54 protein-coding genes, 3 tRNA genes and 3 pseudogenes (2 of these 60 only partly in view) are annotated in these 54,633 nt (G+C 62.6%); 25 read left to right on the top strand and 35 right to left on the bottom strand.

The genetic code is table 11. From position 1 onward, the window contains the following. Nucleotides 1-706 carry the 3' portion of a restriction endonuclease gene (locus JC607_RS06895; RefSeq protein ID WP_198836205.1) on the top strand. Its footprint begins 209 nt before the window's first position, so 706 of the gene's 915 nt are visible here — the last part of the coding sequence; its start codon lies off the left edge, out of view; it ends in the stop codon at nt 704-706. 7 nt (nt 707-713) lie between these two features. On the opposite strand, the gene JC607_RS06890 is transcribed toward JC607_RS06895, so the two are convergent. Next, on the bottom strand, nt 714-1,211 hold the full coding sequence (locus JC607_RS06890) for a DUF4174 domain-containing protein (RefSeq protein ID WP_198836204.1): 498 nt from the start codon (nt 1,209-1,211) through the stop codon (nt 714-716). A 92-nt stretch (nt 1,212-1,303) separates the two neighbouring features. On the opposite strand from JC607_RS06890, the gene scpA reads away from it, so the two are divergent. Further along, complete coding sequence (scpA, locus tag JC607_RS06885) at nt 1,304-3,445, top strand: methylmalonyl-CoA mutase (protein ID WP_198836203.1); 2,142 nt, start codon at nt 1,304-1,306, stop codon at nt 3,443-3,445. Between the two features lie 380 nt (nt 3,446-3,825). Then, nucleotides 3,826-4,086 (top strand): hypothetical protein, encoded by a 261-nt coding sequence (locus JC607_RS06880; RefSeq protein WP_198836202.1) that lies wholly within the window; start codon nt 3,826-3,828, stop codon nt 4,084-4,086. A gap of 1,105 nt (nt 4,087-5,191) precedes the next feature. Here JC607_RS06880 and JC607_RS06875 read toward each other — a convergent pair. The 6 genes from JC607_RS06875 to JC607_RS06850 all read right to left on the bottom strand — a co-directional run bounded on the left by JC607_RS06875 (nt 5,192) and on the right by JC607_RS06850 (nt 10,568). Next, nucleotides 5,192-5,494: a DUF2218 domain-containing protein gene (locus JC607_RS06875; protein ID WP_370584766.1), complete on the bottom strand. Its 303-nt coding sequence runs from the start codon at nt 5,492-5,494 to the stop codon at nt 5,192-5,194. 135 nt (nt 5,495-5,629) lie between these two features. Further along, a complete protein-coding gene (locus tag JC607_RS06870) occupies nt 5,630-6,256 on the bottom strand; it encodes a hypothetical protein (RefSeq protein ID WP_198836201.1) in 627 nt (208 codons plus the stop codon). Between the two features lie 402 nt (nt 6,257-6,658). Further along, nucleotides 6,659-6,925: a hypothetical protein gene (locus JC607_RS06865; RefSeq protein ID WP_198836200.1), complete on the bottom strand. Its 267-nt coding sequence runs from the start codon at nt 6,923-6,925 to the stop codon at nt 6,659-6,661. Nucleotides 6,926-7,204: 279 nt separating this feature from the next. Continuing rightward, complete coding sequence (locus tag JC607_RS06860) at nt 7,205-7,636, bottom strand: hypothetical protein (protein ID WP_198836199.1); 432 nt, start codon at nt 7,634-7,636, stop codon at nt 7,205-7,207. Between the two features lie 223 nt (nt 7,637-7,859). Beyond that, the gene (metG, locus tag JC607_RS06855; protein ID WP_198836198.1) at nt 7,860-9,578 is read right to left on the bottom strand and encodes a methionine--tRNA ligase; all 1,719 of its coding nucleotides are present in this window, start codon (nt 9,576-9,578) and stop codon (nt 7,860-7,862) included. Nucleotides 9,579-9,818: 240 nt separating this feature from the next. After that, entirely contained in the window at nt 9,819-10,568 is a 750-nt protein-coding gene (locus tag JC607_RS06850; RefSeq protein ID WP_198836197.1) for an SDR family NAD(P)-dependent oxidoreductase, read from the bottom strand. A 215-nt stretch (nt 10,569-10,783) separates the two neighbouring features. Between JC607_RS06850 and JC607_RS06845 the strand changes: the two genes are divergently transcribed. From JC607_RS06845 to JC607_RS06835, 3 genes are all read left to right on the top strand, one after another. Further along, a complete protein-coding gene (locus JC607_RS06845) occupies nt 10,784-11,824 on the top strand; it encodes an aldo/keto reductase (RefSeq protein WP_198836196.1) in 1,041 nt (346 codons plus the stop codon). A gap of 95 nt (nt 11,825-11,919) precedes the next feature. After that, entirely contained in the window at nt 11,920-12,513 is a 594-nt protein-coding gene (locus tag JC607_RS06840; protein WP_198836195.1) for a hypothetical protein, read from the top strand. Beyond that, nucleotides 12,501-13,037 carry a lipocalin family protein gene (locus JC607_RS06835; RefSeq protein ID WP_233092725.1) on the top strand — a complete coding sequence of 179 codons (537 nt, stop codon included), beginning with the start codon at nt 12,501-12,503 and terminating at the stop codon, nt 13,035-13,037. The genes JC607_RS06840 and JC607_RS06835 overlap by 13 nt, the downstream gene beginning before the upstream one ends. 81 nt (nt 13,038-13,118) lie before the next feature. Here the strand turns inward: JC607_RS06835 and JC607_RS06830 are convergent, their stop codons facing one another. Both JC607_RS06830 and JC607_RS06825 read right to left on the bottom strand, forming a co-directional pair. Continuing rightward, nucleotides 13,119-13,751: an NUDIX hydrolase gene (locus JC607_RS06830; RefSeq protein WP_233092724.1), complete on the bottom strand. Its 633-nt coding sequence runs from the start codon at nt 13,749-13,751 to the stop codon at nt 13,119-13,121. Next, nucleotides 13,723-14,070 (bottom strand): DUF983 domain-containing protein, encoded by a 348-nt coding sequence (locus JC607_RS06825; protein WP_233092734.1) that lies wholly within the window; start codon nt 14,068-14,070, stop codon nt 13,723-13,725. Before JC607_RS06825 ends, JC607_RS06830 begins: the two co-directional genes overlap by 29 nt. 469 nt (nt 14,071-14,539) lie before the next feature. Between JC607_RS06825 and JC607_RS06820 the strand changes: the two genes are divergently transcribed. The 3 genes from JC607_RS06820 to JC607_RS06810 are packed head-to-tail and all read left to right on the top strand — an operon-like array spanning nt 14,540 to nt 16,123. After that, entirely contained in the window at nt 14,540-15,154 is a 615-nt protein-coding gene (locus JC607_RS06820; protein WP_198836193.1) for an RNA polymerase sigma factor, read from the top strand. 3 nt (nt 15,155-15,157) lie between these two features. Next, nucleotides 15,158-15,592, top strand: coding sequence for a hypothetical protein (locus tag JC607_RS06815; RefSeq protein ID WP_198836192.1), 435 nt, complete (start codon nt 15,158-15,160; stop codon nt 15,590-15,592). Between the two features lie 12 nt (nt 15,593-15,604). Continuing rightward, nucleotides 15,605-16,123: a periplasmic heavy metal sensor gene (locus JC607_RS06810; RefSeq protein ID WP_198836191.1), complete on the top strand. Its 519-nt coding sequence runs from the start codon at nt 15,605-15,607 to the stop codon at nt 16,121-16,123. Between the two features lie 36 nt (nt 16,124-16,159). Here JC607_RS06810 and JC607_RS06805 read toward each other — a convergent pair whose 3' ends face one another. After that, nucleotides 16,160-16,690, bottom strand: coding sequence for a transcriptional regulator (locus JC607_RS06805; protein ID WP_198836190.1), 531 nt, complete (start codon nt 16,688-16,690; stop codon nt 16,160-16,162). 64 nt (nt 16,691-16,754) lie between these two features. Here JC607_RS06805 and JC607_RS06800 point away from each other — a divergent pair. The 3 genes and pseudogenes from JC607_RS06800 (at nt 16,755) to JC607_RS06790 (ending at nt 19,347) form a co-directional block, all read left to right on the top strand. Then, nucleotides 16,755-17,511, top strand: a pseudogene (locus tag JC607_RS06800) (integrase core domain-containing protein). 559 nt (nt 17,512-18,070) lie between these two features. Beyond that, nucleotides 18,071-18,433 (top strand): helix-turn-helix transcriptional regulator, encoded by a 363-nt coding sequence (locus JC607_RS06795; protein ID WP_198836189.1) that lies wholly within the window; start codon nt 18,071-18,073, stop codon nt 18,431-18,433. A 167-nt stretch (nt 18,434-18,600) separates the two neighbouring features. Next, a complete protein-coding gene (locus tag JC607_RS06790; protein WP_198836188.1) occupies nt 18,601-19,347 on the top strand; it encodes an RtcB family protein in 747 nt (248 codons plus the stop codon). Between the two features lie 38 nt (nt 19,348-19,385). Here the strand turns inward: JC607_RS06790 and JC607_RS06785 are convergent, their stop codons facing one another. Then, nucleotides 19,386-20,348: a methionyl-tRNA formyltransferase gene (locus JC607_RS06785; protein WP_198836187.1), complete on the bottom strand. Its 963-nt coding sequence runs from the start codon at nt 20,346-20,348 to the stop codon at nt 19,386-19,388. A gap of 116 nt (nt 20,349-20,464) precedes the next feature. Next, a complete protein-coding gene (locus JC607_RS06780) occupies nt 20,465-21,922 on the bottom strand; it encodes an aldehyde dehydrogenase family protein (RefSeq protein WP_198836186.1) in 1,458 nt (485 codons plus the stop codon). Nucleotides 21,923-22,118: 196 nt separating this feature from the next. On the opposite strand from JC607_RS06780, the gene JC607_RS06775 reads away from it, so the two are divergent. Continuing rightward, the gene (locus JC607_RS06775) at nt 22,119-23,204 is read left to right on the top strand and encodes a substrate-binding domain-containing protein (protein ID WP_092898213.1); all 1,086 of its coding nucleotides are present in this window, start codon (nt 22,119-22,121) and stop codon (nt 23,202-23,204) included. Nucleotides 23,205-23,211: 7 nt separating this feature from the next. Here JC607_RS06775 and JC607_RS06770 read toward each other — a convergent pair whose 3' ends face one another. From JC607_RS06770 to mgtE, 3 genes are read right to left on the bottom strand one after another with little or no spacing between them, the layout of a single operon-like run. After that, the gene (locus tag JC607_RS06770) at nt 23,212-23,769 is read right to left on the bottom strand and encodes a hypothetical protein (protein ID WP_198836185.1); all 558 of its coding nucleotides are present in this window, start codon (nt 23,767-23,769) and stop codon (nt 23,212-23,214) included. Further along, nucleotides 23,766-24,311, bottom strand: coding sequence for a 5-formyltetrahydrofolate cyclo-ligase (locus JC607_RS06765; RefSeq protein ID WP_198836184.1), 546 nt, complete (start codon nt 24,309-24,311; stop codon nt 23,766-23,768). The genes JC607_RS06770 and JC607_RS06765 overlap by 4 nt, the downstream gene beginning before the upstream one ends. Continuing rightward, nucleotides 24,308-25,678 (bottom strand): magnesium transporter, encoded by a 1,371-nt coding sequence (gene mgtE / locus JC607_RS06760; RefSeq protein ID WP_198836183.1) that lies wholly within the window; start codon nt 25,676-25,678, stop codon nt 24,308-24,310. Before mgtE ends, JC607_RS06765 begins: the two co-directional genes overlap by 4 nt. A gap of 165 nt (nt 25,679-25,843) precedes the next feature. Here mgtE and guaD point away from each other — a divergent pair, with 165 nt between their 5' ends. Beyond that, nucleotides 25,844-27,118, top strand: coding sequence for a guanine deaminase (gene guaD / locus JC607_RS06755; protein ID WP_198836182.1), 1,275 nt, complete (start codon nt 25,844-25,846; stop codon nt 27,116-27,118). Nucleotides 27,119-27,269: 151 nt separating this feature from the next. Here guaD and JC607_RS06750 read toward each other — a convergent pair whose 3' ends face one another. Continuing rightward, the gene (locus JC607_RS06750; protein ID WP_198836181.1) at nt 27,270-28,550 is read right to left on the bottom strand and encodes a hypothetical protein; all 1,281 of its coding nucleotides are present in this window, start codon (nt 28,548-28,550) and stop codon (nt 27,270-27,272) included. 51 nt (nt 28,551-28,601) lie between these two features. On the opposite strand from JC607_RS06750, the pseudogene JC607_RS06745 reads away from it, so the two are divergent. Further along, nucleotides 28,602-29,240: pseudogene (locus tag JC607_RS06745) on the top strand (IS5 family transposase); the annotation flags it as partial. A 426-nt stretch (nt 29,241-29,666) separates the two neighbouring features. Here JC607_RS06745 and JC607_RS06740 read toward each other — a convergent pair. Further along, complete coding sequence (locus tag JC607_RS06740; RefSeq protein WP_198836180.1) at nt 29,667-30,290, bottom strand: nicotinate-nucleotide adenylyltransferase; 624 nt, start codon at nt 30,288-30,290, stop codon at nt 29,667-29,669. A 1,050-nt stretch (nt 30,291-31,340) separates the two neighbouring features. Between JC607_RS06740 and JC607_RS06735 the strand changes: the two genes are divergently transcribed. Continuing rightward, a complete protein-coding gene (locus JC607_RS06735; RefSeq protein ID WP_198836179.1) occupies nt 31,341-31,613 on the top strand; it encodes a hypothetical protein in 273 nt (90 codons plus the stop codon). A 612-nt stretch (nt 31,614-32,225) separates the two neighbouring features. Here JC607_RS06735 and JC607_RS06730 read toward each other — a convergent pair. The 6 genes from JC607_RS06730 to JC607_RS06705 all read right to left on the bottom strand — a co-directional run bounded on the left by JC607_RS06730 (nt 32,226) and on the right by JC607_RS06705 (nt 38,841). Further along, nucleotides 32,226-33,080 carry an ATP-binding cassette domain-containing protein gene (locus JC607_RS06730; protein WP_198836178.1) on the bottom strand — a complete coding sequence of 285 codons (855 nt, stop codon included), beginning with the start codon at nt 33,078-33,080 and terminating at the stop codon, nt 32,226-32,228. Beyond that, on the bottom strand, nt 33,077-33,913 hold the full coding sequence (locus tag JC607_RS06725; RefSeq protein ID WP_198836177.1) for an ABC transporter ATP-binding protein: 837 nt from the start codon (nt 33,911-33,913) through the stop codon (nt 33,077-33,079). The genes JC607_RS06730 and JC607_RS06725 overlap by 4 nt, the downstream gene beginning before the upstream one ends. A gap of 4 nt (nt 33,914-33,917) precedes the next feature. Next, on the bottom strand, nt 33,918-34,820 hold the full coding sequence (locus JC607_RS06720; RefSeq protein WP_198836176.1) for an ABC transporter permease subunit: 903 nt from the start codon (nt 34,818-34,820) through the stop codon (nt 33,918-33,920). Continuing rightward, complete coding sequence (locus JC607_RS06715; protein WP_198836175.1) at nt 34,817-35,824, bottom strand: ABC transporter permease subunit; 1,008 nt, start codon at nt 35,822-35,824, stop codon at nt 34,817-34,819. Before JC607_RS06715 ends, JC607_RS06720 begins: the two co-directional genes overlap by 4 nt. Before the next feature lie 78 nt (nt 35,825-35,902). After that, nucleotides 35,903-37,507, bottom strand: coding sequence for an ABC transporter substrate-binding protein (locus JC607_RS06710; RefSeq protein WP_198836174.1), 1,605 nt, complete (start codon nt 37,505-37,507; stop codon nt 35,903-35,905). 161 nt (nt 37,508-37,668) lie between these two features. Next, nucleotides 37,669-38,841 carry a Xaa-Pro peptidase family protein gene (locus JC607_RS06705; protein ID WP_198836173.1) on the bottom strand — a complete coding sequence of 391 codons (1,173 nt, stop codon included), beginning with the start codon at nt 38,839-38,841 and terminating at the stop codon, nt 37,669-37,671. 221 nt (nt 38,842-39,062) lie between these two features. On the opposite strand from JC607_RS06705, the gene mnmH reads away from it, so the two are divergent. Next, nucleotides 39,063-40,106 (top strand): tRNA 2-selenouridine(34) synthase MnmH, encoded by a 1,044-nt coding sequence (gene mnmH / locus JC607_RS06700; RefSeq protein WP_198836172.1) that lies wholly within the window; start codon nt 39,063-39,065, stop codon nt 40,104-40,106. A 26-nt stretch (nt 40,107-40,132) separates the two neighbouring features. Here mnmH and JC607_RS06695 read toward each other — a convergent pair whose 3' ends face one another. The 5 genes from JC607_RS06695 to JC607_RS06675 are packed head-to-tail and all read right to left on the bottom strand — an operon-like array spanning nt 40,133 to nt 44,823. Continuing rightward, the gene (locus tag JC607_RS06695) at nt 40,133-41,518 is read right to left on the bottom strand and encodes an aspartate ammonia-lyase (RefSeq protein ID WP_198836171.1); all 1,386 of its coding nucleotides are present in this window, start codon (nt 41,516-41,518) and stop codon (nt 40,133-40,135) included. A gap of 47 nt (nt 41,519-41,565) precedes the next feature. Further along, entirely contained in the window at nt 41,566-42,327 is a 762-nt protein-coding gene (locus tag JC607_RS06690; RefSeq protein ID WP_370584765.1) for an amino acid ABC transporter ATP-binding protein, read from the bottom strand. A gap of 8 nt (nt 42,328-42,335) precedes the next feature. Then, nucleotides 42,336-43,217, bottom strand: coding sequence for an amino acid ABC transporter permease (locus JC607_RS06685; protein WP_198836170.1), 882 nt, complete (start codon nt 43,215-43,217; stop codon nt 42,336-42,338). Between the two features lies 1 nt (nt 43,218). Continuing rightward, the gene (locus tag JC607_RS06680) at nt 43,219-43,962 is read right to left on the bottom strand and encodes an amino acid ABC transporter permease (RefSeq protein ID WP_198836169.1); all 744 of its coding nucleotides are present in this window, start codon (nt 43,960-43,962) and stop codon (nt 43,219-43,221) included. Between the two features lie 57 nt (nt 43,963-44,019). Beyond that, on the bottom strand, nt 44,020-44,823 hold the full coding sequence (locus JC607_RS06675; protein ID WP_198836168.1) for a transporter substrate-binding domain-containing protein: 804 nt from the start codon (nt 44,821-44,823) through the stop codon (nt 44,020-44,022). A gap of 186 nt (nt 44,824-45,009) precedes the next feature. Between JC607_RS06675 and JC607_RS06670 the strand changes: the two genes are divergently transcribed. Then, nucleotides 45,010-45,972 (top strand): GlxA family transcriptional regulator, encoded by a 963-nt coding sequence (locus tag JC607_RS06670; RefSeq protein WP_370584764.1) that lies wholly within the window; start codon nt 45,010-45,012, stop codon nt 45,970-45,972. A 32-nt stretch (nt 45,973-46,004) separates the two neighbouring features. Here JC607_RS06670 and JC607_RS06665 read toward each other — a convergent pair whose 3' ends face one another. Then, entirely contained in the window at nt 46,005-46,232 is a 228-nt protein-coding gene (locus tag JC607_RS06665; RefSeq protein WP_198836167.1) for a hypothetical protein, read from the bottom strand. A 69-nt stretch (nt 46,233-46,301) separates the two neighbouring features. On the opposite strand from JC607_RS06665, the pseudogene JC607_RS06660 reads away from it, so the two are divergent. Next, nucleotides 46,302-46,385: pseudogene (locus JC607_RS06660) on the top strand (IS5/IS1182 family transposase); the annotation flags it as partial. A 153-nt stretch (nt 46,386-46,538) separates the two neighbouring features. Here the strand turns inward: JC607_RS06660 and JC607_RS06655 are convergent. Together JC607_RS06655 and JC607_RS06650 are read right to left on the bottom strand one after the other, a co-directional pair. Then, nucleotides 46,539-46,946, bottom strand: coding sequence for a YbaY family lipoprotein (locus tag JC607_RS06655; RefSeq protein WP_198836166.1), 408 nt, complete (start codon nt 46,944-46,946; stop codon nt 46,539-46,541). A 674-nt stretch (nt 46,947-47,620) separates the two neighbouring features. Beyond that, nucleotides 47,621-48,061 carry a universal stress protein gene (locus tag JC607_RS06650; RefSeq protein ID WP_233092731.1) on the bottom strand — a complete coding sequence of 147 codons (441 nt, stop codon included), beginning with the start codon at nt 48,059-48,061 and terminating at the stop codon, nt 47,621-47,623. Nucleotides 48,062-48,614: 553 nt separating this feature from the next. Here JC607_RS06650 and JC607_RS06645 point away from each other — a divergent pair. From JC607_RS06645 to JC607_RS06635, 3 genes are read left to right on the top strand one after another with little or no spacing between them, the layout of a single operon-like run. After that, the gene (locus JC607_RS06645) at nt 48,615-49,244 is read left to right on the top strand and encodes a TetR/AcrR family transcriptional regulator (protein ID WP_198836164.1); all 630 of its coding nucleotides are present in this window, start codon (nt 48,615-48,617) and stop codon (nt 49,242-49,244) included. 55 nt (nt 49,245-49,299) lie between these two features. Then, the gene (locus JC607_RS06640; protein WP_198836163.1) at nt 49,300-49,782 is read left to right on the top strand and encodes a hypothetical protein; all 483 of its coding nucleotides are present in this window, start codon (nt 49,300-49,302) and stop codon (nt 49,780-49,782) included. Beyond that, nucleotides 49,775-51,007, top strand: coding sequence for an HlyD family secretion protein (locus JC607_RS06635; RefSeq protein ID WP_198836162.1), 1,233 nt, complete (start codon nt 49,775-49,777; stop codon nt 51,005-51,007). The genes JC607_RS06640 and JC607_RS06635 overlap by 8 nt, the downstream gene beginning before the upstream one ends. A gap of 176 nt (nt 51,008-51,183) precedes the next feature. On the opposite strand, the gene JC607_RS06630 is transcribed toward JC607_RS06635, so the two are convergent. The 4 genes from JC607_RS06630 to JC607_RS06615 all read right to left on the bottom strand — a co-directional run bounded on the left by JC607_RS06630 (nt 51,184) and on the right by JC607_RS06615 (nt 53,146). Then, a complete protein-coding gene (locus JC607_RS06630; protein ID WP_198836161.1) occupies nt 51,184-51,855 on the bottom strand; it encodes a hypothetical protein in 672 nt (223 codons plus the stop codon). 143 nt (nt 51,856-51,998) lie between these two features. Further along, nucleotides 51,999-52,340 carry a helix-turn-helix domain-containing protein gene (locus JC607_RS06625; RefSeq protein WP_198836160.1) on the bottom strand — a complete coding sequence of 114 codons (342 nt, stop codon included), beginning with the start codon at nt 52,338-52,340 and terminating at the stop codon, nt 51,999-52,001. A 206-nt stretch (nt 52,341-52,546) separates the two neighbouring features. After that, on the bottom strand, nt 52,547-52,909 hold the full coding sequence (locus JC607_RS06620; protein WP_198836159.1) for an Arm DNA-binding domain-containing protein: 363 nt from the start codon (nt 52,907-52,909) through the stop codon (nt 52,547-52,549). 161 nt (nt 52,910-53,070) lie between these two features. Beyond that, nucleotides 53,071-53,146, bottom strand: a tRNA-Val gene (locus JC607_RS06615). Between the two features lie 258 nt (nt 53,147-53,404). Here JC607_RS06615 and JC607_RS06610 point away from each other — a divergent pair. The 3 genes from JC607_RS06610 to JC607_RS06600 all read left to right on the top strand — a co-directional run. Next, entirely contained in the window at nt 53,405-54,343 is a 939-nt protein-coding gene (locus JC607_RS06610) for a pirin family protein (RefSeq protein WP_198836158.1), read from the top strand. A 128-nt stretch (nt 54,344-54,471) separates the two neighbouring features. Continuing rightward, a tRNA-Asp gene (locus JC607_RS06605) sits at nt 54,472-54,548 on the top strand. Nucleotides 54,549-54,580: 32 nt separating this feature from the next. Continuing rightward, nucleotides 54,581-54,633, top strand: a tRNA-Asp gene (locus JC607_RS06600) (it continues 124 nt past the right edge of the window).

Genomic DNA, 54,633 nt, shown 5'->3' with positions numbered 1-54,633 from the left:
GTTGCTGGAGCGCCCCCGTCGAGCGGTGCTGCAAATCACCGCAGCCGGTCGCGAGGCCTTGCAGTCGGGCCCGGAGCGCATCACCCGGGCATGGCTACAAGAGGTCTCACCACAATTCCGGATTTTTTCGCTGGGGGCGGCGGGCGATGAAAGTGATGCAAATGCGGTCGCGGAGACGGCAGCAGCGGCATTGACGCCTGATGAGGCGATCCGGAATGCACATCGTCAGCTGGATGAGGCTTTGGGTCAGGAGCTTGTGGAGCGGCTGGTCACCGCCAGCCCCGCATTCTTTGAACATACGATCCGTGAGCTGCTGGTAAAAATGGGCTACGGCGAGGGGCGTCATGCTGCCGATGTTCTTGGTGGTGCCGGGGATGACGGCGTTGATGGTGTCGTCAACCTTGATACGCTTGGCGTTGATCAGGTCTATTTTCAGGCGAAACGTTACCGCCAGGATATAGCTGTCGGCTCGGGCGCCCTGCGTGATTTCTTTGGTGCGCTTGCGCTGAAGGATGTGACCAAGGGCATCTTTGTGACCACAGCGCGCTTCTCTGAATCCGCGCGTCTGACGGCCGAAAAGCTCAACAAACGCATCGTTTTGATTGATGGGGCAGAGCTCGCACGGCTTCTCATAAGGTTTTCGGTAGGATGCCGCATTCGGGAAACCTACAAGGTTTCCGAAATCGAAGAAGATTTCTTCGAATGAGCGGAATTTACCGCCCCGCCGGGTTTTTCTCCAGCGCCTCGGTGCGGGCGATGGGCATTTTGTCGATGGTGTTGATGATCTCGCGTGCCGCGCGGGGCGAGGGGCGGCGGACCGGCGAGCGCCAGTCCTTGTCCATCATCACCAGCGAAAAGCCACGCGGGCGCAGTTTGCGGCGAATATCGGACGGGGTCGCGGGATCGGTGTCGGTGATCAGCACCACATCGCGCGCCGCCAGCTGCGGGTAAAGGTCGGGCAGGATCTCCATCTGCCGGATGAAATTCGGGTCATGTGGATTGTCGGCAAAGACGATCACGGGGCGCCGCAGGAATAATTCATCTGCTTCGGAAATCTCTGAGGCAGGCACCGGGCCGAACGGGGCGCCCAGATCGGGTATCTCCGCCACCGGCTCTTCGGACGGGGCCTCCTGCGCCTGCAGGAGGGAGGGAACAAGGCCCGCAATCGCGGCCATGAGAACGAGGGAACGGCGGTCGAGCTTATGATCCATGCTCCGGATATAGAGTGGATCGGGCAAAACCCCAAGCGGCGAGATGCGCCTGATCGACAGATCGGGTCAGTCTGGCGAACGGAGTGACGAGAATGAGCGATCAGAACACCCCTGACCTGGCCTCCTGGGAGGCTTTGGCCTCGAAGGAGCTGAAGGGCAAACCTGCCTCCAGCCTGAACTGGCAGACGCTGGAGGGGATCGAGGTCAAGCCACTCTATACGGCGGCCGATCTGGAGGGGCTGCCGCAACTGGGCGAGCTTCCGGGTGTGGCGCCTTTCACCCGTGGGCCGCGCGCGACGATGTATGCGGGCAGGCCCTGGACGATCCGGCAATATGCCGGGTTTTCGACCGCCGAAGAGAGCAATGCTTTCTACCGCAAGAACCTTGCGGCGGGGCAGCAGGGGGTTTCGGTCGCCTTCGATCTGGCCACGCACCGGGGCTATGACAGCGACCATCCGCGTGTGGTGGGGGATGTGGGCAAGGCCGGTGTGGCGATCGATTCCGTCGAGGATATGAAGATCCTGTTCGACGGCATTCCCCTGGACAAAGTCTCGGTTTCCATGACGATGAATGGTGCGGTGATCCCGATCCTCGCCTCGTTCATCGTAGCAGGCGAAGAGCAGGGCCATGCGCGCAGCCTGCTGTCGGGCACCATTCAGAATGACATTCTGAAAGAGTTCATGGTCCGCAACACCTATATTTATCCGCCCGAGCCTAGCATGCGGATCATCGCGGATATCATCGAATATACCTCGAAAGAGATGCCGAAATTCAATTCGATCTCGATCTCGGGCTATCACATGCAGGAGGCGGGGGCGAACCTCGTCCAGGAGCTGGCCTATACTCTGGCCGACGGGCGCGAATATGTCCGGGCCGCGCTGGCGGCGGGAATGCCGGTTGACGAATTCGCCGGACGGCTGTCGTTTTTCTTCGCGATTGGCATGAATTTCTTCATGGAGATCGCGAAACTCAGGGCGGCGCGGATGCTCTGGACCCGCATCATGCAGGAGTTTGAACCGAAGAAGCTCTCCTCGCTGATGCTGCGCACCCATTGCCAGACATCCGGCGTCAGCCTGCAGGAGGCCGATCCCTATAACAACGTGGTCCGCACCGCCTATGAGGCGATGTCTGCGGCTTTGGGGGGGACACAAAGCCTCCATACCAATGCGCTTGACGAGGCGATTGCGCTGCCGACCGAATTCTCGGCCCGGATCGCGAGGAACACCCAGCTGATCTTGCAGGAAGAGACCGGCATCACCCATGTCGTCGATCCGCTGGCCGGGTCTTACTATGTCGAAAGCCTGACCGCGCAGCTGGCGGAAGAAGCCTGGAAGCTGATCGAAGAGGTCGAGGCGATGGGGGGCATGACCAAGGCGGTGGCCTCGGGCATGCCGAAGCTGAGGATTGAGGAAACCGCGGCCCGGCGTCAGGCGATGATCGACCGCGGCGAAGAGGTCGTGGTTGGCGTCAACAAATACCGCAAGGCGAAAGAAGACCCGATCGACATCCTCGAAATCGACAATATGGCGGTGCGCGACGCCCAGATCGCGCGGCTTGATCAGATCCGCGCGACCCGTGACCAGGTGGCCTGTGATGCGGCGCTGCTGGAACTGGGGCGGCGTACCGTCGAGGGCGGCAATCTGCTGGAAGCCGCCGTCGAATGCGCGCGGATGCGGGCGTCGCTTGGGGAAATCAGCCTCGCGATGGAAGGCACATTCGGGCGTCACAGGGCGGAGGTGAAGACTTTGGCAGGGGTTTACGGGGCCGCCTATGAGGGCGATGCGGGCTTTGAGGCGATCCAGAAAGACGTCGAGGCTTTCGCGGAAGAAGAGGGCCGCCGGCCCCGGATGCTGGTCGTGAAAATGGGCCAGGACGGTCATGATCGCGGCGCCAAGGTGATCGCGACCGCTTTTGCCGATATCGGCTTTGACGTGGATGTGGGGCCTTTGTTCCAGACCCCGGAAGAGGCGGCGCAGGATGCCATCGACAATGATGTCCACATCGTCGGCATCTCCTCCCAGGCGGCGGGGCATAAGACGCTCGCGCCCCTGCTGATCGCGGCGCTGAACAAGGCCGGTGCGGGTGATATCATGGTGATCTGTGGCGGCGTGATCCCGCAACAGGATTACGACTATCTGCAGAAGGCCGGGGTGAAGGCGATTTTCGGGCCGGGCACCAATATCCCCGACGCGGCGAAAGAGATCCTCGACCTGATCCGGGCGACACGCGCCTGATGCCGGCAGTATGACAGCGGAAGGGGGGGCGATACCGCCCCCCTTTTTCATTTGACAAGGCTCGGTTTGCGGTTTGCAGCGCTGATTGCCGTGTCCCTGTCCCTGTCCCTGTCCCTGTGCCTGCCATTGCCGGCGATCGCTCCTGACCTGCCCCCCCCGGAAGCTCCCTCGCTGTGTGTAGAGTCTGCCCAACCTGAAGGAGCAGACGAGATGAGGAAAAACCGGCCGCATCTCGACCGCCTGCCCCAGGGTGTTGTGCGTCAACCGGACAGGGGCACAAAAGCCCATCGGCTGCGCATTCAGCAGCGCGCAGGCGAACATTGCCGGGTATGGGTATTTCTGCCGGCCGGGGCATCAACCAGACGCGCTAAGGCCGCTGCATGGCTTTCGGGAAAGTCATACCCGGCGACATTCTCGATCTGGGAAACGCAGCGCTCGGGGCAGACAGGATAAGAGCCGTAAATGATCATGCCGGTGATGAAGGGCTCGCGGCAGACATGCACCGCGCCCATGCGGCGCAGCCGGTCGGCTTCGTCGGGCGCGAAACCGGTACCGCGACGCCGATCCGCATGGCCCGCCCCTGGAAGAGCGGCAGGTCCAATATGGGTTCAAAGACCGGCCGTAGTTTTGCGCAGGGCTAAGGAGCACTGGCGGGGGCGGCGTCATCTGGTTCTTCTTCGCTCCACCGCTTCAGACCTCAGCGGCGGCACACTGCGAGAAGTGGGAATAAAGCCTTGCCGTTTTTCTATCAAGGCATTGAAAATTATTTATAATATTTTAGCTCTGACTGTGTCGCCCGGTAATTTCCGGACCCAGGTCGCATCTGCCAAGGTTAAGATTTTGACCCGAATGGCTCCGCTGGCCTGCATATGACAATGGGCTGATGCGGGCGCCGGGTGTTGGAGAGGCAGATCCGGTCGCCGCTGGTATGGGCGGATGCAGGATGCCCAGATGCGGTGGCGATGGCAGCGCCCGGAGACGGGGGCGCCTGCCGGCAGGGTGATTGTTTATGTGAGCGGCGAGCTTCTTTGCTCGATCAGGGCCATGAACCGCCACTGCTCCGGCTACCCTGGTTGAGGCCGCTGACCCGGTGGCCTGGTTGACGCCCGTTCGGCGCCCCACAATGCGGCCGCCGAACGGGCGGAGGCTTTATCATGGCCCTGATCGTGGCCGCGAAGCAGGGAAACAACCTTCGGCGCAGGCGTGACGGCCTTGTAACTGACCCTGCGTCTCGACACGCCAGATCATGTGCGATGCTTTAGCAGCCAGACCCGGATCCCGTCAGCAAGCGGAGCCTCGCAGACCGTCCGGATCAACTCCCGCGCCATGGTATTTCGAACCAGCGGAGCTGCCATGGCCTGGGTCTGCCGCCCCATGCGGCCCGGCAGCTTTTCGGGCCTGCAGGTGCTGCGTGGCTTCGCCGTAAAGCTCTCCCGCCTGCAGGTCGCGGAGCTGCTTTTCTCGTATTTCCGCCGGACATCATCGGCCCCGTCCCCGACCCTGGGCGAGGGCCGGCCAAAGCTGCGCCCGGCCTCCGCACCTGAGGTCCTGCGGTTGCGATGATTGCGATGATCTGTGCCGGTTTGCGCCTGGCAGCCCACCGCCTGCGGCGGGCTGCCTTTGGCGGAACCGCTCCGGTCGGCCTGGCGGGCGGCTGGGCGGGGGCAGATGGGGAGGGCGGAGGGGGCGGCGGCGGGATCACTGCACCCTGACACGATCAGGCCCGCCGCCGGTCACTGCCCCGATTCAGGCAGGGGCCGTCTCGTCCAGCCTCCAGGCAAAGCCGGAAAAGCCGTCGCGGAAGGCAAAGACCACCAGATGTTTGTCGACGATATAGCGCGCTTCGATAATGCCGCGCACATCTTCCGCCGAGACTTTCACCGAGAGGCCGCTGGCATCGGCCTCCATCTCGAGCGGTCCCGGGCCGAGCCTGGCCCGCCCGTGATGCGCATCCACTTCGACCTCGATCTTATGGGCGAAATGCCGGAACAGTTGTTGCATATATTTCGAGCCATTCGGGGTCTCGAAACGCGCCGATGATGTCAACATCGCTGGATCCTTCGCTTTTGTCCTTCCGCATCTAAGAGCGGACTCTCCGCCGGGCAAGACCGGGTTTACGCTCAGCCCGGCGGCGTCATCGTGCAAATTCGCACCGAGGCGCGACAGGTTGCGACAGTATTGCGATCAATGCACGAGCCGCAGGTGCCGTGCCGCAGGGGGATGGGTCGGGCGATGCGCCGGTCGCTGTGTGGGCCGCAGTGAGGGGCGTTGTGACGCGGTGCCGGCGGCAACCGGGATAAGGCTCAGGCCCTCTGCCTGTGCGGCAGATTTTGCGGCGGCCTTTGCGGCGGCGGTGTTTTCCGCATCCTCTGCCGGGAACCGCGCCGCGAAAGACAGGGCCACCTGGATCAGCAGCGGATCCATCCGGCCACCGGTGATGTCCAGCACCGGGCCGCGCGCGAGATCGGCGCGGTCGCGGCGCATCGCATGCAGCATAAGGCAAAAGGCGGCCTCCTCCGGCGTCACCAGGTCGCGGCAGGAGGTGCAGAGCGGGTTGGCATAGTGGAAATCCGCGTCCCGCGCCTGGCGCAGCGCCTGGATCACCGCAAGCAGCCCATGCGCGATTTGCGGGCCCCGCGCCTGGCCCCAGCGTTCAGCGGCAATCGTATAGGCGCTTTGCCAGGCCTGGCTTTCAGGCCGCGCGAAGGCGGTCATGAAATGGCGGGTGACGGCCAGCATCCCGGTCTCGAAAGCATCGAGCTCCAACGAGGCAAGCGGCAAGGCATCGGCATCGGCGAGATGTTCAGGCATCGGGGCAGGTGGCTCCGGTCGGAGGGCCGTTTCGCAAGCGCATACCCTGCTTTTGCGGGGCAGGCGGGTCCTGTGCGAAAACGGGCAGGGTTGCAGAAAACAAAGGCGGGCGCGGGAGAGCAGGCAAGTCGCAGATCGGAACGTCAGGAGGACAGCGGGGCGGCGTCCCCGGGCATATCTGGCGAAAAGCTGGACATGCATTTCCTATAAAAATACTCGGAATTTATCAAGCCGAAAGTTCTCTGTGCTTTCAGATACTTGTTCTCTTAAGCTGGGTCTCAGAGATTTTCCCCCGCCAGGCGGGACGCCGTCGCGCGCAAACAAAAAACCGCCCGGCGCGGAAAGCTCCGGGCCGGGCGATTGCGCTGGATCAGCGATTTGGTCCGCGAGCAAGCTGTTCTGTCAGTCTCGGATCCCATAGGCCGAGCGGTCGGCCGGCAGTGGGGTGAACCCGGCCCGCAGGAGCTGCGGCTGATCAGATCCCGCGCCCCCGGAGAACAGGCCCCCTGGGAATGCGCCGCCGTCCACGGCCACCGATTGCGGCCCGCCCAGGAGGCCGCGCGGCGCGATCACCAGCACCATTGCTGAGCCATAGGCGAGCGCGAAAACTATGGCGGCCAAAACCGGCCCCCGCGTCAGGGCGTGTCGCTTCTGAGAAATGTCGTTCATGTGTTTCTCCCTCTGGCAGTTTCGGGAAGCGGAACGAGCAGTGGCGACAGTCTGCCATGGAATGGTGAGCCTGAGGTTCTCAGTTTTTGCCGGAATCAGGAAAATATTCCCTGATATGGTCAATTTTTTGAAGATATCGGCTATACAACTGGCGAATTATTCGCAAATGCAGGAAATTTTCGCGGTTGCAGCATTGCCGGGGCCGGCCTCCGCGACATAAGGAAACCTGCCGGATTGCTCCGGCAGGCGCGTGTTGATCAGGATATGCCTGTGCTCTGATCAGTAGCAGACATACCAGTATTCGCAGTAGCCGTACCAGTCGCACCAGTATTCCCAGTAACACATGGCGCGGTTCTGGGTTTCTGCGGCATCGCGCAGACTGTCGGCTTTGGCGGTGATCAGCGGGTCATCCTTGGCCAGCGCCACGGCCTCATCCAGCACCTTGCCCAGATCGACCGGCGTGCCGCCGGTTTCAATCGTGGTGCCGGCCGACACGTCGAGCATCATCTTGACACCCGCGATCATCGCCAGCGCATCACCTTTGGAACGACCATAATTGATCATCGCATTGGCGGTTTGCAGGGTGGATCCCTTTTCAGCCTGTTCGGCGGGTTTCATCGCGGGCGGGGCTGCGGGGGTCTCGGCAGTTACAGGAACGCCGGAAGCAGCTACGGCGGCGGCAAAAGCCAGAAGCGTAATAAAGCGTTTCATGTGTCTCTCCGGTTCCGGAACGGCGGGCTGCGTTCCGGGTGAAAATGGAATGTGCGGTCTCGCTCAGGATTTCGGGATCGGCACAGCCCGAGACTGCTGGATCCATGTGAGTCCGGCAAATGAATTTCATCGTCATGAAACGGCGACAGAGCAGATTTTCCCTGTCAGGGCTGGCCCGGGCGCGGCTTTCCTGCGGCGCCCGGGGCCAGAAAGGGGGGCGTCTTCAGCTGCGGATGCCGGCAAAGCGCTGTTGCCAGTCGGCGCGCTCTTCATCGGTGATCTTGCGGAAGAGGTTTTCGGGCACGGCGAAGGCGCTGCCTGCGGGCACGCCCGCCATGGCATCGGCGACATCCCCGGGCCAGGCCCAGTCTTCCCGGCCAAGCGATGCCATCATCGCCGCTGCCGCATCCGGGATGAAGGGGCGCGACAGCACCGCGTAAAGCCGGATCAGGTTGAAGCCGAAGCGCACGATGGCCTGGGCGGCCTCCGGATCGGTTTTCACCACTGACCAGGGCGCAGCGGATTGCAGATATTCATTGCCCGCAACCCAGATCGCGCGCAGCTCTGCCGCCGCCTTGCGCACCTCAATCGCATCCATCAGCCGTTCATATTCACGGATGCGCGTGGTCAGATCGGCGATCAGCGCGGCCTCCTGCGGGCCATAGGCACCGCCCGAAGGCACATCATCGCCGAATTTCGCCTTCGCGAATTTGGTGATGCGGGAAACGAAATTCCCCAGCACATCGGCGAGATCCTTGTTCACCGAGACCTGGAAATTCTCCCATGTGAATTCGGAATCCGCGCTTTCCGGCGCATGGGACAAGAGCCACCAGCGCCAGTAATCCGAGGGCAGGATCGAGAGCGCCTGATCCATGAACACGCCGCGCCCGCGCGAGGTCGAGAACTGGCCGCCGTCATAATTCAGGTAATTGAAGGATTTCAGGTAATCCACGAGCTTCCACGGCTCTTTTGACCCGATGATCGTCGCGGGGAAAGACAGCGTGTGGAAGGGGACATTGTCCTTGCCCATGAACTGGTAATAGGTGACGTCAGCGGCGCCTTTGTCGGTGCGCCACCAGCGTTCCCAGTCAGCGGTCGGGCGGCCATTCGCATCCGCCCATTCAGAGGTCGCGGCGATATATTCGATGGGCGCGTCGAACCAGACATAGAAGACCTTGCCTTCCATCCCCGGCCAGGGCTGATCGCCCTTTCTCACCGGGATGCCCCATTTCAGATCTCGGGTGATGCCGCGATCCTGCAGACCATCGCCGTCATGCAGCCATTTCTTCGCAATCGAGGTGGTCAGGATCGGCCAGTCCTTCTTGCCGTCGATCCAGGCCTCGATATCACCCTTCAGCGCCGACTGGCGCAGATAGAGATGTTTGGTCTCGCGCAGCTCGAGATTGGTCGAGCCGGAGATCGTCGAATGCGGGTTGATCAGATCGGTCGGGTCAAGCTGCTTGGTGCAATTGTCGCATTGATCGCCCCGCGCGCTCTCAAACCCGCAATTGGGGCAGGTGCCCTCGATATAGCGGTCGGGCAGGAAACGGCCATCATCGATCGAATAGAACTGCTGCTCCGTAACCTCACGGATCAGCCCGTTATCGGCCAGAACCCCCGCGAAATGCTGGGTCAGGCGGTGGTTTTCAGGGCTGGAGGAGCGACCGAAATGGTCAAAGCTCAGCCGGAAGCCCTTTGCCAGATCGGCCTGGACGAGATGCATCTCGCGGCAGTATTCCTCGACCGGCTTGCCGGCCTTGGCGGCGGCAAGCTCGGCGGGGGTGCCATGCTCGTCGGTCGCGCAGATGAACATCACCTCATTGCCCCGGCCGCGCATATAGCGGGCAAACAGATCCGCCGGCAGCTGTGAGCCGACAAGGTTCCCCAGATGCTTGATCCCGTTGATATAAGGAATTGCAGAGGTGATGAGAATGCGGGCCATGAAGACGCCTTTCGACCGGTTCGGATCCGGGGTTTAACGCGGGGCGCCGCCAAGGGCCAGAGCTTTGCGATAAACCGTCCCCTCCGGGCCGGGCCCTTCCCTGGCACACCTGTCACAACCTGGCCCGCAGCATATCATCAGGCCGGGCGGGTCATGGCTCTTTCCTGTCCGGAAAGATCCCGGGGGAGGCTCCGCCACAGGCGGGGCCTGAGAGGTATCGGAGGGCAGAGCCTCCCTCTTTTACGGTACGCAATAGCCCCCATCGACCAGGTGATAACTTCCGGTAACAAAACTCGCCCGATCCGAAAGCAGGAACAGAACCAGTGACGAGACCTCCTCTGCGCGTCCCAGCCTGCCGACCGGATGCTTCGAGATCAGCCAGTCGCGGGTCTCCTTGTCGAAACCCGAAAGCAGCGGCGTGTCGATAAAGGCGGGGCCGACCGCATTCACCCGGATGCCCTTTCCGCCATATTCCATCGCTGCGGTTTTGGTCAGCCCCAGCACCGCATGTTTCGCCGCGACATAGGCCGCCGATCCGGCAAAGCCCTGGGTGCCGAGGATCGAGGCCATATTGACCACCGCACCGCCGCCTGCGCGCTCCATGGCAGGCAGGCCAAAACGCAGGCCGTAGAAAACCGCATTCAGATTGACACCGATCACCCGGTCCCAGCCGTCCAGCGGATAGGCGCCTGTCGGGGCCGAGGGGCCGCCGATCCCGGCATTATTGACCAGAAGATGCAGCCCGCCATGCTGTTCGGCCAGCGTGATCTGGGCCTCCACCACCGCAGGATCCGCAACATCGCCGTAGGCCGCAACCGCCTCGCCCCCGGCGGCGATGATCTTTGCCACGGTCTTTTGCGCTGCATCCTCGGTCAGATCCGAGGCGATCACGACGGCACCGGAGGAGGCAAGATCCAGTGCGACCGCCTCGCCGATTCCCGACCCGGCCCCGGTCACCAGTGCCGTTTTTCCGTCAAACCTGATTTCCATGGTCAGGGCTCCTCTGTGTCTGGGATGGGGTCGGGGCATAGTCTGGGCCTGCCGGGCCGTCCCTGCCTTGATCTGGCGCAAACCGGCCCTGGGTGCGGGGATGTGCAGATGTGGCGGCCTTTTGCGCAACCGCCGCTCCTGCACGCCGGCCTGTCCGGGCGGCCTTGCCTCCTGCCTCCGGCGCCCGCAGTCTCGCCGGCAAAAGGAGCTCTGCCATGAAAATGATTCCCCTCGGTCGTTCCGGCCTGACCGTCTCAGAGCTCTGTCTCGGCACCATGACCTGGGGCAGCCAGAATACCGAGGCCGAGGGTCATGCCCAGGCCGATCTGGCGCTGGATCACGGCATCACCTTCTGGGACACTGCCGAAATGTATCCGGTCAACCCGGTCCGGGCCGAAACCGTGGGCCTCAGCGAAGAAATCGTGGGCTCCTGGATCAAAGCGCGGGGCGGGCGCGACCGGCTGGTGATTGCCACCAAGATCACCGGCACCGGCCAGCATGTCCGCCCCGGAGAGCCGATCACCGGCGCCAGCCTGCGGGCGGCGGCAGAGGCCTCGCTGAAGCGGCTGAACACCGATTATATCGACCTTTATCAACTGCACTGGCCCAATCGCGGCAGCTACCATTTTCGCCAGAACTGGAGCTATGCGCCGACCGGAATCGACCGCACCGCCGAAACCGCCGCGATGACCGATATCCTGACCGCCGCGCAGAGCCTGATCGCCGAGGGCAAGATCCGCGCCATCGGGCTCTCGAATGAGACGGTCTGGGGCACGGCGCGCTGGCTGCATCTGGCCGATACGCTGGGCCTGCCGCGCATGGTCAGCGCGCAAAATGAATATTCGCTGTTGTGCCGCCAGTTCGACACCGATCACGCCGAGCTTTCCCTGATCGAGGATCTGCCGCTTCTGGCCTATTCGCCGCTCGCAGCGGGGCTGCTGTCCGGCAAATATGCCGGCGATGTGACCCCCTCTGACAGCCGCCGGGCGCGGGTGCCGGATCTGGGTGGCCGTATCACGCCGCAGGTCTTTCCGGCGGTGGCGGCCTGTCTCGCGGTGGCGGCGGATCACGGGCTCAACCCGGTTCAGATGGCGATTGCCTTTTGCCGCACGCGGCCCTTCCCCACGATCCCAATCATCGGGGCGACCAAACTTGCCGACCTCGCGACCTGCATCGGCGCGGCAGAGCTGCAGCTTGCGCCCGGGGTGCTGGCCGATCTGAACGAGGTCTATCGCCTGCATCCGCGCCCGTTCTGATCCTTTACCGGGCGCTTCGCGCTTGCCCGCCTGGCCGTTTCGGGGCAGTCTCGCGCCATAATGATAAACACGGGCAAGAGCGGCGGGACAGCCGGATGACAGGTATCGGGTATCGGTTTGTGACACTGGCCGGGGCGGTCGCGCTCGCGCTGACGCTTGGCGGCTGCCTGCCGGGGTTCGAGAAATCCGGCGCGGGCGGGGCGGGCGCGGAAAAACCCGCGACGACGGTTATCACCGGCGATGCGATCGAGACCACACCGCTTGGACCGCCCCTGGCTGCCGCTGGCGCGCCGGTGGCAAAGACGACACCCGCCACAGCCGGGGCCGCGACGGGCGCGAAAGAGGCCGCCGCCGCAGGGGCTACCCGACAGCCTGACGAGGTAGCCCCGCAAGAGGTGGCCACGCAAGAGGTGGCCATGCCGGAAGCCGCCCCGGTCGAGACCAATCCTTTCACTGCTGAGGCCCGCCTGACCTGTGAAAAGGCCGGGGGCAGCTGGGCAAAGACCGGGTCCGGCTTCAACAGCTGCGTCTGGAACACGAAGGATTCCGGCAAGCGCTGCACCGCGTCGAGCCAATGCGACGGGCAATGCCTCGCGCGGTCGGGCACCTGCGCGCCGTTCACACCGCTGTTTGGCTGCAATGAGATCCTCGATGACAGCGGCCGAAGGATGACCGAATGCCTGCAATGACCCGTCTGATCCGCCTTGGGTTTGCCGCGGCGGGGCTTGGCCTCGTCCTCCAGGCCTGCGCGCCCCGCGCGCCTGAAACCGCCGGTCGCACGGTGTTTCGCAATTCAGGCGCCGGAATCTGGTCCGCCGCCGCCTTCCAGCCTGCCCGCATCACAGGCGACTGGCGCCAGGCCGCCGCCTATACAAGGGGTGAGGCCCAGAGCTGCGCCCCCGGCGGCGCCGTCTTCCGCCAGACCGCCTCCGGCCAGCTTTCCGTCAAAGCCCGGCTCTGCCTCGACGGGCGCGAGGTCACCGCCTCCGGCCCCGTAACCGTGAGCGGCCCTGGCAGATTTACCGTGCCCGGTATGGGAGAATGGTGGGTGATCTGGGTCGACAGCGGCTACCGCACCCTCGCCGTCGCGACGCCAAGGGGCGAATTCGGATTTGTGCTTGACCGGGGCCGCATCGGCCCCGACCGGTTGCGGGCCGCAGCCGAGATTTTCGATTTCAACGGCTATCCGAAAGACCGGCTGAAGCCCTTCTGACCGGATCCTGGCGACAGAGCCACTTCCTCCTGACGAAAATACTCCCGCCGGAGGCATCCGCCCCCGGCCAGAAACCCGGCCTTACAGAATCCGCCGAAACGCCGGCCGCGCGCCGGAATTGTCGAAAAACGGCACGCCGGGCTGATCGCCACCGCGCAACAGATTGCTGATCTCGGCCAGCACCACTTCGGTGACAAAGGGCAGATCGAGCTTCCTTGCCTCCCCGAGCCCCAGCCAGGCCAGATGCGACAGCTCATCCGAGGCCTGCGAGAAATCATCCGGATCGCTGTCCAGCCCCGCCGCATCGGCGAGGAAAAACCGCGCATCAAAGCGGCGTGGCCGCCCGGGCGGCGTGATGGCGCGAAACACATAGCGCAGCTTTGCCGCCCCCGGCGGATAGCCGAGCCCGGTCTCTTCGCGCAGCTCGCGCAAGGCGGCCGTCACCAGCCGGCCTGGCGCTGCCCCGCCGGGAACGCCCGGGCTGATCTGCGCCAGCCTTGCGGCGCAATCCGCGCTCAGCCCCGTGACCCCGGCATCCTCATCCGCCGCATCCAGACCTCCGCCCGGAAAGACGAATTTCGACGGCATGAAGACCGCTTTCGCGCCGCGCTGCCCCATCAGGATCCGCGCCTCGCCGCCCTCGCGCCGGGTGAGGATCACCGTGGCCGCATCGCGGATCTGTGGCTCATCCACGCTCATTGTCCCCAAAGCCATGCATCCTCCGCGACCATTGCAATCCGACAAAGGCCCCCTTGATCCGGGGCAGCAAAAACAGCGACATCGCCACACTCGCCACCGACAAAAGCGCAGCGGTAATCAGTGGATCGGGCGTCCATTTGATATAGAGCGCGAGCATCAGCGGCCCGATGATATGGCCGACGATCAGGATCGTCACATAGGCCGGCCCGTCATCGGCGCGCTGGTGAAACAGCGCCTCATTACAGACCGGACAGTGATCGCGCACCCTGAGAAAGCCCTGGAACAGCGGCCCCGCGCCACAGGACGGGCAACGGCGGCGCCAGCCGCGCAACATGGCCGGGCGCAGGAGCCGTTCAGAGGCATCCTGGTCTGGCGCTGTCTGCGCTGCTGTGCCTCCGGCTTCTTTGCCCGCCCGCCCCTCCGCCAGCAGATCATAGCCGGAGGCGGTTTTCAGATTGCTGCTCTGCATGCCGCGTCTTCTGCCTCTTCGATTCTCGTCCCGCCGTCAGATTAGGCAGTTTGAACCCGGTTTCACAGGGATGATTCGTCGCATCCCGCCCCGGTGCAGGTGCTTTATCGGGAATGTTCTGGCGGTGGCGGGCGGGATTTATCCGCGACGCCGCGACGGAAGCGCCGATCCGCGTCGTTATAAAGCTGTCAGGCACTACGGGAACGGCCGGTTTCGGACAGCATATATCAGATGGCGGGCCGCGTCGCGGATCGCTTGAGGAAAGATCGGTTAAGGGCGGGGGGCCGCAAGCCGGGCTTTGCGGTGGCCCCGGGTTCCGGGGTAACAGATGGGAATGAAGATGCCCCGGGATATGGTCGAGGACGAGGACGAGGCGGCTTTGCTCGCGCGCTATGCGCAGGGCGATACCGTTGCGGCCCGGCTTCTGACGGCGCGGCTTTTGCCGCCGGTCCTGTCCTTTGCCAGCCGGATGATGGCAGGCGACCGGGCCGAGGCGGAAGACATCGCGCAAGAGGCGATGCTCCGGCTCTGGCGCGCGGCCCCGGGCTGGCGCGAGGGCGAGGCGAAGGTCTCGACCTGGCTCTACCGGGTGGTGGCCAATCTGGCGACCGACCGGATCCGCAGCCGCCAGCGCCGCCACCGTCATACCGGCGGTGCGCCGCTGGAACTGAGCGATGCACCGGAAGCGGCAGATGGCACACCGGGGGCTGAGGCGCGGCTGATCGCGTCCGAACGGATGGCCGCGCTTGACCGTGCGCTGGCCGCCTTGCCCGACCGCCAGCGCGAGGCGGTGGTCCTGCGCCATATCGAGGGGCTCTCGAACCCCGAGATCGCGGCAGTGCTGGGCGTGGGGGTCGAAGCGGTCGAAAGCCTGACCGCACGCGGGCGTCGTGGTCTGGCACAGGCGCTCGGGCCATATCGGGCGCTTTTGGGGTTTGAAGGGGATTGAGCGATGGGCAAGACAGAGCTGAATGGACCAGAACGGACTGCGCCGGAGCTGACGGGCGCCGAACTTGACCGCGTCTTTCTTCTCGCGCGGGCGACTGCGCCAGAGCCGCCCGGGGCGTTGATGGCGCATGTGCTGCAGGCGGGCCTTGCGGCGATGCCGGCACCTTCAGGCGCGCCTTTGCGGGGGGCACACCCGGCGGCTGCGGGTCTCCTTGCAGGCATCGGGCGTATCTGGTCGTCCTTCAGCGCGGGGTTCGGGGGGAGCGCTGTGGTGGCCAGCCTTGGCGCAGTGGCCGCACTGGCGCTGTTTCTGGGCTATTCCGACCCCGCCGGGCTCAGCGACGGGTTCTGGACCGGGGCAGGGGCCGCGACCGGGGGCGAGGGCGATGACGGGCCTGAACTGGAGCCGGTGGCGATCTATTTTCTGGCCGGAGGCTGAGGAGAGATGGGTGTGACGGATCCGCAAAACGGCGCAGGACAGCCTGGAACGCGCGGCTGGGTCAGGGCGCTTCTGGCGGCCTCACTGGCGCTCAATCTGGCCATTGGCGGGTTTTTTGCCGGCGCCTGGCTGGGGGCCTGGTCCGATATGCAACCGGGCGCGAAAAGCGGCGGGGAACATGGGTCGGGCGGGCGGCGCGACAATGGGCTCGGGCCGCTGGCGACGGCAATGCGGGGCGAGGACTGGCGCGCGATGCGCGAGGCCTGGGTCAGCCGCAACCCCGATCTGAAACGCGGCCATGCGCAGCTGCGCGCCGATTATGACCCGCTTCTGGCCGCGCTCCGGGCCACACCTTTTGATGCCGGCGCCATGCAGGACGCGCTGGTGACGATCTCGGAAAGCAACAGCCGCCGCCTGATCAGCGCCAGCGAGGTGATCGGCGCCTATCTGGCGACACTGAACGAGACCGAGCGCCGCGCCTATGCGGAACGGCTGGAACACGCGTTGCAGCCGAAGAGGAAAAAAGACTGACCACAGGACTTTCCGGACGGGGCTTTCAGGCGCCGCTCAGCCGCGGATCGCCACCCGGTCCAGCCCGAAACGCGCAAGGTATTTGCGCAGCCGGTCGGCATCATTCTGGCTGGCCTTCTCCTGGCGCGAGGCGGCAAAGAGCCTGCGTCCCGCTGCGGAAAGGCTCGCGCAATCGCGACAGGCGCGGATCACCGCCGCCAGCTGGGCGCGGTCAAATTCTTCAATCGATTCAGGCTCCGGCAGCACCTCCCGCAGCAGCGCATGGTCGCGGTCAGCCCCGGCCGCGCGCCATTGTGCCGTCAGCAGTGCAATCTCCGCCCCGACCATAGGCACGGTGATGCAGCCCCGTTCCGCCAGCACCGCCAGGCGATGAACTGACGCGTCCAGATCGCGCAGGTTGCCCGCCCAAAGCGCCGCCGGATCCAGCGCGAACCGCAAATAACGCGCCAGCGCATCGGCGTTGAAGCCGGTCCTGCGGCCAAGGCTGCGTTCACTGGTGGTCAGCAGCGCCTGCAAAAGTGCCGCGACATCCTCGCGCCGGTCACGCAACGGGGGCAGGGAAAACACTGACGTTGCCCCCTGGGGCTCATCCAGTTTGACGTAGCCTCTGGTCCAACAGAGAGGACGAGAGATGAAGCGCAGCAGGTTCGCCGAAGATCAGATCATCGGCCTTTTGAAAGTCGGGGAGGACAAGCAAACGCTCCGGTGGACCGTTTGCCCGACGAAGGTGAGGCCGGGGTTTCCGGTGCCGATCTGTGCCGCAAGCACGGCGTCAGCGATGCGAGCGTTTACGAGTGGAAGGCCAGGTATGGCGGCCTGGATGTCAGTGAGGCAAAGCGGCTGAAGGGGCCAGAGGTGGAGGAGGATCAGGAAACGATCCGGGGGATCGTTTTCCCGACGAACGGAATGACCGCCGACACGTCCCTGTCCGGAGCAAGGGGCGCGCGGGAACTGGCAACGCTGTTCGAGATGCTGGCCAGGCCTGTGACGGTGGTCAGTGACAAGGGCACCGAGTTCACCCCGAACGCGATCCTGACCTTCGCCGATGACCGCAAGATCGACTGGCACTCCATCGCGCCCGGAAAGCCGGCCCGAGACATGCCTTCATCGGGAGCTTCAACGGTCGCCTGCGCGACGCGTTGCTGAACGAGACCCTGTTCCCGTCCCTGCACCACGCCCGCGTCAGGCTGGCCGCCTGGCGCACGGACTATAACAGGGAACGCCCGCACTCCCGCCCTGGCTGGCAAACGCCTTCCGAATTCGCCCGGATCTTCACACCGCAACGCGGTATGACGCTGCGCAACACGCAAAGCTCCGCGCCAGACCCCGTTGCCCAACCCGCCCCAAAAGGCAAAACTCAAACCCGGAGTCTCGCTCTCGCTGGATAAAAGCTGGGGGTGACATCACGCCGGAACGCGCTTCGGTGCGGGTCCCGCAGACCTTGCGGGCCGTCCGTTCGGTCTTCAGCGTTGAGAAGAAGCTCTCCATTGCCGACGTTGAGAGGAAGCTGTCCATTGCCGACCTCGCCATGGTCAGCCGGACCAGTGGCGTTCCCATTGCCCGATCCCAGACCCTGCCCGCATCGGCATCAACCGCGGACCAAAGATTTCGATCAAGTTCTTCCACGGGAACAAGAACCTGAGCCGCTCTGCGGCCGGAAAAATGCGGAGACCAGAATTCTTCCGTCGCCAGACGCGCAGCTTCGGGATAAGGCGCGAATTTGTCGAGATCGTCGAACTGGTAGTCAAGCGAGTTGGGGAAAACGACAGGCCTCAGAATTTCAATGTCGCGGTTTTCTATAGCAGCATCAGGTGTTCGCGGCCAAGACAGATTCCTTCTCCAGCGTCCCGACAGGCATAGTCAGTGATCCCGTCCTCAAGCAGGTAGAACCAGCTGCTTCCGACCCAAAGGCTTCTGAGTTTTTCAAAGTGACGCGCACCTGGGGGGGTGAGGTCAACCGCAGCCAGTTCGAGCCCCCTGACGCAACGAGATCCTGCTCAGCGACTGGGGTGTCAGCCTGCGACGGTGGCAAACATAGAAACCGGCCAGCGCCGGGTTGATGTTATCGAGCTCGTCGCGCTCGCGAATGCGCTTGGGGTGTCGCCCCACCGCCTGTTCGACAGTGTCGTCGAGAATGTGGATTCTGCCGAACTCATCAATAATTTCAGCCGCTCAAGAAAGAGCGCGCGCGACGTAAAAAAAATAGCGAGACGCCGGCATAGAGCTGGCTTGCCGACGCGCTACCCAAAGAGCTGGCGGCGGCAAGCCAGCTCGTTTCGAGTGCCCTTGCCAAGCGAAGTGCATCTTTGATCTCGGCTGAGGCCGATGAGTCATGTGATGCGATCAGAGATTTGTGATACATCGTGATCTACGGCTTTCGGTCATGATAGATTTTCTCTTAGTAAACTATGCTTCATGACCGTTCCTGAGTCATAAATTGGGGCAACCATTTCCTCTTCATCGGGGGCTCGCGCGCGATGGGGCGGGTGGCGATTGTCACCCGTCAGGGATTACGCGGCCCGGGCGGGCATCTGTATAAGGAGGGCATGGCGGTGGCAGAGAAATTCCGCCGTGTGCTGTCTCCGGCCACGCTGAAGCAAAATGCCTGGATCCCCGCCGATACCGATGAAGGCCACGCATATTGGGAGGCGCTGCAGATCATCCGCCGCCGGACCAAAGCCAATCACAACGCGCTGCATCAGGCGGTGGTTGAACGGCTGCGGGCAAATGCGGGAGAGCGGTTCTGGAACGAGCATAACTTCGTTTTCCGCCGCGAGGATCCGGTTCATGGCGAAGTCTTCCTGCACGGGAAGGGCGCGACCCCGGCCTGGGGCGACTATGCCGCTGACGCCACCGGCCTGACCCTGATTGCGCTGAACATGGCCGAGCCGGTGCTGGTGGTGCGGGGCCGCGATGCCGGCCGCGCGCCGGGCTTCTCGCCGCATGGGGCCGGGCGCAACTTCTCGCGCACAGAACATCGCCGCCGCCATGACGGCCTGTCGCCGGCGCAGATGATGGCGACCGAGACGGCGGGGCTGGATATCCGCTTCTGTGCCGGGGTGGTGGATGGTTCGGAACTGCCCTCGGGCTATAAGCGCGCGGGCGCGGTGACGGAGCAGATCCGCGACTATGGTCTCGCCGATGTGGTCGATTGCATTGACCCTTACGGCTGCATCATGGCCGGCGATAAGCCGCCGCCCTGGAAGATGCGCAATCGGCGCTGAAGAGACCGCCCGGACCGTAAGGCCCGGGCGGTTTTTTGTCATTCGGCAGCGGTGCGCAGCCCGGCGTCATAGCTGTCGATGCGGTCGCCGATCGCAAGGCCGAGGCGGCTGGCATATTCTGCCGCGCTGAGCTTCTCGCCCTGGGCGGTGCGGACGCGGCCGATCTCGATCAGACCACCTTGCAGCGCGACCTGGACCTTGCCGCCGTCGATCCCGGCGATGGTGCCGGGCTTGCCTTTCACATCGGCAAAGCGGCGGGCGGAGATCAGATGGCTGTCATAGATGCGGATTTTCTCGTCGCCGACCAGCATCCAGGCGCCGGGCGCCGGATCGCAGCCCCGGATCAGGTTATGGATATCGATCGCATGGGCCGACCAGTTGATCCGTGCCTCGGGGTCGCGGCACCAGCCCTCATAGGTGGCCAGGGCCTCATCCTGCACGGTCTCGCTGTGTTTGCCCGCAAGGATCAGGTCAGCGGCCTCGAGCATCGCGGCCACACCCATCGGGAAAAGCCGGTCGAAATAGACGGTGCCAAGCGTGTCATCAGCGCTGATCGCTGTGGTCTTTTGCAAAACGATATCGCCCTCATCCAGCCCGTCATTGGGGCGGAAGATCGTCAGCCCGGTCTCAGTCTCGCCCCGGATCAGCGGCCAGCTGATCGCGCTCGGGCCGCGATATTTCGGCAAAAGCGAGGGGTGATAGCAGATGGCACCATGTTTCGGGATGGTCACAAAGCCCTGCGGCGCGAATTGCAGCACATAGGCCATGACGGCGAGGTCGACATTCAGCGCGCGCAGCGCCTCTGCCGCCGCGTCGCTGGTCAGATTGGGGAGCTGCAAGGTCTTCACCCCCTTTTCTTCGGCTGCGAGCCGCAGCGGATCGGGTTTCGCACCAGGCTTTTCGGGTGCGCAGAAGACGGCGGCGACATCATCGCCACGCGCGAGGAAGGCTTCAAGAACGGCTTTGCCAAAGGCCTGCTGGCCGATGATCGCGATACGCATCGGGAGATCCTTTATGGGAATTTGGGAAAAGCGGGGTCCGCCACCCTGGTCGTGACCAGTCAGACGGACCCCGAAGTCAGCCTCGGGAACAGGCTTCAGGGAGTTCGGGTGTCAGGTCAGGCAGGTCCGGTATTGATCCAGACCACCTTCGGTTCGGTGAAATTGGCGATGGCCTCTTCGCCATGTTCGCGCCCGAAACCGGAATCGCGCACGCCACCCCAGGGCAGCCGGATATCGGTCGGGCCATAGGTATTGACCCAGACGGTGCCGGCCTTCAGCTTGCGGGTGAAGCGGTGCGCGCGGGTCATGTCAGAGGTCCAGACCCCGGCGGCGAGGCTGTAGACGGTGCCATTGGCAAGGCGCAGCGCATCCTCATCATCTTTGAACGGGACCACTGCCGCGACCGGGCCGAAGATCTCTTCCTGCGAGATGCGCATGTCGTGACGGACATTGGCGAAGACGGTCGGCTCGATGAAATAGCCCTGGTCGCCATGGCGGGCACCGCCGGTCACGATCTCTGCGCCCTCGGCCCGGCCGATCTCGATATAATCCAGAATACGGTTCATCTGCACTTCCGAGACCACCGGCCCCATCGAGGTGCCCGCCTCCTGCGGATTGCCGAGCCGCATGCCTTTGGCCCGGGCCGCGAGCTTTTCGGCCACCTCGTCATGGATCGATTCATGGACGAGGATGCGCGAGCCGGCCGAGCAGACCTGCCCGGTATTGAAGAAGATCCCCGAACCCGCCGCCCGCACTGCCGCATCGATATCGGCATCGGGGAAGATGATATTGGCGGATTTCCCGCCGAGTTCGAGCGTCACGCGTTTCAGGTTCCCGGCCGATCCTTGCAGGATCTGGCGCCCGACAACCGGCGAGCCGGTGAAGGTCACCTTGTCGATATCGGGGTGATCCACGATGGCCTGGCCCGCGACCTTGCCAAAGCCCGGCACCACATTCAGCACACCCGGCGGCAGCCCGGCTTCCAGCGCAAGCTCGCCCAGCCGGATCGCGGTCAGCGGCGTGATCTCTGCCGGTTTCAGCACCACCGTGCAGCCACAGGCCAGCGCGGGTGCGATCTTCCACATGCCGATCATCAGCGGGAAGTTCCAGGGGATGATGGCGCCGACAACACCCAGCGGCTCGCGCACCGTATAGGTCAGCGCGTCCGGGCGGGCAGGGGTCACAGTGCCGGTGATCTTATCGGCCCAGCCTGCGTAATAGGTGAGCGTGTCGATCACGGCCGGCAGATCCTGGCGGCGGATCGCGGAAACCGGCTTGCCGGAATCAAGGCTTTCCAGCTCGACCAGTTCTTCGCTGTGGCTCCGGATCACCTCGGCGAAACGCAGAAGAAGCGCGCCACGGTCGGCGGCGCGCATAGGGGCCCAGACCTCTTCAAACGTCTTGCGCGCAGATGCGACGGCGAGATTGACATCCTCGACCCCGGCTTCGGCCACATGGGCAAGATGGGCGCCGGTTGCGGGGTTCAGCGTCTCGAAAGTGCGGCCCGAAAGCGCGGGCCGCGTCTCGCCGCCGATCAGCAGCGGATAGATCCCGCCGGTCTTCTGGTCGAGCATAGTTCCCTCCATCATATGCACGTCAGTTCATATATTGACCGGGCGATCCGCTCTCCTCCCGGAATCGCCTGATGAAAATAAGCTTACTCCGGTGAAAAATTATGTGAATATGATATGGGTTACATGACTCACCGGCCAAGGTCCGGAAAGCTTGTGCCGGACTTGCAGGGTGAAGACATGAACAGGAGTTCATAAGATGGACAGGTCAGTCAGGGTTGAAATCGCGCCGGTCTGGGCGTTTCAGCGCCGTGAGACCCAGGAGCGGCTGGAGATCACGCTGGGCTTGCTGTCGGATATTCGCAATACCGGCAAGCTTTCGGTCGCGGCGGCCAGGGCGGGGATGTCTTACCGCCATGCCTGGAATCTGCTGGTCAAATGGTCGGAGTTTTTCGGCTCGGATCTGGTGGAGCGCAAGCAGGGCAGCGGCACCAGCCTGACGGCCTTTGGCGACAAGCTGGTCTGGGCGGCGGAACGGCTGGAAGCGCGGCTGCGGCCTTTGCTGCAAAACCTGGCGCAGGAACTCCAGACCGAGGTGAACCAGACGCTTGCCAGCGGGCGGCTCGAGCTGCGGGTGCGTGCAAGCCATGGTTTCGCGGTGCCGAAACTGCGTGAGCTGCTGGCGCGGGATTTCGAGGGCAGCGTTGATTTCCGCTATGTCTCGAATTCGAATTCCCTGGTTTCGATGGTGGAAAACACCTGTGATCTTGCCGGGATGCACCTGCCGCAGGGCGAGCTGCGGGCGCGCACGCTCGCGATGACGCGCGGCTGGCTCGACCCCGAGGAACATCGGGTGATCTCATTCGTGACGCGCGAGATGGGGCTGATTGTGGGTAAGGGGAACCCGCTGGGGATCACCCATTGCCATGATCTGACGCGCTCAGGCGTGCGGCTGGTGAACCGTGATCCCGACAGCGGCACGCGGATCCTGTTCGATCAGCTGCTGGCGCAGCACCAGGTCCAGGGCGCGGCGATCAACGGCTATTCGCATTCCGAATTCACCCATGCGGCGGTAGCGGCCTATGTCGCCTCGGGCTTTGCCGATGTGGCCTTTGGCGTCGAGGCGGCGGCGCGGCAGTTCGGGCTCGATTTTGTGCCGGTGCTGACGGAAGACTACGTGTTTATCTGCCACCGCCGCATCCTCGACCACCCGGCGATGGAGCGGGTGCTGGCGGTGATGCGCGGGCCGGAATTCGCGCGCGAGATCTCGCAGCTGCCGGGCTATCAGGTGAAAGAGCCGGGTAAGGTCAAGACGATCCGCGAGGTGTTCCGCGCGCGCGGCTGATATGGCGCTATTCAAGCGATTTCAGCTGGCTGACCCGCGATGTATTATCCGTCAGATCAAAGGCTTCGGTCGATATGGCCAGCATGGCCGACGGCGCGAACAGAAGGCTCGCATCCATCATCTTCCGGCCCTCCGCCGCCGTCATCACCTTGTGGATCCGGAAGGCGGTATAGATGCAGTCTTCCCAGGTCACCGCCTCTTCGCCCAGCACCCGGATGGTGAGCGAGACTGTCACCGGCGCTGCTTTTTGCCGCGTCATCCGGCCCTGCAGGGTGATTTCGCCGCCCTGATCCCGGATCGCTTCTGGCCCGGGTAAGGGCAGGCGCGCGCTCCAGTCATAGCTGATCCGGAAGCCCGGCGCCTCGCTCGTCAGCGGCCAGAGACCATCCGCCATGCGCGAGGTGATCTGGCCGCTGCGATAGGTCAGCACATCATCCGTCAGGTCGAGATATTCGAGCGTGGCACCGTCGGAATAGACCGCGCGCGCGGGCAGGTCCTCTGCGGTGAAGCAGCCGGCGGCTGCGGGGCCCGCGGCGAAGAGGCCGAGGACCAGGCCGCGGATCACCCGAAAAACCTGACACCGCTTTCAGTGATCATGACATCGAGACGCTGATCGGTGCTGTCGATCGGCACCTCGGCCATCTCCTGCGCGTCAAAGGCGAAACCGACTGCCAGCGTCGGGCGCCGCGCGCGCAGGGCTTCGAGCGTGCGGTCGTAAAAACCGCCGCCATAGCCCAGCCGGAAGCCGCGCGCGTCAAAGGCCAGCATCGGAACAATCAGGATCTCGGGTTCCAGCCAGCCACCCTCGGCCGGGATCAGCGCTTTGAAGGTGCCCTCGATCAGGGGGGCACCCGGGCTCCATTCGCGAAACCTGAGCGGCTGGTCGCGGCCCGGGATCACCGGCAGGCAGAGCGGGCCCTGATGTGCCGCCATGGCGGGCAGGGGGTCGATCTCGGTCCGGAAGGGCATATAGCCCGACAGCACCTTGCCGGCATGTGCCGCCAGATAATCCGCCAGCAGATCCGCTGCCTGACCTTGCCCTTTCGCATAGGCGAGTGCGCGGGCTTCAGCAGCCTGTCTGCGGATTTCAGCTTTGAGTTCTTTCACAACAGCACCAGTGCAGCGAAGCCAAGAAAGGCGAGATAGCCCATCACATCGGTGAGTGTAGTCACAAAGGTTCCCGAGGCAAGCGCCGGGTCCATCCCCATCCGGTTAAAGGCAAGCGGCACCAGAACCCCGCCCGTTGCCGCCACAACCTGATTGCAGATCATCGCCATCGCCAGCACCGATCCAAGCCAGGGGTCGTGGAAGAACACCACGGCTGCAAGGGCCAGAACCAGCGCGAGGAAGATCCCGTTCACCATTCCTGCCCGGAGTTCGCGCCAGATAACCCGCCGGGCATTGGCCGGCGTCAGATCGCGGGTCGCAAGCGAGCGCACCGCCACCGCCAGCGACTGCGTACCCGCAATCCCTCCGGTCGAGGCCACAATCGGCATCAGAGCCGCCAGCAGCACCAGCGAGGCAATCACCCCTTCGAATTGTGAAATCACCAATGCGGAAAGCGAGGCGGTGAAGAGATTGACCACGAGCCAGGGCAGGCGGCTTCTGACCGTCGCGATCACCCCGTCCTGGATCGAGCTCTCATCCGAGACACCGGCGAGGCGCAGCATGTCTTCTTCATGTTCTTCGTCGAGCACATTCATCGCGTCATCAATGGTGATGACGCCAACCAGCCGACCATTCTCATCCACCACCGGGCAGGAAATCAGGTGATACTGGTTGAAGTAATAGGCGACATCGGCCTCTTCATCGGTCGCCCTGACGGTGCGGAAACTTTCTTCGGTGATGTCTTTCAGCTTTGCATCGCGCGGGGCCGAGAGGATGCGGCCAAGGGTGACATAGCCGATGGGGCGCATCCTCGGATCGGCGAGGATGACATGATAGAACTGGTCGGGCAGCCAGTCGGCACCGCGCAGAAAGTCGATCGTCTCGCCGACATTCCAGTGCTCGGGGGCGATCACCACCTCGCGCTGCATCAGACGCCCGGCGGAATATTCCGGGTAAGACATCGCCTGTTCGACCGCGATCCGGTCGGCATCTTCCAGCGCATCAAGGATTTTTTCCTGCGCGGGCTCGTCGAGATCTTCGAGAATATCGACCACGTCATCGGTGTCGAGTTCGCGGACGGCCTCGGCTACCACGCTGTCAGGCAGCGATTCGATCACCTCTTCGCGGATCGACTCGTCGATCTCGGACAGCACATCGCCGTCGATGCCGCCATGCCAGAGCGCCAGCAGCCCGCTGCGGTCCCCCGAGGAGATCTGCTCAAGGATATCGGCGATATCGGCGGCGTGCAGGGGATCAAGCAGCAAATCAAGCCGCGCGGTATCCTTTGCCGCAACGGCTTCAAGCACCTGGGTCAGGCGTTCGGCGGCCAGTTCCTCGTCGTCGCGCTCCTGGACCGTTTCCCTCATGGACACTCCTTCACCGCACTCTCCGGACACCGCATTCACCGGGTTTACCGGAAGCCGTATGCGGGAAACAGGGGGCAAGCGCCGGATTTCCTTTCGCTGATGACGGCTTATTGTAACATGGTGGCGGTGTTTCGCTGACAGGATGTGAACGGATCGGAGAGGCGAATGGCGGATCTGCTGCTGGGACAGGTGCTGAGTTTCACCGGGGACCCCTTTGTGATCGGCGAGGCTGCGGCGCAGCATCTGAGCCGGGGCGCGGTGCTGGTCGACCAGGGCCGGATCAGGGCGGTGGGGCAGGCGGGCGATCTGCGTGCGGCCCATCCCGGCGCAAGCGTGCATGATTACGGTGACTGCCTGATCTCGGCCGGGTTTATCGACGCACATGTGCATTACCCGCAGACCGCGATAATCGCCTCCTGGGGCAAGCGGCTGATCGACTGGCTGAACCTCTATACCTTCCCCGAGGAAATGCGCTTTGCCGATCCCGCCTATGCGGAGGAGATCGCGGGGCGCTATCTCGATCTGGTGCTGGCGCGCGGCACCACAACGGTCTGTTCCTACGCCACGATCCATCCGGCCTCGGTCGATGCGATTTTCGGGGCCGCGCAGGCAAGGGGGATGCGGGTTTTCGCGGGCAAGACCTGTATGGACCGCAATGCCCCCGAGGGCCTGCGCGACAGCGCGCAATCCGCCTATAATGACAGCAAGGCATTGCTGGAGAAATGGCACGGCAGGGACCGGCTGTCCTATGTGATCACGCCACGGTTTTCGCCGACATCGACGCCTGAACAGCTGGCGGCGCTTGGGTCGCTTTGGCGCGAGCACCCCGATTGCCTGATGCAGACGCATCTCTCGGAACAGACGGATGAGATCGCCTGGGTGAAAGACCTCTTCCCGCAATCGCGCGATTACCTCGATACTTACGAGACCCAGGGGTTGTTGCGCGAAGGCGCGGTCTACGGCCATGCGATCTGGCTGACCGACCGCGAAAAGGCGCGGCTGCGTGAGGCCGGTGCTTCGCTGGTGCATTGTCCGACCTCGAACATGTTCATCGGCTCGGGGCTTTTCGACATGGGTCTTGCGCGGCATTTGCGGGTCGGACTGGCCACGGATACCGGCGGTGGGTCGTCATTTTCCATGCTGCGCACCATGGCCGCCGCCTATGAGGTGGCCCAGCTGCGCGGCGAGGCGCTGCATCCGGCGCAGCTCTGGTGGCTGGCGACGGTCGGCTCGGCCCGGGCGCTGCATGCCGAAGGGCAGATCGGCAATATCGCCCCCGGGATGGAAGCCGATCTGGCGGTGATCGACCTGACCTCCACCCCGGCCATCGCCCAGGCCGCCGCCCGCGCCGAAACCCTCTGGCAGGCGCTGTTCCCCACCGTGATGGTGGGCGACGACCGCGCCATCCGTGCGGTCTGGGTCGGAGGCAGGCCGCGCTGAGCGGGTGTTGGCAACCAGCCAAAAAAGGGGAAGCATGCGCAAAGGCGTCAAGTGAAAACAGCATGAGACCTGCGGTCAGGGAAGCAGACGACTGACCTCGGCGCGGGAATAAATCCTCGCACTGCCGCCCACAGGCCCGATTCCGCTTGCGTCAAGCCAGGCCTGAAGCGCCCCCCCATCCCAAACCCGCCGCTCCTCCCAGAGCGCGAAAGCTGATGAAACGTTCATGGAAGGCCTGCCTGTCCGCCGCGCTCATTCGCACCTGTGCATTGCCCCGCGCCCCGCGTAGCTGCTGGCACGAGACGCTATCGCGACGGACGAAGGTCATGAGTTCACCAGGTCGCAGCCCCAGCGAAAAGGCAAAAGTTTCAATCGAAATCGCCTCTCCTTCCTGTTCCAAATGGCCAAGATTGATCAGGATCGAGGCAAAGCCGGACCGCTGTAAATACTTGCCAACCCGCGCAATCCGCCCGGAGCGGATGTCGTCGATGATCTCGGGAAATGTCATCTGCAACCGGTCAGAGGCTTCCGTCAGACTGCACCAGTCATGCAGGACGAAAGATATCGGCTCTGCGCCATGCAACAGATCGTCGATCAGATCCTGCGCCGCCCAAACGTCCCAGAACCCGCCCTCAACGGGCTGCAGCAAGCCCTCATCTCGCATTTGTTTAAACTGCCGCGTTGAAAGCGAGAGAGCTTTGCAGAATTCAGGCTCGGCGAGGCTCTGCGGGAAAAGCGCCTTCGCTTCAGCCCTGCCGATCAGCCTCCATTCCGGCGGGCAGCTGCGGTCTTCGCCAATCGCCGCGATGACCTCAGTCTCGGGGATTTGCAGCAGATGCGCCACTGCCCGCACCCCCATACGCCCAGGGTGCAAGACGGGTTCTCCAAGCACCTCATCCCCCGGCGCGAGCGGCCAGGTTTCCAGAATATGGCGCTGCAGGATACTGCGAAACGGCCGCATTTCCTCGGGGCAAGGATCGCGGGCGAGCACATCGTAAAGGCCGCCAAAGATCTTGCGTGGCCCTTCGCCGGAATGCCCCATCAGATGTTGCAATCCGACCAAGGCCGCGCAGAGATCCGCGTCTCCACCGGCGCATAGCCGGAAACCGATAGCGGCAGGCCACCAGTGCAGATCCTCTCGGATCGCGGTTGATCTTCGCAGCTTCGTCGCAATTGCCGCCCGGCCAAGTTCGAAACAGAATTGCGCCGCCGCATGAAGGTCGAACTGATCAAGCCATTGGCCTGGCTCAGATTTCCCCTCAAGACGCCCCTGGAACCAAAGCTCGAAACCGGAAGGATCGCGCGCCTGGGGCCGCGCAATTGCGGATAGGTCCAGGTCTGCCAGTCGCTCGGCGACATCATGGCGATCGAGCCTGTCCTGAGTGGTCCACAGCGCGACCAGTGGTCTCTTATGATCAAGACAGATTGTCATGAAGGGCAATGACCAGATGCCTCGCAGTCCCGGGCCTGCTTCAATACAGTCATGGTGTGGCGCGGCCCTAAGACTGGGGGTAACGGTCGGCCGGCGGTCTTCAGCGATGCGGCCATTCAGTTCTGCCTCATGGTGAAGGTCCTCTTTGGCCTGCGGCGCCGACAAACGACCGGGATGGTGGCGAATATTCTGTCGAGGGCTGGCCTCGATCGGCCAATGCCGGAATTTCTATCCTGAGCCGCAGGTAAAAACGGATCACTGTGCAGATATCGAACTGCCCTGCGCCCGGACCTGCCGGTCGACAGTATAGGGATCAGATTTCTGGGTGACGGCGAATGGCTTACGCGCAGGCATGGCACACAGCGCCGGGGCCAACATCGCAAGGTTCATCTGGCGATGGACGCGGCTACCGGCGACATCCAGGCCGCAGAGTTCACCTCGAGCGACAAGGGCGACAGCCCTGAGCTGCCCCACCTGTTTGGCCAGATCCCCCCTGATGAACAGATCGGCACCGGAACCGGAGATGGGGTCTTCGACGCCCGGCCTTGCCACGCCGCGATCCTGGAGCGCGGCGGCACCGCAGTCATGGCAGGCAACCAGCGCCTGGCTCAGGGCGTTTCAGGCCGAACCTTTCAGCGCGGATGGGCCGGGTTCGGGCAGATTTTTGAGCGAGCCCGTCTGCCCGCCCGCCGATTGGCATCTGCCCGCCAGGACTGCGTGGGGTCCAATGGGCCTGCGCAGGAGAAACTAACTCAGAAAGTTATTTGATTTTAATAGGTTATCTTATGATTTGGCTTAGGGTATCCGGCCTGTAGGTTGGTGCATCAATGCATTATGTCCGGAGCGCCAGGGGTAAGCTGTGGGCAGATTCATGAACCGATATGATCGGCACATGGCGAGCAAGAGCTATCTGACGCGCGCTGATCAGCTGCATCGCGGCACACCCGCAATGTGTTTCATCGCCCGCCCGGTCAGCCCGCCCGGTCAGCCCGGCCCGTCAGCCACGTACCGCGATGTGTTCTGGCGCGTATATCTGACCTCACTGACCTGGCCCCCTGGACCTCGCGGGGGCAGGCCCCATTTCATCTGTCCTGAAATATCCCGGGGGAGGCTCCATCAGGAGCCGCGGGCAGCACCCGCCGCTGACCCCCGCCAGCCGCCCTTCGCCCGGATCTCGGTCGATGAGGCATCATTCATCGGCAGATTGACGAAAACCCAGGCCGGAGGCTTCATCCGCGCAAGGTTCTCGCCGCGCCCGACCCGATTGCCGCCATAGATCTGCGCCGCCGGCGACAGCCGTGCGCGCAGACCCGCCCCTGGTCGTGCGAGGACACCAACCGGCACCGTCTCCATGATCCGCCGCCAGCGGTCCCAGCGGTGGAAACTCGCGAGATTATCGGCCCCCATCAGCCAGACAAAGGTCACGCCCGGATAAATCGCCCGCAGCGTCGCGATGGTATCCGCGGTAAAGCGTGTGCCGAGGCGCCGCTCGAGATCGGTGATCCGCACCTTCGGATGCCGCATCACCCGCCGCGCCTGTTGCAGCCGCACCGAAAGCGGCGCCGGCTGACGCGCCTTGAGCGGATTCCCGGGCGAGACCAGCCACCAGACCTGGTCAAGCCCCATCCGCTTCATCGCCTCACGGGTGATATGGGCATGTCCCTCATGCGCCGGATCGAACGACCCGCCGAGAAGACCCACAACCATGCCGCGTGTCGCGAGAGGAAAACCCTGTGCCATAGCCGGGTTCATATTTCATTCATGACGGATATGGAAAGATGGATAGAGGCGCCGTCCGGGAAAACAGTGCCGGCATTCCGGGTTGTCGCCGCGCGCCAGTGCCGCTCCGGATGATTACGTCATCTCTGGCCTGCCTGTGCAAGGACTGCCTGTGCAAGGCCTGTCTGAGCAAGGACTGCTGCGCAGCCCGGGGGCGCATCCGGCGGTAACTATGGGGCGGGCCTGACTTTGCCCGACCGCAGAGGGCGTGGCGGGCAACAGCCGCCAGCTTCTGCCCTACGGCATATTATCGGTGACTTCATGGCGAGCGAACAGCATCAGCCCGAAGCGCCCGCTTTTCCCACTGCGGGCAGGCAAGGTGGCGGCGGTGCTCCTGAACTCCGCTTCCCCCCGTCGAAAAACCTGTGGCGATGCGGGTGACACTGGCGCGGTTTTCTGCGGGGGCGGGACGCGGCCAATCTGTCACCTGCGGGTTCCACGCATTTTTCGCGGAGCGGTGTTTCCAGGTGAGCGCGTGTGAGGCGCGCGCCGTCCGTGAACTGGCCCGCATTGCCGAAGAGACCGCATGCCCGGAAAAAATGATGCAGATCGCATGTGAGCCTGGCATATGCAGGGCTCAGATCGAACAGGATCTGGCATTGCCGGTTACGGATCACCAACACCGGGAAAACCTGGCACAATAAGCGGGAAAGCTAAGCCGGACCCGGGCAACATTCCGCCCGACCTGCAAATCCCGGTGGGGCCACCAGCCAGAGCCCATGACCAGGGCCGTGAAATGCCAGTTATGGCGGTCCAAACCCGGAGTACGGGGCAAGGCAGGAAGCGTCCGTGTCAGGCCGGGGTGGCTCCCGGGGGGCAGTCAGGTGCCAATCGACGCCGCAGGCGTAACGCTTGTGGCAAGGGGGGGCATGCGATGGCCTTTGAGCGCCGCGCATGCCCCCTGGCCAATCATCGGGCTGGGGAAGATCTGGCGCATCCCCGGACCGGCTGTTGCAAAGACCCTCAGCTCACGGAGCGCATTGGCCGGGGAACCACCCGGGATCTGCGTTTATGACCGTGACGTTCCTGGCGGAACAAGCTGACGCGTTTTCCGCTTTCATCCTGGCGCATGAGTTCCAGTTTCAGGGCAAGAAGATCAAGTTCCGCTTGCTGCTGGAAATCGACATCGCTTGTGTGGACCCCGGAGGTGAGCATTGCAATGATGGCAGCAAAGGTGATGTTGCCCGCGATTGCATAGGTCACGACAATGCCAAAGATACCAGATCCGAGGCTATAGGCGGCGCCGGCTGCGAAAGCTCCGGCAAGTGTTGCGGCGGCGAGTGAGACAAGAAACATGGCATCCTCCTCTTAGGTATTGCTTAAGACTCGGTAACCAACTGTGGGTTGAGTATCACCTGGATATTGTGGTCACATTGTGGCGACAATCTGGCCATTTCATCCGTTTTTCTCATCGGCAGAAAGTCGCATCAGTTCTGGCCTGCTCGGGGTCTTCGACTCGCCCGCCCGGCACCTTCCGCAGGGACTTTACGATGACAGCGCAGGCGCCGGCGGATCATATGGCCGGCATGGCGAGCGCCCGGCCACGGACAGTCACAGAAGCGGGACAGAAATGTGCCGCAAGGTCACTGCGCAGAGATCGGAAATCCCCCGAATATTCCGCGCCCGGGCACCGGCGGCAGTCAGTCAGAGCGCGAGATGCAGCGCGGTCGCCGCCCGCCGTCCCGGTGGTGCTTTCTCGCATAATGCGCAGAAATACCGAGCTCCAGGCCAGGGTTGTACCCCCGAGGGATGGGTTTCCCCCGACAGCAACCAGCGGCGGCGCCTGCAAAATCGCGAGGGGGCAGGGCAGTCAGCGCCGCCACAGCAGCGGCTGACGGAGGTCGGGCGCAGATTGCGCCCGTCCGGGGATCTTGCCGGGGCTATCCGGGCAGTGCTTCAGCGCGGCGCGCCTGCCGCCTCGCGCGCGGCCTGGCGCTTTGCCACCCGCGCGCGGATTGCCTCGACATCGGTGACCGGGGTCGCGGCGAAAAGCTGGCGGGTATAGGCATCGGTCGGATTGGCGAAAACCGCCTCTCGCTTGCCCTGTTCCACCGCCAGGCCCTGGCTGATCACCATCACATCATCCGCAATATAGCGCACCACAGACAGGTCATGGCTGACGAAAACATAGGTGAGCCCGAATTCCTCCTGCAGATCGGCGAGCAGGTTCAGCACCTGCGCCTGTACGGACAGATCCAGCGCCGAGACCGGCTCGTCCAGAACCAGCAAAGACGGGTTCAGCATCAGGGCGCGCGCGATTGCGATCCGCTGCCGCTGCCCGCCCGAGAACATATGCGGAAAGCGGTTGAAATGCTCGGGGCCAAGGCCAACCCTGACCAGCATCGCCTCGGCCAGGGCGCGGCGTTCCTCGGCCGCGATCGCGGGCCGGTTGATCACCAGCGGCTCCATCAGCACCGAGCCGATCTTCTGGCGCGGATTGAGGCTGCCATAGGGGTTCTGGAACACCATCTGAACCTTGGAGCGCAGCACCGGATCGGGGCGCTTCAGGGCGATATTGACCGGCTGGCCTTCGATCAGGAGATCCCCGCCAGAGGGGGCGTCGATCAGCGCGATGATCCGCGCCAGGGTCGATTTGCCCGAGCCGCTTTCGCCGACAATCGCCAGCGTCTTGCCCTTTTCCACCGAAAAGCTGACGCCTTTCAGCGCCTGGACGGTCTTTGAGGCGCCGAACAGGCCGCCGCCGATGTGATAGTCCTGGGTGATATTCCGGCCTTCAAGAACCACGCTCATCGCACCGCCTCCCCGAAGAAATCAGAGACGGTCGGCAGCCGGTCGCCGGTCGCATTCTCGGGGAGAGCCGACAGCAGCGCCCGCGTATAGGGGTGCTTCGGGGCCTCGAACAGCGAAAGCACATCGGCCTCTTCCATCTTTTTGCCCTGATATTGCACCACCACCCGGTCGGCGGTTTCCGCGACCACGCCCATATCATGGGTGATCAGGATCAGCGCCATGCCGTATTCCTCCTGCAGATCCATCAACAGATCGAGGATCTGCTTCTGGATCGTCACATCGAGCGCGGTCGTTGGCTCATCCGCGATCAAAAGGCGCGGTTTCGAGGCAATCGCCATGGCGATCATCACGCGCTGACATTGCCCGCCCGACATCTGATGCGGATAGGAGGTCAGCTTTTCCTCGGGCAGGGGGATGCCGACCTGGCGGAACAGCTCCAGCGCGCGGGCGTGGGCATCACGGCGCGACATGCCGAGGTTGAGGCGCAGCACCTCTTCGATCTGGAACCCGACCGTGAAGGATGGGTTCAGCGAGGCAATCGGCTCCTGGAAGATCATCGTGATCTCACGTCCGATCAGCTGGCGGCGTTCGGCCTTTGTCATATGCAAAAGGTCGTGGCCGTCATAGCTCATCTCATCGGCGGTGATGGTGGCGGTGTCGGGCAAAAGCCCCATCACCGCCAGCATCGAGACCGATTTCCCCGAGCCACTCTCGCCCACGATGGCCAGAACCTCGCCGCGGTCGACCTCTGTATCGATGCCGTCGACGGCGGTGAAAGAGCCGGTCGAGGTGGCAAAACGGACCGTCAGATTGCGGATTTTCAACAGCGCCATCGTCTCAGCTCCGCTTCAGTTTCGGATCAAGCGCATCGCGCAGCCCGTCGCCCATCAGGTTGATCGCCAGCACCGAGATCAGGATGGCAAGGCCCGGGAAGGTGACGATCCACCAATGGCTCAGGATGAATTCCCGCGCCTCGGCCAGCATGGTGCCCCATTCGGCGGTCGGCGGCTGCGCCCCCATGCCCAGAAAACCAAGCGCTGCGGCATCCAGCACCGCCGAGGAAAACGACAGGGTCGCCTGGACGATCAGCGGTGCAAGACAGTTCGGCAGGATCGTTCTGAACATCAGCCGCAGATTGCCCGCACCCGAGACCCGCGCCGCCGAGACGTAATCGCGCTTCAGCTCTGACATCACCGCCGCCCGGGTCAGCCGCGCGAAATGCGGCTGATAGACGATGGCAATGGCGATCATCGCATTGGTCAGCCCTGGCCCCAGCACGGCGACCAGCACCAGCGCCAGCAGCAGGGACGGGAAGGCAAGGATCACATCCATCACCCGCATGATCACCACATCGACCCAGCCGCCGAAAAAGCCCGAGATCAGCCCGATCACGATACCGCCGACCAGCGCGATGGAAACCACCACCACTCCGATGAACATTGAATATTGCGAGCCCTTGATCAGCCGCGACAGCATATCGCGGCCAACGGCATCGGTCCCGAGCCAGAAGTCGGAATTGCCGCCCGCAGCCCAGGCGGGCGGCAGTTTCTCCATCCCGCGATATTGCATGGTCGGGCTGTGCGGCACGATCAGATCGGCAAAGCAGGCCATCAACACCAGCAGGATAAAGACGCAAAGCCCGATCACCGCGCCGCGATTGCGCGAAAAATAGAACCAGAACTCGGCCAGCATCCGGCGACGGATCTGCGCATCGGTGAGTTTGACGAAAGTGTCGCTCATTTGTTGCGGATCCTCGGATTGATGAGGCCATAGGTCAGGTCGACCAGCAGATTGACCAGCATGACGACGCCCGCGACCAGCAAAAGGCCCGACTGCACCGCCGGATAATCACGGCGCGAGATGGAATCGATCATCCATTTGCCGATCCCCGGCCAGGAGAAGATCGTCTCGGTCAGAATGGCACCCGCCAGCAAGACGCCGATCTGCAAGCCGATGGTGGTGACGACCGGGATCATCGCGTTGCGCAAAGCATGGACGCCGATCACCCGGCGCGCCGGCATCCCCTTGGCGCGGGCGGTGCGGACATAATCCTCGCCCAGCACCTCCAGCATGGCAGACCGCGTCTGCCGCGCGATCACCGCCAGCGGGATCGTGGCCAGCACGATGGAGGGCAGGATCAGGTGATGCAAAGCCGAGGCGAAGGCGCCTTTCTGGCCCGAAAGCAGGCTGTCGATCAGCATGAATCCGGTGACATTGGGGAAAAAGTACATCAGCGAGATCCGGCCCGAGACCGGCGTCCAGCCCAGGTTGCCGGAGAAGACGATGATCAGCAGCAGGCCCCACCAGAAGATCGGCATCGAAAAGCCCACAAGCGCCGCCGACATTGACAGCTGATCGAACCAGGAGCCGCGCTTGATCGCGGCCAGTACGCCAATCGGCACGCCAACCAGCGTCGCCAGCACGATGGCGACAAAGCCAAGTTCGATGGTCGCGGGGAAAAGCGTCAGGAATTCGGACAGAACCGGTTTTTTCGTCACCAGCGAATTGCCGAAATCGCCCTGAAACAACCGTCCGACAAAATCGAAATATTGCAGGACGATATTCCTGTCGAACCCAAGCTGCGCCGAGATCTCGGCATGGCGCTCGGGCGAGACGCCACGTTCGCCCGCCATCAGCAGCACCGGATCGCCCTTCAGCAAACGCGGGAAGGAGAAGGCAACGATGGTGATCCCAAGGAAGGTCGGCACCAGATACAATAGTCGTGAAAAGATGAAACGGATCATACGCCTCTTTCCCGCTGAAAGAGACGCGCGGAGAAGGCCATGCCTTCCCGCGCGTCCGGGTGGTTTATCCTCGGCGGATTACTCGGCGATATCGACAGTGTCGAAGGTGTAATCGCCAAGCGGGCTCTGGACGAAGCCGGTCACTTTATTGCTCATCGGCACATATTGCGTCGAATGGGCGATGGTGAACCAGGGCGCCTGATCCTTGAAGATGACCTGGGCCTCTTCATAGAGTTTGGTGCGCTCGGCCTGATCGGACGAGACCTTGGCTTTCGCCAGCAGCGCCGAGAACTCTTCATTACACCAGAAGGCGCGGTTCGCACCGCCTGGGGCCGCACCGGCGCAGCTCAGCAGCACCGAGAGGAAGTTGTCTGGGTCGCCATTATCACCGGTCCAGCCAAGGATGACGGCGCCTTTGCGGCCCGGCTCCATCGACTTGTCGAGATATTCGCCCCATTCATACGAGACGATCTCGGCCTTGACGCCGACTTTCGACAGGTCTTCCTGCATCATCTCCGCGGTGCGGCGGGCATTCGGCATATAGGGCCGCTGCACCGGCATCGCCCAGATCTCCATCGTGAGACCGGAGACGCCCTCTTCTTCCAGCAGCTTCTTCGAGGCTTCCGGATCATAGGGGTCATCGGTGATGGCATCGTTATAGGACCACATGGTCGGCGGGATCGGGTTCTTGGCGGGTTCGGCATGGCCCTCGAACACGGTGGCGACAATGGCCTCTTTGTTGATCGCCATGTTCAGCGCCTTGCGGACCTTCGGATTGTCGAAAGGCGCCAGCGTGGTGTTATAGGCCAGATAGCCGACATTGAGGCCGGCCTGTTCGTCCATCTTCAGGTTCGGATCCGCCGCGATCCCCGCGAGGTCAGCCGGAGCCGGGAAGGGCATCAGATGGCATTCGCCGGCTTTCAGCTTTTGCAGACGCACGGCCGCATCCGGGGTGATGGCGAAAACCAGATCGTCGATCAGCGCGGGCGTTCCCCAATAGTCGGGGTTCTTCTGATACCGGATCACCGCGTCTTTCTGATAGGCCACGAATTTGAACGGGCCGGTGCCGATGGGCGCGTTGTTGAAATCCTCGCGGGTGCCGGCGGCGTCCAGCGCATCGGCATATTCCTTCGACACGATCGACATGAAGGGCATGGCGATATTGGCGATGAAGGGGGCTTCCGGCTGGTTCAGCGTCACCTTGACGGTGTAATCATCGACCTTCTCGACCGATTTCACCAGGTTCGGCATATCCATCGAGGTGTAATATTCGTAGGTGATGCCCGGGATATACTGGTGCCAGGGGTGATCCGCGCTGGACTGACGCTCGAAAGAGAAGATCACGTCATCGGCGTTGAAATCACGGGTCGGGGTGAATTTGTCGTTCGAATGGAACTTCACGCCCTTGCGCAGGTGGAACGTATATTCGGTGCCGTCTTCCGACACATCCCAGGACTCTGCGAGCGCCGGTTCGGCTTCGGTTGTGCCCTTCTTGAATTCGGCGAGGCGGCTGTAAACCGGGTGCGCGCCGGCGTCAAAAGTGGTGCCGGCGGTATAGGGGGCCGGATCGAAGCCCTCGGGCGAGGCCTCCGAGCAATAGATGAAGGTTTTCGCCATGGCGGGCGCTGCGGCGCTGAGCGCCAGCGCCGAGGCAGCAATCAGGCTGCGCGAGAGAAGCTTCATAAGTGGTTCCTTTCACTCACTGTTGACGGTTTTTTGTTCCGGATTCGTGCCAGATGTCCGGACTGTATTCTGTTTGCATACATCGCCAGAATGTCGATGTTCCACTTTATTTGGCCGAAAAGCGAACGAAATTCCTGCCAGAATGACGGGCCTGTCAGCATTCAGTCAAAAGGCCGGTCCAGGCTGACTGATGGCGGGCAGAACCAGCGCGGGCCGTCTTCCGCCATCCAGGCAATATCCTCCAGCCGGATGCCGCATTCGCCGTAAAGGCAGAGCATCGGTTCGATTGAAAAACACATGCCGGGGGCGAGCGGAGTCCGGTTGCCTCTGACGATAAAGGGCTCTTCATGAATGTCCATCCCAAGCCCGTGCCCGGTGCGGTGGGGCAGGCCGGGAACCGCGTATCCGGGGCCGAAACCGGCAGCGGTCAGGCTGTCGCGCGCGGCGATATCCACGGCCTCGCAGGGGGCTCCGATCCGGGCTGCCGCAAACCCCGCGGCATGGGCCGCATGCTCATATCCCCATAGCGCGCGCTGGCGTGCGCTTGGCGTGCCGAAGACGTAACTGCGGGTGATGTCTGAACAATATCCGTGCAAAACCCCTCCCATATCGATCAGAACCATATCGCCCTCAGTGAGGATCTGCGGTTCGGGCACGCCATGCGGATAGGCGGTGGCCGCGCCGAATTGTGCCGCCGCGAAAAGCGGTTTTACCCCGAGCGCCTTATGCGCGGCCGAGATGAAAGCGCAGGTCTCGGTGGTCGATATCCCGGCGCGCAGGTTCTGCCAGACGGCCTTCTGGACCTGATAGCTGGCCTCCATCGCGGTCTGGATGATAGCGATCTCGGCTGCGGATTTCACCTGGCGTAAGGCCGAGATCAGCGGTTTCGCCACCGTGATCCGACCCGCCATCGCGGCTTGCAGAGGTGCCGCGAAGAGCCAGGGCGTTGCGGGGTCAAGCGCCAGGACCGCGCCTTCGCCCGCGATCCGGGCGACCTCGGCTGCGATCAGCGCATAGGGGTCTTCGTCTTCCTGCCAGGTGGCTATAGGCCCGTCTTCGCGCAACAACGCCCGAAGCTTCGGCGCTTCAAAGGTCGGGCTGATATGAACCGGCGCGCCCCGGGCGGGGATCAGGGCCCCGTGAATCCGCTCTGAAAGGCCGAGACTGTGGCCGAGGAAATAGTTCAGCGAGGATGAGGCATCGAGCCAGACCGCGCCGATATCCGCCGCCCGCATCCGCGCCTGCAAAGCCCCGACCCGCGCCGCATATTCCGCGCCGCCAATTGCCGGAACCGAAACCGGACGAAATCCGTCAAGCGCCCTGTCAAAGCTCATCTTCTGCCACTCCCCGGCTGATCTGCCACCTTTGTCCCTTGCCTTTCGGCGCGGAGCAAGAGCGCGGGCTGGTCACGGCGGAATTTCGGTCAGGACAGGCGGTTTGCAGGCCCTGACCCTGGTCCCGCCGATCATCTGCCTGCGGGGGCGACGCATCCCCTTCTTCACGCCTGGCCTGATGGCGTCTTTTCCAGGCGCAGGATATGCAATAACGCTGCCGCATGACCATCATGCTGAACTCACTCCTGGATCTTGAAAAACTGGGCTTCGACAGCGTCATCGACGTTCGCTCGCCGTCCGAATTTGCGGCTGATCACCTGCCCGGAGCCATCAGCCTTCCTGTCCTCGATGATGAGGAACGCGCCCGCGTCGGCACGATTTACAAACAGGTCGCCCCTTTCGAGGCGCGCAAACTCGGCGCAGCGCTGATTTCGCGCAATGTCGCGCGGCATCTCGAAGGGCCGCTTGCCGACAGGCCGGGGGGCTGGCGGCCCTTGCTCTATTGCTGGCGCGGCGGTCAACGGTCCGGTTCGATGGCCATGATCCTGGCTCAGATCGGCTGGCGCGCGGAGATCATTGCCGGCGGCTACAAGGCCTGGCGCGGGCTGGTGGTGCGGGCGCTGGAGGCCGCGCCTCCGTCGCGTATCATCTTGCTTGATGGCAATACCGGATCGGCCAAGACGGAGCTTCTGCAGCTGCTGTCTTTGCGCGGGATCCAGACCATTGATCTTGAAGCCCTGGCGAACCACCGGGGGTCGCTGTTTGGCAGCAGGGGCCTACAGCCGTCGCAACGGATGTTTGAGGGACGCATCGCCCAGGCATTGAGCGATCTCGATCCCAGCCGCCCTGTTGTCATCGAGGCCGAAAGCTCGGCTATCGGTCAATGCCGGCTTCCGTCACAGCTGTGGAAAGCGATGTGTGCGGCGCCAAGGATCGAGCTTGATGTTCCGGCACATGAGCGGGCCAGATACCTTGCCAGCGCCTATAGCGACCTGACGGCTGATCATGACCGGCTCAGCGCGACCATCGATCAGCTGCGCCCGTTCCATCCGGCCGAGCGGGTCGCAGAATGGCATATGCTTGCCGGGCGGGCGGAATATGTGGCGCTGTCAGAAGCACTGATCGCGGCCCATTACGACCCGCGCTATGCGAAACACCGGGCAAGAAGCGGCATGGCCCGCCACAGGGTCTTTGTGCCAGGTCTCGATCCGGCGGGGCTGCTTGCCGCAGCGGACAGTCTGGCCGAAGAAGTGCAGCGCGTGTAGCAGATGCTTGCGCACCCGGTCTCGCATCAACGAACCGGAACGACTGCGGCGCGAAGTCTGTCCATCACCCCCTCCCGGCTCATCAGGCCTTTGGCGATCATGACATCAATGAAGGGGATACCTTCCTTATCCGCCTGTTTCACAAGTGCCGAAACCTGGGTATAGCCCAGTTCATCAACCATCACCGTCGCCAGTGCGGGTGAGTTCAGCAGCAGGTCCAGCGCACGTTCGGGACGCGCCTCGATGCCGCTAATGCATTTATCAGCGAAAAGCCGGCTGCCATTGGTCAGAAGGCGGCAGCTCTCAAAGAGACGTGCGGCGATTACGGGCTCGAAATGGTTGATCTCAAGCTGGCCGGCCATCGAGGCCAGCGCCACGCTCTGATCGTTTCCGGCCAGCGCGAAGGCAAGCTGCTGCACCAGCATCGGCAGGACCGGGTTGATCTTACCGGGCATGATCGAGGAGCCGGGCTGCACGGCAGGAAGGCGGATCTCACCAATGCCGGTTTGCGGGTCAGAGGAGATCAGGATCAGGTCATGCGCGATCTTGGCGATGGTCTCGCCGGCGATGCGGATCTCAGAAGAGACGCGGGCAAAGGTGTCTGAATTCTGCATCGCGTCAAACGGATTGTCAGCGCGGACCAGAGGCAGGCCCAGATTGGCGCTGAGATGCGCATAAAGCGCCGCCGGATAGCCCGGGTCAGAGCCGAGCCCGGTGCCGATGGCGCTGCCGCCAAGCGGCAGGGTCAGAAGATCGGCGGAGGCTGCTGCGATCTTTGCCGCCTGGCGGCGCACGGCGCTGGCATAGCCGCCGAATTCCTGGCCCAGCGTCATTGGCTGCGCGGCCTGCATGCAGGTGCGCCCGATTTTCAGCACATCGGCAAAAGCAGTGGCGCGCTCCGAAAAGGCATCGGCGAGATGGTTCAGCGCCTGAACCAGGGGCAGAGTGGCGTCATAGACCGCCAGTTTCAGCGCTGATGGCACGACGTCATTCGTCGATTGCCCGTGGTTCACATGGTCATTGGGGTGCAGGCTGGCATAATCCCCGGCCTCGCGCCCGAGAATCTGCAAGGCGCGATTGGCGATAACCTCATTCGCGTTCATATTGATCGAGGTGCCGCCCGAGCCTTCCATGATGTCGATGATGAACTGCTCATGATGGTGGCCCGCCAGCACCTCATCACAGGCCGCGATGATCGCCGCCGCGAGATCGGGTTGCAGCGCACCGATCTCGCGATTGGCCTCGGCCGCCGCTTTCTTGATCGCCGCAAGGCCGTTCACAAAGCGCGGGTGATCGCCGATCCGCTCACCGCCAAGCGCGGAATTCTCGGAGCCGCGCAGCGTGTTCACGCCATAAAGCGCCGTATCGGGAAGTTCACGCGGGCCAAGGCCATCGGTTTCAATACGAGCCATGCTCGGTCATCCTGTCTGATCAGTGGATATAGGTCGGGGGCGGACGCTCAGAGCACCTGGGAAAGGAACTGCCGCGTGCGCGGGTCGGTCGGATTGGCGAAGAACCCGGCAGGGGGCCCATGTTCGACGATGACGCCCTTGTCGGTGAAATAGATATGGTCCGCGACCTCACGGGCAAAGCCCATCTCATGGGTCACAAGGATGCAGGTCATGCCCTCGGCCGCGAGATCCTTGATCGTCACCAGCACTTCTTTCACCGTTTCCGGGTCCAGCGCGGCGGTTACCTCGTCAAACAGCATGATGTCGGGGCGCATTGCGAGGCTGCGGGCGATGGCGACACGCTGCTGCTGGCCGCCCGACAATTCGCCCGGATAGCTGTTCTCCTTGCCCTCGAGCCGGACTTTGCGGATCAGCTCGCGGGCGCGTTTCTCGACCTCGGCAGGGTTTTCCTTCAGCACTTTCACAGGCGCCATCATCACATTCTGCAGCGCGGTCTTATGCGGAAAGAGGTTATATTGCTGAAACACCATCCCGACCTTCTTGCGAAGCGCGAGCTTGTCGAGCTTCGGGTCATGCACTTCGAGGCCCTCGACCAGGATCGAGCCGCCCTGAATGTCGTTCAGCGCATTGATGCAGCGGATCAGCGTGGATTTTCCCGAGCCGGAGGGGCCGATGATGCAGATCACCTCGCCCTTCATGATATCGAGGCTGATCCCGTTCAGCACGGGCACCGAGCCATAGGATTTCCGTACGTCTTTCAGGGAGACGATGGGCTGGTCTGCTGTCCATTTCACGTCAGTCATGGCCATCAGCCCCCTCAGAGTTTCACGGAATAGCGGCGTTCCAGCCGCGAGGTCATCAGGCTGATCGGGTAGCAATAGATAAAGAACCAGCACAGAACATAGAGATACATCGGGATCAGCACATCGGGCCGCCCTTCCGCCGAAAGGGCGGAACGGGTATAGCCCATGATGTCATCAACCCCGATGATCGAGACCAGCGGCGTCGCCATGGTCAGTACCGCGTAAAGGTTCATCCAGTTCGGCAGGATGCGCTTTACCGTCTGCGGCAGGATCACCATCCGCATGGTCTGACCGCGGGAGAAGCCAAGCGATTCCGCGCTCTCCCACTGGCCTGACGGTACCGACTGGATCGCGCCGCGCACATATTCCGACATATAGGCCATGACGGGCAGCGACAGCCCGATCACCGCCTTCAGCCAGCCGGGAAACGGCATCGTCACGCCAAAGATCGTCACCTGGAACGGGATCAGCAGGATGGCGTAGAACAAAAGCACCAGCCAGGGCGCGTTGCGGAAGAACTGCGTCACCAGCCAGGCAAACTTGCGGATCACGAAGACCGGCGAAACCTGCAAGATCCCCAAAAGCACGCCAAGCAAGGTGCCGACCGCCATTGAAAGCACGGAGATCAGGATATTATAGCCAAAGCCCTGGGCCAGCAGCGGCGTCCATTTCAGCAGCACCGAGGGGATCGAGGCCTGGCCCGGCGTGCCGTCCTGCGCCCAGGCAGTGCCGATCACGCTGGCGATCAGGGCGGCAAAGACCAGGGTCAGGGTCAGCGGGTTAAAGAGCGCCTCGCGCCAGTTCAGCGCGGGCGGCTGATGGCTGCGGCGTGGCAGCAGCACATCCATATGGCCGGGGACACGGGCGTCAGGTTCGGGGATCGGGCGCAGCCACATGTCAGACTCCATATCCGGGGATGCGCAGCGCCTTTTCCCAGCGACCAAGGATCCAGACAAGGACCGCGACGAGCAGGATATAGGTCAGCAGCAGAACGGTCATCATTTCGCGGACATTCAGCTGTTCCGACCAGATCTGGGCGGCGGCGTATAAGAGCTCTGGCACAGCAATCGCATAGGCGAGCGAGGTAGTCTTCACCAGGTTCACCAGGTTGGTGCCAAGGGACGGCAGTGAGATCCTGAGTGCCAGCGGCAGCACCACATAGAGATAGGTCTGGAACCGGGTAAACCCGAGCGACTCTGACGCCTCGAGGGTGGATTTCGGCACCGCCTCGATGCCGGAGCGGAAGATCTCGGTATTCAGCGCCCCTGCAAAGAGCGAGAGCGAAATCACCGCCCAGCTAAAGGCCGAAACCATGGGCGCAGAACCGCCGGTCTCGGTGGTGACCCTCAGGACAGAGCCAAGCGCGAAGAAGAAGAAGTAAAGCTGCACCAGCGGCGGCGTATTGCGGAAAAAGGTCACAAAGATCCCGATCGGCGCGCGCAGGATCAGATATTTCGACCCTTGCGCGAAAGCGCCGATCACGCCGACGATCAGCGAGAAGATGATCGACAGCACCGAGAGTTTGACCGTTGTCCATAAGCCAGCGAGGAACTGCGCGCGGTCCCAGGCATCATAACCGATAGTGATCTTGATCCCATAGCTCTGGCGGAGCCACTGGAAAAACGTTTCGACAGTTTCCACCGCCAACTCCCCGGGAAAAGAGCCGGCCCCGTTAAAGGGCCGGCGGGATCAGCGCGATTATTTGAATTTTTCGTATTGCTCTTCGAAGAACGGAGCGGGGGCGATGCCATAGCGCTCATTGCCTTCGATCAGGAAGCGGGTCTTGTGCCAGTCGGTGACGATCTCGCTGATCTTCTGACCGTAAGGGCCGCTCAGCTCTTCCAGCGGCACGGCGATGGCCCAGGGCTGCATCTGTTCGGTGACAAAGGGCATCTCGTAATCCGCCCAGACCGCCTCCGAGGCCAGCTGGCTTTCAATCCAGGTGTTGTCATAGGCGAGCCCGACGCAGCTGCCATTGGTCAGCGCGGCACTTGCCTCGGGAACGCCCGCGAAGGCCACGATATTGGCTTTGTATTTCTGGGTGATCTCGCGCAGGTAATAGCTGCCCTGAATGCCGCAAACATCCTTGCCCTCAAGATCCGTCCATTCTTTCAGGCCATTGGCCTTGGGTGCCAGAATATTTGCGCCGCCCGCGTAATAGTTAGGCTCGATCATGCCGACCACCTCACGGCGCTGCGGATTGTCGCCCAGCGTCGCGATGATCAGGTCGATCCGGCCCTGTTGCAGGAACTCCATCCGGTTCGAGGCCACGACCGGCACCAGCTCCAGGTCGACACCAAGGCGGGTCGCGATGTCCTGCGCGAGGTCGATCTCGAGCCCGACGATTTTGCCAGAGGCATCCAGATAGCCCCAGGGACGGTAATCATTCTTGACGCCGACCACGATCTTGCCGGCGCCGGCGATCTTTTCCAGAGTGTCAGCCGAGGCGAGCCCGGTGCTGGCAAGCAAAGCTGCCAGAGCGATTTTCAGCGATTTTTTCATTCGTCTCTCCCTTGGATCAATGTCCGGTCTGGTCGCTCCAGGTCTGTCGCCCGGTGTCTGTCTTTTGTCTTCTGACCCCGTCCGAGACCGGAGGCCTGAAGAATCACCCTATTCTGATCGGGTCAAAGCTGCGAAAATACTCCAGACCAGACATTTTGTTATCGTTTCCGGACAGGCTAACCAAGAGTGACACGAGGCACAACCGAGAGATATGGCTTCATCCTGATCAATGATTTCGCATTGATGTCGATGGCCTCCTCCGTGGATCCTCTGCGCTCGGCCAATCAGATGTCGGGAAAACAGCTTTACGATTATATCTTTCTTTCGGTGGGGGGCGGGCCGGTCCGCGCCTCTTGCGGGGCCTGGTTCGAGACCATTGCCCTTGCCGCAGCACCACCCGATCTCGACTATCTGTTCATCGTCGCAGGCGGCAATCCCTTCGCTCTCGACATCCCGGACTGCACAGGGTTTCTGCGTCAGGCGGCCCGGCGCGGCGTGGCGCTTGGCGGGATTTCCGGTGGCGTCGTGCTGCTGGCCCGGGCCGGGCTGCTGGACAGGAGACGCATCGCTGTCCACTGGGAATATGCCGATTCCCTGCGCGAACTGGCCCCGGATCTTCTGATCGAACAGCGGCTTTTCGTGCTGGATCGCGACCGCGCCACCTGTGCGGGGGGCGTGGCGGGGCTGGATATGATGCATGCGCTGATCCGGTCGCAGCACGGCCATGCCCTGGCGGCCTCGGTCAGCCGCCGCTTCATCTACACCACCATCCGCACGCCGGAAGCCGCGCAGCGCGGCAGCCTGGTGACAGAAGCCAGGGTGCTGCCGGCGGTCTTTGCCGCGACCCGCCTGATGGAGGACCACATTGCCGATCCCTTGCCGCTGGAACAGCTTGCCCGGCTGTCCGGGTTGAGCAGCCGGCAGCTTCAGCGGCAGTTTCGGCGGGATCTGGGCGTTTCGGTGATGGATCATTACAGTGCGATCCGGCTCGACAAGGCGGATGAACTGCTGCGGCAGACCCGGCTGCCCCTCGGCCAGGTCGCCTATTCGACCGGCTATTCCAGTCAGTCAAATTTCAGCCGCGCCTTCCTGCGGCGCTTCGGGACGAACCCTGGCGAAAGGCGCAATGCGGCCACTGCGCTCCGGTGACGGTGACGCGTGACCGCAGTTGGCTGCGCGTTTCATCTCTTGCTGCCACCGGCCGCAATCAGTTCAATGCGGCCGAGTGTATCAACTGGCCTGGCGATCACCCCACCCATAAAGCATATGAGTGGTTCTTCGGGATGCGCTAGGCTGCGGCGGCGCGGGAACATCGCATCGACCTCGCCCGACAGATGGCAAAACCGCTTGCGGATAATGGCCAGGGGGCATGCATTGGCACCAGCTGCGGTTCCGATGTGGGTATCCAAGAAGGACTCCCTGCTCTGGTGTTGCCGGTTGCAGGACGGAAACCCGGTTCCGGTGGCGCTTCATCCGGTCGCAGCAAACGCCGCTGCCGCATCGAAAACATATTCGGCAGGCTCAGGAATTGGGGGCGTGTCGCGACCAGATGCGACAGGTGCCGATCGTTTTCCTCTGGGCAATATCGCCCGGGGCAAACCTGCCCCTGGGAAAGAAACGGGACGCCCCATTCCCTGAGCGCCCCGGTCAGTCCGGGAAAACGACAGGCCGGAGAGGTCTCGCGGCTGTCACTGAACCGACGGGCAGGGCGGGGATCAGTTCCCTGCGCGCTGCAATGTGAGGTCGGTTTTGTCCGGGGCACCCGTGAACACCGGATTATGGGTTGTCGTGATGAACATCAGATCAGAACCCGAGGTGATGCGCGCCTCGAGGGCATAGCTGTGGTTTGCTTCGATCGCGCGCGCCTCATAAGACATCTGCCAGTGCGCGGGCACCGCCGAAATTGGCGCTTTGTAGCTGGATATCGTCACCGCAGGAGCATCCATGCGGGAGACATCGACAAGCTTGACCTCCAGCACCGCGTTGGGTGGGAGGGCAATCCTCTCAAGATAGGTCGCTGTGCCCCTGAGGCTCTCAGAGGCTGCGCCGCCGGCGGTATAGACGCAGGCGGCGAGAGTTGCGGTAAGGATCGCTCCGGTGACGGTGCGCATAAAGCGAGGCATGCAGAGTCTCCCAATGAGTTGCCCGCTGGAAGGGCAGGGCCAATCGTATTGACGGTTCAAAAGCCAAACTCCGATCCGGCTTTTAGACGGGCAAACGCGCACGCTGACGATGAAACAGCGGCGCGTCTGGCTGACACTCGTAACCGGTCACATCGGCGCCTGGTCATGGGGGCTTTGACCATGGCGTCGGGGCATTCAGGAAAACCGCCCCCGTCACTCGCACATCAGGGCAACGCAGCAATCACGGATCGGATCCCGGGCATCATTGCCTATGCCGCGCAGAAAAACAGAACGAGGGAAGTATGAGCCGGATCGACGACAGGGGCGCTGCGTAAGGCGGCCCGCAAGAAGGCCAGGGCGGGGATGCTGCCGCCGGGGGGGCGAGCTGCGACCGGTGAAGCGCCGCGAGGGCAACCGCAGGGCCGTATTCGCGACGCGGTCTGATCAACCCGCCCTGTTTTTCCGGCCAGGACCGGCAAAATCCGAAGTGCCGTTCTCCCCCTTTTCATCGGCCTGCACCGCCCCCGGCTCCCCCGGCCAGCCGACACATTCCTGATGCGGATTGCACCTTCACCCCGCGCCCACCCCGCGCCTGCCGGGCCCTCGGGTCGCGGAGCGGGTCATCGGGGAGGACGGGCTTGCCGAATAGATATGAAGGCAAAATGTTCCGGGGATTACTGGACGATGAGCACTGGCAGCTTTGTGCCCGCGAGAACTTCTGCTGCCTGGCTGCCCAAAAGCAGCTTTGTTAAGCCTCGCCTTCCTCGCGACCCAATGACGATCAGATCGCAGCCGAGCTCTTCGGCTTTCTCGTAAATTGCCACTGCTGCGGCGCTGTCTGGAACATAAACAAACTCAGGGCTTACGCCGCGGGCTTCCGCAAGGGGTCTCAGATCCGCGAAAATGCTGTCGGCGCGCGTTGAAAGGGCAAGTCTTGCCTCATCTTCGCGGTCACGAAAGCTGAACTCCTCGGCATAGAAATAGCTGCTATAGGATTCTGACGCGTGAACAACAGTCAGGCGGGCCTCGAGGGCCTTCGCCATATCCAATGCTACTGTGACCCCTCTCAGTGCCCAGTCAGATCCATCTGTCGCTGTGAGTATGTGCCTGAACATCCCTTCCTCCATGGCGTTGAGCATGGGGCGCGAGATCGCCGGATCTTACCCCAGCTGCTGCAGCATATCAGAAATTGCGCGCGGAGTCATCATCGGCACCCGGATGGCTTGCCAGCTGGTCGCCTGATCAGAGTTCCGTGCGAAAAAGAGATGTCGGAAGGGGGCGCGATCCGCCCGGGGGATGTGCCAACGACATTTAAGCTTCAGCCTGGCCTGAATTATCAATCCCGGCGACAGCAGGCCTTCAACCTTGAGGGCCCGGGCATCGGGGTCGACTTCACAGTCGTCGGAAGTCGATCCTCCGGATCGATTTCTGATCCTCTTCATACCCTGCCGAGCGGATGATCCGATCGCTGAACCAGATCATCGAATGGCGCGGTAAAGGGACCATTCCGCCTCAGGAGCGCGTTACTCAACAACGCCCGCCGGCGTTGACAATAAATCAGGACGCTCGTCCAAAATAATCTTGCGCGCTACGGAAATTTGTTCATATTGCCGCAACCTGGAAAGGGCGATTCCCCTGACGGAGGTCCAAAGATTTCGGAGAAAACGCGTGACCGACCTGCGTATGACGAAAGTGCAGAAGCATGCCCGCAATCGGGAGATGCTGACGGCTGCTGCGCAATCGGTGCTGCTTCAGAAGGGCTTCGCGAAAACCTCCCTGCGTGAAATCGCAGCTGCAGCGGAGGCTCCGCTCGGGACCTTGCATTATTACTTCAATGACAAATCGGAACTGATGGTTTCGGCGTTCAGGGCGCATCAGAAAGAGTTCATTGAAGGCATTCGTCGCATCGCAGCCGGGCCCGGAACCGTTCCCGAGAAATGCCGCAAGGTCGCAGCCAGCTGGTCCGAGAAGCTGACCCTCAACAGTTCAGCCTACCGGATCTGGTACGATCTCGGAAATCAGGCTTTGTTTGAGCCTGACCTGCGCCCGGTGGTTCGGGAGATGGAGGGATTTCAGGTTGCTGCGCTGACCGAGCTCGTCCAGAGCGGCGAGGGATTAGGGCATCAGACAACTCTGAGAATTCGCGATTACTATCTGCCCATGCTGGGCGGGCTCTTTCATCGCTTCCTCCAGCGGAGCATTTTCGGAGATCCAGTCGATCCTGAGCAGCAAGAGCGCGCATTCGTTGAAGTTTTAGACCTGCTGCTCATGGAACTCGACGGCGTTTCCGCACGCTGAGCTCAGGACAGTCATCGCCTGTACCTTCCCCACAACCTTAAGGACTGCAGAGATTATGGAACACTCGCCTGCACAACATCCGGTCGCGATCGAGCATCTGCCAGGCTTCATCACCGCGCCCGGTCAGGCCGATATGCTTCTGAATGGTGTCATCGTCTTTCTGATCCTGATGGTGCTGCTGACCGGAGTGTTTTACCTCAAGCTGCATTCGCTGCCCGAGCGGATGATGCATGGCGCGCATCCGGCGCAGTTCCAGATCGTCGCCGTGCTTGGTCTGATCTCGCTTCTGACCCATAACCAGATCTTCTGGATCGCGGCACTGCTCCTGGCGATGATTGATGTGCCGAGCCTGCTGGCACCGCTGACCTCGATGTCGCGCTCGCTTCACCGGCTCTCGGTTCAGCCCGGGCGGCGCGAACGACGCCGGACCAGGCGCAGCCTCGCCGAGGAGGTGCCTGACCGGGCCGACGAGATAATGGAAGAGATCGAACCCGAAGAGGTGACGGTCACCGCATGCGAGGGGAAGAAGGATGCTTGAATTTCTCCTGTGCTCGATGGTCACGATCCTGCCCGATTACCTCTTTCGCCGTTATGGGCAGGGCAAGCATATCGGGCGCGAAATCACGCTTTACTCAGTCTGGTTCGAGCTGCGTTGGGGGATCACGGCTTGTATCCTGCTGACGATCAGCATGGTTACAATGATCTTTTATTATCACCCCTCGACCACCAATGTGACCAAGGCTTTTCGCACGGTCACCATCCAGCCCGAGAGCATCGGACGTGTGGACGAGGTCTATGTGACCCGCTTCCAGCATGTCGAAGCAGGCCAGCCGATTTTCAAGATGGACGACGCCCGTCAGCTTGCAGCGCTGGACACAGCGCAGAAAACGCTGGCTGAACTTGACGCCGCGGCCAAAGTCGCCGAGACCGAGCTTGAAGGTGTCGCTGGCCGGATTGCGCAGGCGCAGGCCGCGCGGGATTTGGCGCTGGATGATCTCCGGACCTATCAGGAATTGCGCAGCCGCAATGCCTCGACCACGACGCGGACAGAACTGAACCGCCTGCAAGCGGTCGTCGATGCCCGCAACGGCGAGCTTGAGGCCGTACAGGCCAGCAAACGCACGCTGGAAACCAGGATCGGCTCGCTGATCCCCGCCGAACGCGACAGCGCCAAGGCCAAGGTGCATGAGGCGCAGGTCGCGCTCGACCGCACCACGATCCGCGCGGGGGTCTCGGGCACATTGCAGCAGTTCACCCTGCGCCCGGGCGAGGTCATCAACCCGCTGATGCGTCCGGCCGGTATTCTCGTCCCTGATGATGCAGGCGACGAAACGCTGGTCGCGGGCTTCAACCAGATCGAGGCGCAGATCCTTAAGGTCGGGATGATCGCGGAGGTGACCTGCGCCTCGAAACCCTATCAGATCATCCCGATGGTGGTGACCGAGGTCCAGAATGTGATCGCGACCGGACAGGTCCGGGCGACCGATCAGCTGGTCGATGTCCAGGAAATGGCGAAACCCGGTACGATCACCGCGACGCTCGAACCGCTTTACGCAGGCCAGATCGCTGATATTCCGCGCGGCAGCAGTTGTATCGCCAATGCCTATACCAACAGCCATGATCGGTTGAGCGACCCCAGTATCGGCATGGCCGAGGGGCTGTTCCTTCACGCTGTCGACGCAACCGCGCTGGTTCATGCGATGATCCTGCGGATTCAGACAGTGGTGCTGCCGGTCAGGACTCTGGTTCTCAGCGGGCATTAGGAAAGGACGAGGGATGTCGAAGCGCCTCGGGATTAATCTGGCCGGGCTGGCCACCGTGGTCCCGCCGGGAGAGGTATAGAATACTCCCCGTGTGGGGGTGCCGAAGACAGGAGAGGGCAGAGGGGCAGAGGGGGCGGACGGCAGTCATAGGCCGAGGCAGACGGTCACGCTGCTTGCTAATCGCTGTTCTCAGCGAGAAACAGGATCATCGGGGAAACAGGAGAAACCTGACATAGCTGTATAATCTCCGCGTCCTCGGTGAGTGTGGCGATCTTATCTGCGTCAACCGGATAAATGCTCTCTTGCAGGTGGGTCCTGCCGGAACCTCGCAGGGTCAGGCCATATCTTGCAATGGTTGCCTCATAGGAACGGGTCACCGCTGGATCAGTATCCGCGCTCTGGAACCAACCATTGATCGCAAAGTGCAACTTCCGGGCAATGTCGTCGATCAAGGTCTGGATACCGGGAAGTGCAGAAAATCTTGTAGCGACCATCAGGGTTTGCGCGCAAACATAACCCCCGCCCTGATGCTCCATGGCCATCCAGCGCCTGCGCCGCGTAAGGATAGGAACAAACTGAGTGAATGCCTGGACAGGAACAGCCCTGTGGGGTATCCTCCAGTCAGAACAGAACACCTCATCTGTGCCGGTAAATGTCACTGACCCCAGCAGGCTGATCTCCTGAAAAATCTTTCTGGCATCTGAAAGAGTCCTGGAAAAGTCTGCATAATTCTCTGGTGCTGGGGCCGCGAAATCATTCATTGGTGCAAGGGCCGTGTATTCCGGCGCTATCCTTATCGGATCGGTGCCGTGTCTCAGAGGCGCAATTTCGGTTTCCGAGATAATCATACTGACGCCACTCCTGATGCCATCGCGGCCAGAACATTTGCTTTGCGCCGCATATCAGACCGGCAGATATAGCGACGCCTTACTGGTCCCACGGCGTCGCCAATCCCGAATGATCATGCAGTCCCGCACCGCCGCCCTCGTTCTCAGGCGCTGTCCAGCGCCTTCAGCTGGCTGAGCGCGATCTTCATACGCTCGTCGCTCAGGCCGCGCAGCAGTGCCGCTGCCTCGGCTTCCAGCCGCATCCGGTTCGGGCTCTTATTCTCCACCGCATCCGCCTCCGGGAAGAAGTCCCGCAGGGGCACCTCAAGCGCCTGAGCAATGGCCATCAGCGTGTCGAGCGCCGGGAGCGATTTCGCCCGCTCGATGTTCGATATCGCCTCGGCGGTGCGCTCTATGGCCTCGGCCAGCCGGGCCTGCCGCAGGCCGCGCGCCTTGCGATATGTCCGCACCTGCTGCGCGATATAGGTTTTGAGATCGCTGTCCATGATACCGGATTAGGCTTCATAGATTGACAGCATAAATCGATCATGCTTTGAGTTTTTTGAAAAATTGATGCCTGGTTCTGATCTATGAAGATATCCGGCATGAAGGCGATGAAATGGCTGGTGATCGGTGCGGCAGCTGCCCTGTAGGCCTGCGCCCCGGCTGTGCAGAAAGCACCCGCGCCGAAGTCGCAGCGCGGTGATCCGGTTCAGGCCTGTCGCTCGGGTACCCACTTGGACTCGTTCATCTTGAACCAGCGGACGGCAACTGCCCCAAAGGTTTCCGTGGGCGATCCGACAGACGGAGCTTCGGCTTTCTTTGCTGACCCTGGATCAATCCCTTGTTGAAGCTGTAGCTTGGCGTTGTCGCGGGCCATGCGCGCCGCCAACAGGCTGACGGCAGGGTAGCTGCCAAGCGCAAGAGTCCTCTGCTTGCCTTGGAGTGTGTAGTTAAAACGCCAGTGTTTTCCGCCAGAAGGCGTGACCTGCACATAAAGCGATTGTGCGTCCGTCACCCGATAAGCCTTTTCCTTCGGTTTCAGCGCGCGAGTTTTTGAGTCGGTCAGGGTCATGGTATTTCTGTCTCTGTCACCCATGGTATAGCGACAGCACCGATACCATGGATCTTTCGAAAAGCGGGGCCGCCCAATGGCCCAACTTTACAAGAAAATCTCAAAATCCTTAGTAAAATAAGGAATTCTGAGACGGTGTGAGACGACATGAGATTGATGTTTGGTGGGCGGTGAGGGACTCGAACCCCCGACATCTTCGGTGTAAACGAAGCGCTCTACCAACTGAGCTAACCGCCCGCCTCGCCGGGGACCTAACCCGGACGCGGCCTGGACGCAAGGGATTTGCGCAGCAGGCGGGGTGGGTGTTCGAGAGATCACTCAGGGCGCAGGCCTGGCTGTTTATTGTGCGGTTTTGAACAGCCATGCCGCAGGATGCAAAGGGTGAAATGCTGCGAAAAGGTGACTAGTCTTCAGACCGGGGCCGCAGGGACCGGCGCAGGGACAGCGCGGCAATGCAGGCCCTTCACCGACGCGCCAGACCCCAGGAGGCAAGCCATGAGCTGGAACCCCGCCCTCGACCCCTCGATTCCTGTCGGCAACCAGGTTGATTCCATTGAAACCGTCATTGTTCCGCGGGCGCGCGACCTCGGCGGTTTCGAGGTGCGCCGGGCGCTGCCCTCGGTGCAGCGTCAGATGGTGGGGCCCTTCATCTTCTTCGACCAGATGGGACCTGCCGAATTTCTGACCGGAGAAGGGATCGACGTGCGCCCGCATCCCCATATCGGGCTTGGCACGGTGACCTATCTGATGAAGGGGCGTCTCCATCACCGCGACAGCCTCGGCACCGATCAGTGGATCGAGCCGGGCGCGGTGAACTGGATGATGGCGGGTCATGGCATCACCCATTCCGAACGCACTGATGGCGCGGCACGGCGGGCGCCCCTGACGATGTTCGGCCTCCAGACCTGGCTTGCCGTACCGAAGGGCCGCGAGGATGATCCTGCAGGCTTTATCCATGTCGAAAAGGCGCGGCTGCCCGAACTTGAGGGCGAGGGCAAACAGGTGCGCCTGATCCTTGGTCACGCCTGGGGCGAGCGCATGGATCTCGAAATGCCTTCGGAGGTCTTCTATGCCGATGCGGTGCTGGCTCCGGGCGCGTCTATTCCGCTGCCCGATGATCACGAAGACCGCGGCGTCTATGTGCTGTCGGGCGAAGTCGGGCTGGGGGGGCAGGTTTTTGAAGCAGGCCGGATGCTGGTGTTCCGCCCCGGCGACCGGGTTTCGGTGAAAGCCGGCGATCAGGGCGCGCGGATCATGCTGCTGGGCGGCGCGACGATGGATGGGCCGCGCTATATCTGGTGGAACTTTGTTGCCTCGTCGAAAGACCGGATTGATGCCGCGAAAGAGGCCTGGCGGGCAGGGGATTGGGCGCATGGCCGGTTCCGGCTGCCGCCGCAGGATGATCACGAATTCATCCCCGCGCCGGAGAAGTGATTTTTGACGAATAATCGCGGTATTGGCGGACAAGGTGAAATTTCCTCATTCCGCCGCTTGACGGGGGGAGCGCCCCCAGGTATCTAGCCCCCACGCCCGGTTCGCCGGGAAAGCAAGAGACCAAAAGCGCGGTTGTAGCTCAGTCGGTTAGAGTACCGGCCTGTCACGCCGGGGGTCGCGGGTTCGAGCCCCGTCAACCGCGCCACTTGCTTTCCGGAGACGAACAGGGACGATAGCGCGGTTGTAGCTCAGTCGGTTAGAGTACCGGCCTGTCACGCCGGGGGTCGCGG

The organism is Paracoccus sp. IB05, assembly GCF_016405985.1.
Taxonomy (GTDB): domain Bacteria; phylum Pseudomonadota; class Alphaproteobacteria; order Rhodobacterales; family Rhodobacteraceae; genus Pseudogemmobacter.
Note: the sequence above shows the minus strand (reverse complement) of the source record. Positions and strands in the feature narration are given on the sequence as shown.

What these genes read in the sequence shown, in the direction of transcription:
- JC607_RS06890 (WP_198836204.1), bottom strand. Translation starts at nt 1,211, where the DNA reads ATGGATCATAAGCTCGACCGCCGTTCCCTCGTTCTCATGGCCGCGATT.
- scpA (WP_198836203.1), top strand. Translation starts at nt 1,304, where the DNA reads ATGAGCGATCAGAACACCCCTGACCTGGCCTCCTGGGAGGCTTTGGCC.
- JC607_RS06880 (WP_198836202.1), top strand. Translation starts at nt 3,826, where the DNA reads ATGGCTTTCGGGAAAGTCATACCCGGCGACATTCTCGATCTGGGAAAC.
- JC607_RS06875 (WP_370584766.1), bottom strand. Translation starts at nt 5,494, where the DNA reads ATGTTGACATCATCGGCGCGTTTCGAGACCCCGAATGGCTCGAAATAT.
- JC607_RS06870 (WP_198836201.1), bottom strand. Translation starts at nt 6,256, where the DNA reads ATGCCTGAACATCTCGCCGATGCCGATGCCTTGCCGCTTGCCTCGTTG.
- JC607_RS06865 (WP_198836200.1), bottom strand. Translation starts at nt 6,925, where the DNA reads ATGAACGACATTTCTCAGAAGCGACACGCCCTGACGCGGGGGCCGGTT.
- JC607_RS06860 (WP_198836199.1), bottom strand. Translation starts at nt 7,636, where the DNA reads ATGAAACGCTTTATTACGCTTCTGGCTTTTGCCGCCGCCGTAGCTGCT.
- metG (WP_198836198.1), bottom strand. Translation starts at nt 9,578, where the DNA reads ATGGCCCGCATTCTCATCACCTCTGCAATTCCTTATATCAACGGGATC.
- JC607_RS06850 (WP_198836197.1), bottom strand. Translation starts at nt 10,568, where the DNA reads ATGGAAATCAGGTTTGACGGAAAAACGGCACTGGTGACCGGGGCCGGG.
- JC607_RS06845 (WP_198836196.1), top strand. Translation starts at nt 10,784, where the DNA reads ATGAAAATGATTCCCCTCGGTCGTTCCGGCCTGACCGTCTCAGAGCTC.
- JC607_RS06840 (WP_198836195.1), top strand. Translation starts at nt 11,920, where the DNA reads ATGACAGGTATCGGGTATCGGTTTGTGACACTGGCCGGGGCGGTCGCG.
- JC607_RS06835 (WP_233092725.1), top strand. Translation starts at nt 12,501, where the DNA reads ATGCCTGCAATGACCCGTCTGATCCGCCTTGGGTTTGCCGCGGCGGGG.
- JC607_RS06830 (WP_233092724.1), bottom strand. Translation starts at nt 13,751, where the DNA reads ATGGCTTTGGGGACAATGAGCGTGGATGAGCCACAGATCCGCGATGCG.
- JC607_RS06825 (WP_233092734.1), bottom strand. Translation starts at nt 14,070, where the DNA reads ATGTTGCGCGGCTGGCGCCGCCGTTGCCCGTCCTGTGGCGCGGGGCCG.
- JC607_RS06820 (WP_198836193.1), top strand. Translation starts at nt 14,540, where the DNA reads ATGAAGATGCCCCGGGATATGGTCGAGGACGAGGACGAGGCGGCTTTG.
- JC607_RS06815 (WP_198836192.1), top strand. Translation starts at nt 15,158, where the DNA reads ATGGGCAAGACAGAGCTGAATGGACCAGAACGGACTGCGCCGGAGCTG.
- JC607_RS06790 (WP_198836188.1), top strand. Translation starts at nt 18,601, where the DNA reads ATGGGGCGGGTGGCGATTGTCACCCGTCAGGGATTACGCGGCCCGGGC.
- JC607_RS06785 (WP_198836187.1), bottom strand. Translation starts at nt 20,348, where the DNA reads ATGCGTATCGCGATCATCGGCCAGCAGGCCTTTGGCAAAGCCGTTCTT.
- JC607_RS06780 (WP_198836186.1), bottom strand. Translation starts at nt 21,922, where the DNA reads ATGCTCGACCAGAAGACCGGCGGGATCTATCCGCTGCTGATCGGCGGC.
- JC607_RS06775 (WP_092898213.1), top strand. Translation starts at nt 22,119, where the DNA reads ATGGACAGGTCAGTCAGGGTTGAAATCGCGCCGGTCTGGGCGTTTCAG.
- mgtE (WP_198836183.1), bottom strand. Translation starts at nt 25,678, where the DNA reads ATGAGGGAAACGGTCCAGGAGCGCGACGACGAGGAACTGGCCGCCGAA.
- guaD (WP_198836182.1), top strand. Translation starts at nt 25,844, where the DNA reads ATGGCGGATCTGCTGCTGGGACAGGTGCTGAGTTTCACCGGGGACCCC.
- JC607_RS06750 (WP_198836181.1), bottom strand. Translation starts at nt 28,550, where the DNA reads ATGACAATCTGTCTTGATCATAAGAGACCACTGGTCGCGCTGTGGACC.
- JC607_RS06740 (WP_198836180.1), bottom strand. Translation starts at nt 30,290, where the DNA reads ATGGCACAGGGTTTTCCTCTCGCGACACGCGGCATGGTTGTGGGTCTT.
- JC607_RS06735 (WP_198836179.1), top strand. Translation starts at nt 31,341, where the DNA reads ATGACCGTGACGTTCCTGGCGGAACAAGCTGACGCGTTTTCCGCTTTC.
- JC607_RS06730 (WP_198836178.1), bottom strand. Translation starts at nt 33,080, where the DNA reads ATGAGCGTGGTTCTTGAAGGCCGGAATATCACCCAGGACTATCACATC.
- JC607_RS06725 (WP_198836177.1), bottom strand. Translation starts at nt 33,913, where the DNA reads ATGGCGCTGTTGAAAATCCGCAATCTGACGGTCCGTTTTGCCACCTCG.
- JC607_RS06720 (WP_198836176.1), bottom strand. Translation starts at nt 34,820, where the DNA reads ATGAGCGACACTTTCGTCAAACTCACCGATGCGCAGATCCGTCGCCGG.
- JC607_RS06715 (WP_198836175.1), bottom strand. Translation starts at nt 35,824, where the DNA reads ATGATCCGTTTCATCTTTTCACGACTATTGTATCTGGTGCCGACCTTC.
- JC607_RS06710 (WP_198836174.1), bottom strand. Translation starts at nt 37,507, where the DNA reads ATGAAGCTTCTCTCGCGCAGCCTGATTGCTGCCTCGGCGCTGGCGCTC.
- JC607_RS06705 (WP_198836173.1), bottom strand. Translation starts at nt 38,841, where the DNA reads ATGAGCTTTGACAGGGCGCTTGACGGATTTCGTCCGGTTTCGGTTCCG.
- mnmH (WP_198836172.1), top strand. Translation starts at nt 39,063, where the DNA reads ATGACCATCATGCTGAACTCACTCCTGGATCTTGAAAAACTGGGCTTC.
- JC607_RS06695 (WP_198836171.1), bottom strand. Translation starts at nt 41,518, where the DNA reads ATGGCTCGTATTGAAACCGATGGCCTTGGCCCGCGTGAACTTCCCGAT.
- JC607_RS06690 (WP_370584765.1), bottom strand. Translation starts at nt 42,327, where the DNA reads ATGGCCATGACTGACGTGAAATGGACAGCAGACCAGCCCATCGTCTCC.
- JC607_RS06685 (WP_198836170.1), bottom strand. Translation starts at nt 43,217, where the DNA reads ATGTGGCTGCGCCCGATCCCCGAACCTGACGCCCGTGTCCCCGGCCAT.
- JC607_RS06675 (WP_198836168.1), bottom strand. Translation starts at nt 44,823, where the DNA reads ATGAAAAAATCGCTGAAAATCGCTCTGGCAGCTTTGCTTGCCAGCACC.
- JC607_RS06655 (WP_198836166.1), bottom strand. Translation starts at nt 46,946, where the DNA reads ATGCCTCGCTTTATGCGCACCGTCACCGGAGCGATCCTTACCGCAACT.
- JC607_RS06650 (WP_233092731.1), bottom strand. Translation starts at nt 48,061, where the DNA reads ATGTTCAGGCACATACTCACAGCGACAGATGGATCTGACTGGGCACTG.
- JC607_RS06640 (WP_198836163.1), top strand. Translation starts at nt 49,300, where the DNA reads ATGGAACACTCGCCTGCACAACATCCGGTCGCGATCGAGCATCTGCCA.
- JC607_RS06635 (WP_198836162.1), top strand. Translation starts at nt 49,775, where the DNA reads ATGCTTGAATTTCTCCTGTGCTCGATGGTCACGATCCTGCCCGATTAC.
- JC607_RS06630 (WP_198836161.1), bottom strand. Translation starts at nt 51,855, where the DNA reads ATGATTATCTCGGAAACCGAAATTGCGCCTCTGAGACACGGCACCGAT.
- JC607_RS06625 (WP_198836160.1), bottom strand. Translation starts at nt 52,340, where the DNA reads ATGGACAGCGATCTCAAAACCTATATCGCGCAGCAGGTGCGGACATAT.
- JC607_RS06620 (WP_198836159.1), bottom strand. Translation starts at nt 52,909, where the DNA reads ATGACCCTGACCGACTCAAAAACTCGCGCGCTGAAACCGAAGGAAAAG.
- JC607_RS06610 (WP_198836158.1), top strand. Translation starts at nt 53,405, where the DNA reads ATGAGCTGGAACCCCGCCCTCGACCCCTCGATTCCTGTCGGCAACCAG.